The organism is Pirellulales bacterium (assembly GCA_035533075.1).
Classification (GTDB): domain Bacteria; phylum Planctomycetota; class Planctomycetia; order Pirellulales; family JAICIG01; genus DASSFG01.
On sequence record DATLUO010000281.1, the window covers coordinates 57672 to 108673 of the forward strand.

A 51002-nucleotide genomic window follows, 5' to 3' on the forward strand; every position below is an offset into this window, starting at 1 on the left:
AGGGGATTCCGCATGGTATGGAAAAAAGGGAGTGGAACGGACCCGCGAGAATTCTAGCGTGCAACGGCCTTACGATACATGGCCATTCAGCACCTTTTCGGCTTCTTCGACGATGGCCGCCAAGCGATCGACCAGGCTGGTGGCGTCGAAGCCGGGCCGCTTTGATCGCGACAACGCGGCGCGCAGCGACGCGAGCCGTTCGTCGTAAGAGCGGGCGGTGGGCCTTTGGGGGACCGGCTCCATCCGCATGCGCATCCATTGGCTGCCGGCGATCTGCAGGGCCGCCGCCAGCGGCGCTCCCAGCAGAATGCCCGGCAGGCCGGCGATTTCCGCCATGCCAAAAATGACCACCGCCGTAATCAACGCGTTATAGCGTCGCCGGTCGAAAAACCTAGGTTCCACGAACCATTGCAAGGCCAGCAACACGAGCAAGGTGTAGAGCAAGGCCAGCACCGTCACACCCCACGCCGTATGCGGACCGAGAACGATCGCCGGCAGCGACAACAGCAACACCGCCGTCGCCGCCAGCAGCACGCCGATCCACGGGATCAGCCACGCCGCGGCGCCCACCAGCGCCAGCAACAGCGGATAACGCTCGCCCAGCGCCCGGTAGCCGATCCACAACAACACACCGGCCGCCAGGCTTTGCACCGCTTCGCTGCGCAGATAGGCCCCCACATCGTCCTCGACCGATCGCCACAACTGGCGGGCGGACGTGCGCCGCTCGAGCGGCAAAAGCGACAGCCAGAGTCGCTCGAAGTGTACCTGATCGATCGACCAATAAACGCTGAGGAACAGTACGATTACGAAGTCGACCGAGACGGCAATCAAGTCGAAGGTGGCGCCGACGACGGTGTGCAGCAAGGCCGCCCCCGGTTCGCCGGCCAGGGCGGCGAAAAAGTCGTCGGGCGCCGGCAGCCGCGCGGCGATCGCCCGCTGCACCCGGCCGCCGTCGCGCCACTCGTCGAAGGCGGTTTGATAGGCGCTGACGAAATCGTCGCCCAGGCGCTGAATCTCGTTGAGAACCGGGCCATAGCCGAGCACCAGCAGAAGTGCCAGTGATCCGAACACCAACAGGTAGGCGCAGCCGATGGCCGGAGGACGCGCCAACCGGAGGCGCACCAGCCAGGCGGTCGTCGGACGCAGCGACGCCGCGATGGCCAGCGACGCGGCGAACAGCAACGCCGCTCCGCGCAACAGCCAGACGAGGTAAATGCCGGTCAGCACTGCCAGAACGACGACCGTATTAAGTGCCAGACGCGCCATGACGATGCTAGGGTTGCTTGAGCGACGGCCCTTCGAACGCGGTTTTGACCGAGGCGGCCAGCAAGGCGCGATCGAGATCGACGGCCAGCGACTCGACCGATTCTTCAACGCGGTCGCTGCGAGGAGTGGCCGCGCTTTCTTTCTGCCGGATCTGCTGTTGAACGTCGCGCAGCAGTTCGCGGATCTGATAGCGCAGCAGGCTGAGAACGTCGCGGCCCGCGGGCTCGGGTACGTCGCTGGCCTCGGTCCGAAAGACCCAGCGGTCGAGCAGAAGCTGAATGACGGCCGCCATGGGGATCGCCAGCACCGCGCCGGGCAAGCCGAGCAACGCGCTGAAGCCCGCGATCGCCAGCAGCGTCACGATGGCGTTGACCCCCACCGAGCGGTCCATAATCCGCGGCACCAAGACATTGCTTTCGATCTGCTGCAACACCACCACCGCGCCCAACACCCACAGCGCCGTCGAGGTGCTGACCGAGAGGGCCACCAGCAAGGCGGGAACCGCCCACAAGATCGGCCCGAACACCGGCACGGCTTCCAGCACGCCGGCCACCAAGGCCAGCGACAGGGCGTACGGCACCCCGAGCAGCCAATACGTCGCCAGCACCATCGAGGCCATGATCAGGCAAAGAAAGCCTTGGCCGCGGAGGTAGGCGCCGATCTTGGCTTCGATCTCGTCGATCAGTTGCCGCGCTCTTTCGCGGCGTGACGTCGGAACGAGCAACAGGAACGAGCGGATGGTGCGGTCGCCGTAGACCGACCAGTAAAACGCCAAGAGCGCAACGGCCACGACAAGGTAGACGCCCCTCACGACCAGCGCCGCATAGTCTAAAGCCTGCCCCACCGCGCTGATTGTCTCTTCGGCCGACGGCGGGGCTCCTTCATCGATGCGAAGCCTCAGCGGAAGCTGCTCGGCGAACCGCGCCACGAATTCGTTGGGAACATGCATCAAGTAGTCGCGGAGCTGTTGATAATCGTGCGGTAATTGGTCCAGCAGCGATCCAGCCTGTTGCCAAACGAAGGGCAGTCCGAGCAGGGCGACGGCCGCCAGCGAGCCACCCACGGCCAGGTAGACCGCCACCGACGCCACGCCCCGCGACATGCCCCTTCGTCGCAGCAACTCGACGAGCGGGTTGAGCGCCATGGCCAGCACGATGCCCACCAGCAGTAGGAACAGAACCGTGCTGAAATAATAGAGCAACAAGAAGATGCTTACGACGCCCGCCACCACCAAAGTGCCGGCGGCAACTTGTCGCGGAGGCCATAGACATGGATCAGCGTCGGGCATGGTGGTGGCGGGTGAGTCGTGGCTTGACGCGTAGGCCGGACTTTCCAGCCTGACCTACGAAAAGTACGGCATGCACTTTGCAGAAATTGCGCCGGATGCTTGAATTCTGGAGGTCGCAATCATGATCTGTGCCGCACGCCAGGCCGCTCTGTGGACCACGAGCGAAGCCATGTTGGAGTCGCGAGAAATCCACGCGGTCCTGTCGCTCTCTCCGGACGCCTTTGGGCTCGTGGGCATGTTTTACACCAGCGGCGAAAGCCGGCGGGCCGCGGTCCAGCAGGCCATCGCCGCGTCGCTCGAAAAACTGGGCATGGGCGTCTGCCGCGTCGAGTTGCTCGATGCGGAAGAAGCGGAGCAACCGGGAAAGCACCGCGACGTCGGCCTGCTGGCCGACCGCATGCACGCCACGCTCGATATTCTGGCCACCCGCTCCGACACCCGTCGCCTGCCGTTGGCGATCTTGGCCAGCGAGGCCGCGGTGCCGGCGGCCATCGCCGTGGCCAACAGCCGGCCGCGTCAGGTGAATACGGTGGTGGCCTGTTACGGCCGGCCCGACCAGGCACCCGTTGATCTCGCGACGGCCACCGTGCCCACGCTGTTGGTCGTGCCCAGCAAGGATGCCGCCTTGGTCGCGCGCAACGAGCGCGTCTTCGAGCAGCTCAATTGCGCCAGCCAACTGGCGGTGATCGTCGGCGCCAGCCGCCAGTTCAGTGAGCCGGGCACGCTCGTGGCCTGCGACTATGTGGTGCAGCAGTGGTGCGAGCGTCAACTGCGATCGGCCGCGCGGTCTCCCAAGTCGCGCTGTTGAGCGCGGCAACGTCTCTCGATGATTTTGTCAAGCCTGAAAAACCGGCCGCGTCGATGAGTGAGAAAAGTCTCTTTGTGCTCTCGGCCACCAAGCTTATAATGGGGCCTTCGTTTGCCGCCGCCGAGCGGCGCACCAGAACTGAGTTAACCCGGGGGAAACGGCGCCGTGCTTTCTGTTCGACCGAAGATCGCCGAGTTGGTGTTCCAGCTTTATGGCCGCTCACTGCATCCGGAGTTGTTCGAGATTCATGCTTCGCGCACCGTGCGGCGCGGTGATTATGAGGCGACCGTCAACATCACCAGCGCGGGCCATGTCGTCTGCTGGCGGTATCACGGCCTGATCCTCACCGAGGTTGCCACGGCGGCCAACCACCCGCTGCCGCAGAAACGGCGGTTGCTCAGTCATCGTTTGAAAGGCGAACGCAGCGACCGCGTGGAATGCCGCGGCGGCGCGACCTACCAGGTCAACTTCCAGTTGGAACCGGTCGAGCCGGAGGTGTTCTGGACGTTTCAGCAGGAGTTGTGCCACGATGGCGAGCGGCAGGGAATGTTGTTCCGCTTCAACTCCAGCGGCCGCATGGCCTTGGGCGCGCTGAGCTATGTCCACGTCGAAACGCGCAATCGCAGCCTGTCGGTGCAGGCGTTTCACACCTTCCCCGACGATTACGCCGTCGTCAAGAGCCAGTCGCTGTTCGAGATTCCCAAGTAGCGGGTCATTGCCGGGCCAGTGACTGCAACGTCGCGGCCTGGCCCCGATAACGTTCGGCACGGTGCAAATATCGTTTCTGCCGGGGCTTGCTGCCCGACTGCTTCGCCAGGCTTTCATACTTTTCGGCCAGCGCCAGCTTGACTTCTACGAGCGTCTTCTTCTTCACGGTCGTCATTGTTTCTCTCCTTGGTTGTCTCGGAATGGTTTTATAGTGGACGTTGCGGCGATTCGCCAGAGCTCAATTCGCAGGGCCCGAGAGGCACAGCGCCGCGAAACTGCTGGCGTTCAGGCAAAAATGAAGCGTCACCGACGGCATCAGGCGGTGCGTCTGCTGATAGAGATAGCCGAGTGCCAGCGCGAAAAAGAACAGCGGCACCGCGTCGGCGCCGTGTCCCAGATGCAGGAGGGCGAACACCAGCGAACTGACGATAATGGCACCGCGCCGCGGTTGCACTTGCGGAGCAGCCTCGCTATCGGCGGCGACGACGGGGTCGGGCGCTTGAAGCACGCGGACCGATTCGAGCCACCCTTGCAGCAACGCGCGAAACAAAAGCTCCTCCGCCAGCGGCGCGACGGCCACGGCCGACAGACCAGACAAAACGTACAGCAGCCAACTCGGATGCCGCTCGAGCACTTCGATAATCGGATGTCGTTGGGTAACGAAAGCCGACAGTAGCGCCTGCAAGCCATAAATCGGCGCCGCAATCGCCGCGAAGGCGAGCAACCCAGCGCGAAGGTCGTCACGCACCGTCTCTCGGCGCCAGCCCAGATCGGACCAGGAGGCATCCGTGTGCGAAAGAATCCAGAGCAGGACGAAACCGATCGTCGCAAGGTTGCCTGCGGTATTCGACGCCAGGTCCAAAGCAAATTTGTCGGGGTCCGTCGAGTCAGGCGGAAGCGCCGCCAGCCGCGTGGCGTCGTCGGTCCAGCCGGCCGCGGACGCGATGACCGAACAGACCGTCCACAGCGCGCTTCTAGCGAAAACATAAAATACGATTACCATCAATAGGTCGAGGCCCCGCCACGGCACCGCCCGGCGCGGCGTCAAAGGCAGCATCGCCCGGCCCTGCCGCAGGCGATGGGCGATCAAGGTCCACGCCGCGACGCTCATGGCGAGCATCGCCAAAAAAACGAGGGCGGTGGGCCAATTCATATCTACCTGGCGTCGGTCACCTGCGGCGACCGTCCCACGCAATAGAGAACGCGATCGCTGCGCAGAAAGATCTGCCCGGCGCAGGCCGCGGGCGAAGCACGAAACACCTCGTCGCCGGCCGCCGCGATTTTGTTCCGCGCAACCTCCTCGAACTGCCGGCCGGGCTTGATGACCACCACCGTGCCGTCCTCGCTCAGGAAATACGCCAGGCCGGCCGCCGCGATCGGCGACGCCGAACAGTTCCCCGCGACCCGCTCTTGCCAAACGACCGCGCCGGTCGGCGCGTCATAGCACACGGCAATGCCGTCCATGCCGACCACCATCAGATAGTCGTCGATCAGAATCGGCGAAGGTAGGTCGCGCCGCGACTTGCGAGGCGTGTGCCAGGCCATCCGGGTCTGCGTCACGTCGCCTTGGCCGCCCGGCTTCACCGCGTAAATATCGCCGGGCAGGCCGTTGACCAGGAACACCAGTCCCTTGCCGGGCGTGGCGGTCGGCTCGCCGCGACCGTTGAAACCCGCGCAAAACCAGAGTTCTTTCCCGCTGGCCGGAGCGTAGGCCGTCACGCCCGTGTGACCGTTCAAGATCAACTCTTGCCGTCCGTCCACGTCGAGCAGAATGGGCGTGCTCCAGCCGCGATGATCGGGCCGCGGCACGCGCCAAACCGTCTTGCCGGTGCGCTTGTCATAGGCGGCCAGAAAGGCGTTGCTGTCGGCGTCGCCGTTTTGCACCACCAAGTCGCCGACCAGCACCGGCGAGGCCCCCACGCCCCAGGGATTGTCGAACTGGCCCAGGTCATTCGACCAAAGGTGTTTGCCCGCGACCGAGTAAGCGTGCAGGCCGGCGCGGCCGAAAAACGCCACCACCACTTCGCCGTCGGTGACGCAGGTGGGCGAGGCAAAGGTGTTCATTTTGTGCAGCCCCTCCGGCTGCCCGTCAAACTGCACGCTCTGCTTCCAGAGCAGCTTGCCGCCGCGGCGGTCGAGGCAAAGCACGTTGCGGCGGCGGCCGCCATCTTCGGCGCTGGTCAGAAAGAGCTTGTCTTGCCAGATTACGGGCGACGATTCGCCCACGCCCGGCAGAGGCGCCTTCCAGTCGATATCTCCGTTGCCCCACTTGACGGGCAACTTCGTCTCAGTCGAGTGACCATCTCCCCGCGGTCCGCGCCACCGCGGCCAGGGGGTTTGGGCGTGCGACACGGCGGCGCTCAGCCAGCACGCCAAGGCCATGACGACAATACGGCAGGTGGTTCTCATATTTTCAGTCTCCAATATCATGTAGGGTGGGACCAGCGAGCTTGCGAGCGCCGGCCCACCGTGATCAGGGATCAGGGATCAGGGATCAGGGATCAGGGATCAGGGTTCAGGGTTCGCGTTCCGGAGAAATTGCAAATTGCCAATTGGAAGCAAGGCGTGGACCAGAAGACAAAACAGCCAAGACCCAAGAGCCAAGAGCCAAGAGCCAAGACCTCAATCCAAAATCCAAAATCCAAAATCCAAAATCCAAAATCCAAAATCGTCACGCGATCGGCACAGGCACCGGCTCGGCGTGCCAGATGTCGCGGCAGTATTCGGCGATTGCCCGGTCCGACGAAAACTTGCCCATGCGGGCCACGTTCACGAGCGACATCCGGTTCCAACGGGCCTTGTCGTGATAGACGCCGGCCACTTCATCCTGGCATTCAATGTACGAAGCAAAATCGGCCAGCACCAGATAGGGGTCGTGGTCGAGCAACGATTCCACCAGCGGGCGAAAGACCTCTCGATCGCCCTTGGAGAACTCGCCCGAAGCGATCAGGTCGATCGCCGCACGCAGCTCCGGGTCGCACTCATACAAGTCGCGCGGCCGATAGCCTTTCGACTTGCGGCCGGCCACCTCCTCGGCGGTCATCCCGAACAAGAAGAAATTCTCGGCGCCCACTTCCTCGCGGATTTCGACGTTGGCGCCGTCCAGCGTGCCGATGGTCAGCGCTCCGTTGAAGGCGAACTTCATGTTGCCGGTGCCCGACGCCTCGGTGCCCGCCGTGGAAATCTGCTCCGACAAATCCGCCCCCGGATAGACCGTGTGCGCCGTCTTGACGCTGAAGTTCGGGAAGAACACGATCTTCAAACGGTCGCGAACGTCGCGGTCGCGGTTCACGACCTCGGCCACGGAGTTGATCAAGCGGATCATCAACTTGGCCATGACGTAGCCCGGCGCGGCTTTGCCTCCGAAAACAATCGTGCGCGGCAGCACGTCCATGCGCGGATTGGTCTTCATGCGATGATAGAGCGTGACGGCGTGCAGCACGTTGAGGTGCTGCCGCTTGTACTCGTGAATGCGTTTGACCTGCACGTCGAAGAGCGTGGCCGGATCGGTCCGGATGCCGGTGGCCGCTTCCATGGCCCGCGCCAGCCGCGTCTTGTTGGCCTGCTTGATGGCCTGCCATTCGTGCAGAAAGGCGGAATCCGCCGCGAATTTTTCCAGCTCCAGCAGCCGGCTGCTCTCGCGCACCCAGCGGTCGCCGATGGTGTCGGTGATCAGCCGCGACAGGCCCGGATTGGCCAGCAACAAGAACCGCCGCAAAGTGACGCCGTTGGTCTTGTTCGAAAACTTTTCGGGCCACAGATCGTAGAAGTCTTTGAGCACGGTCTGCTCCAAAAGCCGCGTGTGCAGCGCCGCCACGCCGTTCACGGCCCGGCTGCCGACGCAGGCCAGGTTCGCCATCCGCACGTGCCGCTCGCGCCCCTCTTCGATGATCGAAAGCCGCTCCAGCTTGGCGCCGTCGCCCGGATACTGGGCCTGCACCTTGTCGAGAAACCGCCGGTTGATCTCGTAGATGATTTCCAGGTGCCGCGGCAACACGCGGGCAAACAGCGCCAGCGGCCATTTCTCCAACGCTTCGGGCAACAAAGTGTGATTGGTGTAGGCAAACACGCGGCTGGTGATCTGCCAGGCCCGTTCCCACTCCAGATGGTGCTCGTCGACCAGCAGCCGCATCAGCTCGGCCACGCCGATCGTGGGGTGCGTGTCGTTAAGCTGGATGACGTACTTCTGTTGGAAGTTGTCGAGCGTCTGTTCGCGCTGCAGGTAAATGCGGATCATGTCTCGCAGCGAGCACGAGACGAAGAAGTATTGTTGTTCCAGCCGCAATTGCTTGCCGGCGGCCGGCTCGTCGTTGGGGTAAAGCACCTTGGTGATGTTCTCCGACACGATCTTCTTGTCGACCGCGCGGTAATAATCGCCCACGTTGAAGGCCTGAAAATCAAACGACTCATGGGCCTCGGCCTTCCACAGCCGCAGCAGGTTGACCGTGCCCACGCCGTAGCCTTGCATCAGGGTGTCGCAGGGCGTGCCCATGACGACGCGGTCGGGCACCCAGCGCACGCAGTAACGGCCCGCTTGGTCGGCGTACGGTTCGGTGTGTCCGCCCAGCTTGACCTCGAAGGCGACCTCCGGGCGAGTGATCTCCCAGGGATAGCCCAGCCGCAGCCAGCGGTCGCTTTTTTCGACCTGCTGGCCGTCGTGAATCTCCTGCTTGAAGATGCCGAACTCATAGCGAATGCCGTAGCCGATGGAAGGTATCTGCAGCGTGGCCAGCGACTCCATGTAGCAGGCGGCCAATCGGCCCAGGCCGCCGTTGCCCAGGCCGGGCTCCTCTTCCTGGTCGAGCAGCTCGTCGAGGTTCTGGCCCAGGTCGGCGACGGCCTGCCGCGCCGCCTCGTAGATGCCGAGATTGATCAGGTTCTTGCCCAGTTGCGGCCCGATGAGAAACTCGGCCGAGAGATACGCGACCGTGCGGCTTTCCTTCTCGAAGTACGTCGACGCGGTCTTGACCCACCGCCGCAAGATGCAGTCGCGCACCGTGTAGGCCAGGGCGAGGTAATAGTCATGCTTGGAGGCGATTTCAGGAAACTTCCCCAGCATGCGGAACAAGTTTTCGTCGATATGCGAGCGCAGCTCGCGGGCAGTATCGTTCATTAGTTCAGGACCCTGTTGGGCATTAGGCGTTGGGCATTGGGCGTTAGGCGTTAGGCGTTAGGCGTTAGGACAGCGTCCTCACACCGCGCCTAAAGCCTAACGCCTATCGCCTAACGCCTCTGTGACCGCGATTGTACCGATTCGGCATGCACATTTCACTCGCTGATGATCTTGTTGCCGAGGTGGAGAGTCGCTACCGAAGCCATGTCGGGCCGGCTGCGGCTGCGGTGCGAAGGGAGCACCTTGAGCTACTTTGTCAGCGACGAGAGCGAGAGCGACTTCCGGGAGCTGCGGAGCGAGGGTTTCGTGAGCGACGACGTCAAGTGGATCCGGGCGGCGGCGATCACCGGCGGCTCAAAGAGCCCGCTCACGGACGTTTTGGAACTGATCAATCTATTGGGCCTTCCCATCGAGTTTGCTCAACAGCTCGATCCTTACGTGCGAGGCAAATATGCCGAGTTGTGGCAGCAAGCGAAGAAGCGGTATGTAACGCTTTGGCGAAACAAATGGCTGACCGCCGACGCTCATACGCTAGAAGACATGATCGGGGCGCTTCGCGCGGCGGCTGCCGTGCTCGAATCCATGCTCGACGACGGCGTCACTCTTGATGCCGAAGCGGGCGGTGTGGGCGACGATGATGCGCATCTGGTGACCACCGATCCTGAAGTGGCCAAGAAGTACGACATGCTCGAAGAGTCCGAGTTCTGGGGCAAGGAAGAAGACGACGACGACGAACAGACTGGGATCAACTGAACGGACAGGATGGCGAAATACATTCCCCGGAGCGGAAAGCAGGCCCGTCCGAAGACCGCCGTGAAAGGCAAACGCTACCGCTGCGCCAAGTGCCGCAAGCGCAGCCCGAAGCCCGTCAAAACGCCCGCTCCCTGGTATTGCCCGACTTGCCTCGCAGAAATTGCCGCTGCGGCTGCAAACGAATCATGAGGGGATCGAAATCGTCAGTCGGTGCCACCGGCTGCCGCGAAGAGGTTGATGATCGCCTCGGCCAGCGTCAGGTCGTTCCATTTGTCCGGATCTGAATTCGGATACGACTCTCGCATCATCTTTCTCATCAAATCGGCCCGCGCTCGTTCCTCTTCGGCCGTTGGTTTGCGGCCCCACGCCTCTTGTATCGCAAGACTGGCCTCGTGCTCCAACAGCTTCATCTGATGGTGTTGCCGAGCGAATCCCAGCGGCGTCAGTCCGTTGCGGTCTCGCAACGTCAGATCCGTCCCGGCATCAATCAGCAGGCGAATGGCCTCAATATCGTCGATGGCCTGGAACCAGAGTTGACGGTCGATGGCGTACACCAACGCCGTATGTCCGTCCTGGTCGACATCGTTGGGGCGGGCGCCGCCGGCCAGCAGCAAACGAACGATCGCAGGCGAACTTGCTCCCAGCATCAGCGGGGTCGAGCCTTCCGGTAGTCGCGCATGGATATCCGCCCCCGCCCGAATCCACTCCTCCACGCTGTCCGCCATTTCGCCGTCGCAGGCCAAGTGCAGCCCGGTGGCGCAACCTCGGGTTCGCCTCGCCTCGAGATTCGCGCCGGCTCGGGCCAGCAGGCGAAATCGCTCACGATCGAGCGGCGGAAACGCGGCCTTCATCAGCGCCGTCTGACCGTTCTCGTCCGCGACGTTCGGATTCCCACCGCGGCTCAAGATATCCGCGACCTCTTCCAGCGGCAGATTCTTGAGCAGTCGCTCGGAAATCTTTCCGGAACGCTCGGCGAGCTCCTTCTCTTCCGGTGATTCCAGGTTCCTCATGCTCAAACGGCGGAGCATTTCATTGACGCGTTTCTGCTGCTCCTCAAACGACAGTCGATCCCGGTCATCCGACTCTTCCGACTCCGGAGCCCCGCCGGATTCCGAATCGATCTGCCAACTGCCGGTGCCTTTGTGATAGTCGTCAATATCTGCCTGAAATACGCTGCACGCTCCTTCCAAGCGGTCTCGGTCCAGATACCCCACGGGCATGAGGGCAGCCATCGACCGGCTCAGTGCCGGCTGGAAAGTCTGGTAGTTCAGCAGACCGCCCGAGTCGCGGACCTGGATCGGAAGCAGGCAGACATGCTGGCCGGTCGTCAACACGTCGATGGTCCGGCCCTCGGAAAACTTCAGCCGGACAAGGACCTGCGGATGATCGTTGGTCCAGATCGATGCAAAATGGCTGCGGATTACCGGCTCCGGGGCGTCGAACAGCCTTGGATCGAGAGATTCGATGGCGGGTTGACAAAGCTGTTCAAAAAGCTGCGCGACACACTCGGCAGGTAGTGCGTCGCAGTTCCCGGCGATCTCCTCCTGGCGGACAAAGCGGTCTCCCTGGCGGGTGATTGTCAGTTTGGCGAGGCTATGAGGGTCGGCGAATCCCTGCCACCTGGAGAAGACGTCGATTTGTTCCAGATTGGCTACGCTTAGTTCGCCGACCATGCTTTCGATGCCTCGCCGATCGTTGATGCGCCCCTACTTTATCGTGTAAATCTTCCGCCGGAAACCGCTACTTCGACTTCACTCCGCTGAGCGGGTGATTGGTGACGATGGTCCGGCCAATTCCCTGCTACCGGCAGTTTGCCGATTGGCAAAGCGGCGCGGCGCGAATCATACTACCGACACGGGGCGCCGTCGCGGCGCCCGGAACCGCTTGTCTTCAGGAGAGACGCTTTGAAACGCACTTCCTTGATTTCCGTTGCCGCAGCCCGCCTGGCGATCGGCTTCTCGCTCTCGGCGGTCATCGGCTTGATCTCGCCCTCGGACCGGCAGTTCGCCACGGCGGCGCGGGCCGCCGAGGACGACAAAGCACCGGCTCCGCCACCAGCGGATGACGGCAAACTTCGGATTCTATGCTTCGGCGCTCACCCGGACGACTGCGAGCTCCGCGTGGCCGGCACCGCCGCGCTTTGGGCGGCGCAGGGACACCACGTGAAGTTCGTCTCCGTCACCAACGGCGACATCGGTCATTGGCGCGAGGCGGGCGGACCGTTGGCCCAGCGCCGCAAGAGCGAGGTCGCCCGTGCCGACGCGATGCTGCATGTCACCAGCCAGGTGCTCGACATCCACGACGGCGAGTTGCTGCCCACGATCGAGAACCGCCGCACGATTACCCGCCTGATTCGCCGGTGGAACGCCGACGTCGTGACGAGCCACCGGCCCAACGACTATCATCCCGACCATCGCTACACGGGCGTCCTCGTGCAGGACGCCGCGTACATGGTCACCGTGCCTTATTTCTGCCCCGATACGCCGCACCTGCGGAAGAACCCGGTGTTTCTGTTCTATCCCGACCGTTTCCAGAAGCCGAATCCATTTCAGGCCGACGTGGCTGTCTCGATTGATTCGGTGATGGAGACGAAACTGCAAGCGTTGGCCGTCATGGAGTCGCAGTTTTACGAAGGCGGCGCAAACGGCTCGGCCGAGTTGACGCCCGACGATCCGGCGCGGCAGGCCGAACGTCGCCGGCAAGTTCGCGAGGGGTTTGCCGCCCGAAGCCGGGAGGTGGCCGACCGTTTTCGCGCCGTGCTGAGCGACGGGTACGGCGCCGAGGCGGCGGCCAAGATCGAGTTTGCCGAAGCGTTCGAAATCTGCGAGTACGGCCGGCAGCCGAGCAAAGCCGAGCTGCGGCAATTGTTTCCGTTTTCAACCGCGCCATAACCATCAAGCCATCAAGCTTGGGGTCTTCCGGTCGAGTTGGCACGCCTGCTAAACTGACGAATGGAGGTGACTTCTATGCTGGCAAGCGGCAGAGGCCCGTACAGTTCTCGACGATTGGCTGGTGCGTCGGCAGCGTCTGGCTGCGTCGGAGAGCATTCCCGAGCCGCACCGGCGGATGCAGTTGCAGGTGCTGGAATATCTCATTCGGCGTTACGCCGACTCGCCGGAAGCCGCCCGTCCGGCCCGCTGCGCTTCGACGGCCGCGTTCTACAGCAACGACCGCCTGATCGTCATCCACCATCATTTGGGGCGAGGGAAAATTGCCGGGGTCCGAAACCAGGCTGAAGCCAACCGGCGGGTGGGCGATATTCTCGGCCATCTGCGCCGCGTTCATGAACAAGACGCCGAAGCCGTCGCGGCGCTGCTTTCCGACCTGCTTTCGCTGCCCCGATCCGCCGACGAGCACTCCTACGAGCGTCGCGCGCTGCTCGACGCCATGCGGACGATCGCGCATCGGGATTGAAAGCAGAGCGCTAGTGTCGGTCGTCTTGTCCGGCCTTCTTGACCGAACCGCGGCCGGCTGGCAGGACCGACTTCGAGATATTTTGGAAATGAACGCCGCGCGCTAGGTTGTTTCCCACATTGAATCAGGGTAGAATCTCTTTAATCCTGATAGACAGCTTCCACGTTCGACCATGGTTCGCTTCCTTCGCGACGGCATCTGCTGGCTGCTTTCGGCCGTGTTGTTATTGACCAACGGCTGGCCGGTGGCGATCCAACATGCGCACGACCTCGGCGAGAATCCGTACCATCACTCCCACCGCGGCGAGGTCGTCGCCGATGCGGTTGACCGCACGCCGTCGATTGGTGACCCCAGCGCGGCCGTGTCGGGCGTGACCGAGCACGTCCACATGCTCTGGCTCGGCTGGGAAGTTACCATTTTGCCGACAAAAGGTTGTCGACCAGATTCGTCTCCCTCGGCCGTGGCGGCGGGAATGCTCGCCGAAGTCGTCGAGAAGTGTTCGACCGAAACCGACGTCGTGGGCGTGTTCGCGGCAAACACGCCGTTCGTTTCCAGCGTCACTTTACCGCCGCCACTCGATGCGGCGTCGATTCACGCCGACGCGCTGCCGCGCGTGGCGGCCTTGCCGCTGTGCGACACTGCGCGCCATCTGCGCTCGGGCGTGCAGTTGATCTGAGTTCTCCGGAAACGTCTTCGTTCCGGCCAGCGCGCGTGCGTTTGAACCCGCGCCGGTGCTTCGTCGTCCGCTTGCCGGTAGAACTTGCCCACGGATCGTGCCTTCAGCCAAGAGATGCTCCGCCGTATCCCAAACGCCGTCACTCCCTTTCAGGGCTACGCCATGCTTGCCGTTCGCCACGCGAGGCGGTCGGCGTCGCCCACGCGCTTTCGCCAACGGCCTGTAGGGTGGGACCAGCGAGCTTGCGAGCGCCGGCCCACCACGGGTTCGCGCGGATGGTGGGCCGGCGCTCGCAAGCTCGCTGGTCCCACCCTACATTTCGGGGCCTTGTGCCTCGCGCTGTTGACGTTGTCGCTCGGTTGCGGTTGCAAGGAGTCGTCGTCGCCGGCTCAGACGCAGCCCGCATCGAACGTGGCATCGGACGCGGGCGACGAAGGCCCTCCGCTCACCGAGGCTGATGTGCCGATGCCGGTCAACTATGCCGTGGCGGTCGAGCGGATTTGCGGCTATCGCGACGCCATCCGCCTGGCAATTGCCTCCGGACAACTTCGCGACGCTCATCGTCCGCTCGATGAGACCAACATTGCCATCGACCGGCTTCCCAGCGTCGCTCGTGCCGGAGGCGTGCCGCGCCGGTACTGGGAACAAATCGTCACGTCGAGCGAAGACCTGCGCGAAGCGCTCGATGAAATCCATACCGAGATCGACGCTCACCGCAAGCCCGATTATGCGCTACATGCCAAGCCGATCGACGAGGCGCTGGCCCGCTTACAAGCGGTCGCGACTGAAATAGAAACGCCTGCCAACAAGACTGCCAACGAGACCGACCGATGAACGCAATCCTACCGTTCCAACTCTTCCGCCGGCTGTGCCTGCCCCTGGGCATCGCGGCCGCTCTTTTCAACCAGGCCGCCGCCCACGACGAACACGAAGCATTGCCCAGCAAAGGGTTCGCCGTCTACAAGAATATGTTGCTGCTCACGCCGCAGGCCGAAAAAGCCATCGGTCTGAAGAAGGCCAAGGTCGAGCTCGTCACCTGGCGCGAGGAGATCGTCGTCAATTGCACCGTCGATGTCCCCTGCACGCGGCACGCCTACGCCGCTTCGCTCGTGTCGGGCAGGGTTGAAGAGCTGCTCGTGCGGCCGGGCGACGAGGTGCGGCAAGGCCAGGTGCTGGCGCGGGTCAAGAGTCTGGAGCTGGAAACGCTCGAATCGCAACTCTTGCAGGCCTCCGCCGAACACGATCTGGCCGCGCGGGTGCTCGACCAGCGGGAAACGCTGGCCGCCGGCGGCGCCCTGCCCGAACGGGACCTCTTCATCGCCCGCGCCAACCGTCGCGAAAAGTCCGCCGAGTTGGCCCTGCTGATGGCCAAGCTTCGCGCCGTCGGCTTGTCGAAGGAGGCGCTGACCGAGGTCATTTTGACCAAAGAGCCGGTCCGCGTGCTGCCGATCGTCAGTCCGATTGACGGCGCGGTGTCGGTGGCCGACCCCCGCGTCGGGCAAACCGTGGAACCGCACGACCACGTTTTCCACCTGGTCGACCGGTCGGCCTTGGCCCTCATCGGCGAAGTGCTCGAAAGCGACATCTGGCGCGTGCGCGAAGGGCAGCCGGTGCGGGTCGTGCTGGCCAGTTTTCCCGATTCACCGCTGACCAACAAGGTGGAGCACGTCGGTCTGAAGCTCAACGCTCAGGAACGCACGATGCACGCGCGCGTCGAAATGGCCAACCCCGACGGCCGCATTCGTCCCGGCATGTTCGGCCGCATGCACATCGAGGTGGCGGAAAAGCCGGAGACGGTCGTCTGCCCCGCCGATGCAGTGATTCGCCACGGCAAGGCGAGCTATGTGTTGCGCGAGCAGGGCCGCAATCACGGGAAGTATCTGCTCACGCGCGTCACGGTCGGCAATCGCGACGACGGGCGAACGGAAATCGTGGACGGGCTTTTTCCGGGCCAGCGCGTGATCAGCGTCGGCACCGTCGAGCTTGCGGCCCTGCTTAACGACGCCTTCACGGTGGCCGATGCCCAGGCGGAGTCGGCGCCCAGTTCACCGCGGGCGACGACGACCACGGCAAGCATCACGCCAACAGGCGCCAAGGGAGAGATCATCGTCGTGCCCGGACGCATCGAGGCGGCCACGAGTCGCAAGCAGTACGCCGCCGCAACGGTCGAAGGCCGCCTGGCAAGCATTCTCGTCGAACGCGGCACGCGCGTGCGCCGCGGCGATGTACTTGCCGAGATCGATAGCTTGCAATTGCGCAATCGCCAGCTCGACATGCTGTCGGCCCTGGTGCGGCTGGAGGTCACTCGGCAGATGCTCGGTCGCTTGAAATCCTTGACCGGCGACCGGTTGGTCGACCGCACGCGCGTCTGGCAGCTCGAATCGGACCAGCGGTCGCTGGAAAACAAGGTGGCTACGCTCGCAAGTCAACTCGACCTGATGGGGCTCGAGCCGGGCGAGATCGAACGTCTGCGGAAAATCGACGTCGGCCAGGCCGATGTTTACGAGAAGATTACGACGTTGTTGCCCGTGCGTGCGCCGGCGGACGGTTGGGTGGTCGAGTTCGAGCTGGGGCTGGGCGAAGTGGTGCTGCCGCTGGAGCGGCTCTTCGAGTTGCAGGATCTCTCTCGAGTCTGGGTGCAAGCTTACGTGCCCGAGGGCGATGCCGGCCGCGTCGGCGTCGGCCAAGAGGTGACGGTCACGGTGGCAGGCGATCCGACGTTTCGCGCGCGTGGCACGGTGACGCGCACGAGTCCGGAGGTATCGGCCACGGACCGCGTGCTGGCCGTTTGGGCCGAGTTGGATAACTCGCAGTTGCGCTTGCGCGAAGGAATGTTGGCGACCGTGGCCATCGAAGTCGACGACAAGAGCCAGTGGCCGGTGGCGAAGGAGTAGTGGTTAGTGGTTAGTGGTTAGATGAGAGATGAGAGCTGAGGGCGGCAACTCGTAAGGTGGGACCAGCGAGCTTGCGAGCGCCGGCCCACCGTGGACGACGTCCCTATTTAATCAACCACCCGCTTCAATGCCAAACTGAGGTGCCGTAGCGTTCTCGGATATGTCGAAAACAGGCTTCCTCGTTGGGCGACCAATGGAGAGTTTGGCATTGAAGCGGGTGATTGTATTTAATCCTCGCCCCTTAACGTAGGCGACGTCGCTTACGGTGGGCCGGCGCTCGCAAGTTCGCTGGTCCCACCCTACGGCCACGTGCTGGTCGCCGCCACCCAATCCAAAATCGAAAATCCAAAATCCAAAATTAGGCCATGTTCAACGCCCTCATTTCCTTCTCGCTCAAAAACCGCTCCGGCGTCGTCGTGGTGGCGGTCGTGCTGTTGTTGTTCGGCGGCTATCAGGCGGCCCAACTGCCGGTCGACGTGTTTCCCGATCTCAACCGGCCCACGGTCACCATCATGACCGAGGCGCACGGGCTGGCGCCGGAAGAAGTCGAGACGCTCGTCACGTTTCCGATCGAATCGGTGATGAACGGCGCCACCAACGTGCAGCGCGTCCGCTCGGCGTCGGCGGTCGGATTGTCGATTGTGTGGGTGGAGTTCGACTGGGGCACCGACATTTTTACCGACCGGCAGATCGTGCTGGAAAAGCTGCAGCTTGCCCGCGGCCGCTTGCCCGATTCGGTCACGCCGCTGATGACGCCGATCGCGTCGATCATGGGCGAGATCATGATCGTCGGCGTGCAGTCCACCGGCAAGACCACGCCCATCGAGCTGCGCACGCTGGCCGATTGGACGATCCGCCCGCGGATTCTGGCCGTTCACGGCGTGGCCCAGGTGGCGGTGATGGGCGGCGAACTGAAGCAATACCAGGTGCTCACCTTGCCCACGCGGCTGGCCGAATATGGCGTCACGCTCGACGAGCTGACACGGGCGGTTCAACAGTCGAATGCCGTGTCGGGCGGCGGTTTCTTGCTCTCGCACGAGCGTGAGACGTTGATCCGCATCGTCGGCCGGGCCACCAGCTTGGACGACCTGGAAGACACGGTGGTCGTCGACCGCGACCCGGTGCCCGTCACCGTCCGGCAGGTGGCCGATGTGCGATTGGGCGGCCCGGTGGCGCGCGGCGACGGCAGCGTCGAGGCCCATCCGTCGGTCGTGCTTACGATCCAGAAGCAGCCCAAGGCCGACACGCTCGTGCTCGACCGGCAAATCGAAGAAACCGTCGAAGAGATGCGCAAGACGCTGCCGGCCGATGTGGTGATCGACACGCGCGTCTTCCGCCAGGCCAGCTTCATCGAGGCCGCCATTCGCAACGTGGTGGAAGCCATCCGCGACGGGGCCATCTGGGTCGTCGTCGTTCTGTTTCTCTTTCTGTGGAACCTCCGCACGAGCGTCATCACGCTGGTCGCGATTCCTCTGTCGATCGTCATCACCGCGCTGATCTTTCGGGCCTTCGGCGTGACGATCAACACCATGACGCTGGGCGGCCTGGCGGTCGCCATCGGCGAGTTGGTCGACGATTCGATCGTCGATATCGAGAACATCTATCGCCGCCTGAAGGAGAACCGCCAATTGCCGCAGCCCGATCATCCGCTGCGCGTGATCTTTCACGCCTCGGCCGAGGTCCGCAACAGCATCGTCTTCGCCACGCTGATCGTGGTGCTGGTGGTGCTGCCGCTGTTCTGGTTGTCGGGCCTGGAGGGGCGGCTGTTCGCGCCGCTGGGTCTGTCGTATCTGGTCACGCTGCTGGCGTCGCTGGTCGTCTCTTTGACGGTCACGCCCGCCCTGGCGGCCTACCTGCTGCCCAATGCGTCGTTTCTGGACCACGCCCACGATCCGTTGGTGGTCCGATGGCTGAAATGGATCGACAGGCGGCTGTTGCACCTGACGCTGCGGCACGCTTACGTGGTGCTGTCGGCGGTCGCGGTGCTCGTGGCAGTCAGCGTGGCGGCGATCTATTGGATGGGGGGCGAGTTCATGCCCGACTTCAATGAAGGCACGTTGACCATCGAATCGAGCGCTCCGCCGTCGGTCAGCCTGGAGGAATCGAACCGCGTCGGCACGCTGATCGAGAAGATGCTGATGGACGTGCCGGAGGTGACCAACGTCTCGCGGCGCACCGGCCGGGCGGAGCTCGACGAACACGCCGAACCGGTCGGCCATTCGGAGTTCGACGTAGGGCTGCTGGCGCCCGAAATACCCAAGCCCGGCTTTGGGTACGCCGTGGTGCGGGCCGTGCCCGGTCTGCACCGCTTCGGGGTCGATCGCCAGGGCCGCTCGCGCGAAGAGATTCTGGCCGACATCCGCGACCGGATCACGGAAATGCCCGGCGTCGCGGTGAACATTGGCCAACCCATCTCGCACCGGCTGGAGCACATGACCTCCGGCATTCGCGCGGCGATTGCGGTCAAAGTGTTCGGCGCCGATCTCGATATCCTCCGCGAAAAAGCACGGGCGGCCGAGCAGTTGATGGCCGCCGTGCCCGGCGTCACCGACCTCTACATCGAGCAGCAGGTCGAGATTCCGCAAGTGCGTGTCACCGTGAAACGCGACGAAGCGCGGCGCTATGGCCTGACGCCGGCGCAAGTGGCCCGTGCCCTGGAGACCGCCTTTCAAGGACGGACGGTTTCGCAGATTCTCGAAGGGCAGCGGCTGTTCGACCTGGTGGTCTGGTTCGATCCGGCCGCCCGGCACGACATCGAGTTGATCCGCTCTACTCCGCTGAGCATCCCTTCCGGCGGGCGCGTGGCGTTGGGCACGGTGGCCGAGGTAGCCGAAACGACCGGCCCCAACACGATTCATCGCGAGAACATCGTGCGGCGGATCGTGGTGCAGTGCAACGTGGCCGGCCGCGACCTGACGGGCGTAGTCAACGACATCCGTCGCGCGGTGAGCGAGAATGTAGCGCCGACGCTGCCGACCGGTTACTTCATCGAATACGGCGGCGAGTTCGAGAACCAGCGCGACGCACAGACCCGCCTCATGGTGCTGAGCTTGTTTTCCGCGTTTGGCATTTATTGCCTGTTGGTCAAGTGCCTCGGTTCGTGGCGTGGCGCGGTACAAGTGATGGCCAACATTCCGCTGGCGGCGATCGGCTCGGTGGCCGCGCTGCTGTTGACCAACTGGCCTTCGGCAGACGCCTTGGCCGCCGTGCCTTGGTGGGACTGGCCGCGCGTCTGGATCTCGGCGACGACCTTGTCGCTGGCGCACTGGGTCGGCTTCATTACGCTGGTGGGCATTGTTTGCCGCAACGGCATCATGATGATCTCGCACTACATTCACTTGATGCGCTACGAAGGCGAGCAATTCAGCGAGCAGATGATCATCCGCGGCAGCTTGGAGCGGCTGGCCCCCGTGCTGATGACCGCGGCCACGGCCATCATCGGCCTGGTGCCGCTGGCCTTGGGCGCCGGGCAAACCGGCAAGGAGATTCTGCACCCCTTGGCCGTGGTGGTGATCGGCGGGCTGATCAGCTCCACGCTGCTCGACCAGATCGTCACGCCGGCGCTGTTCTACAAATTCGGCCGGAAGGTCTACGAGCACAGGGTCGAGGAGGAGGTGGTGTTCTAGGCTGCGCGAGGCGCTGTTGTTGCAAATTGACACGCGCTTCTAGTGGTCATCTTTGGCCCGCCCGTCGCCGGGCATGGTGCTAGGCCGCGGGGGAGTCGAAATTGACCGAGGGGCTTGTCGAGCCGAGTTGCAACAGCGTACATTTTTTCATGGAGGCGCCGTTTCCTGACGTGTTACAGCGCCGAAGCGTGACGTAGGGCGCGTCTTTTCGCTTGTGTCCCTCAATTCTTCCCCAACCGCCGGTACTTCTCCTGGTATTTTTCCCAGAGACGCTGCTGGCGGTTGTTGAGGTCGATGCGGCGGCCGGCGATGAAAGCCAGGCTGACCTGCGAAGGCGTTTCCAAGGGATCGCCGTCGCTCACGAACAACGTGGCGTCTTTGCCCGCCTCCAACGAACCAAGGCGGTCGGCGACTCCGAGAATCTGGGCGGGATAGAGCGTGACGGCCTTCAAGGCTTCGTGGGGCGGAAGGCCATAAGCCGCGGCCGTGCCGGCGTGATAGGGAAGATTGCGGACCATCGAGGCCCGATCGGCGCTGGCGAGGCAGAACTTCACGCCCAACTCGTGCAGCCGGGCAGGCACGGTGTAAGGGGCATCGAACCCGTCGTCGTGGCGGCGAGGCAGGCGGTGCGTGCCGGCAACGATCACCGGCACATCGAGCTGTTTGAGCAGGTCGGCGCAGTGCGGCGCATCATAACCGCCCAAGAGGATCACCTTCACGCGCTCCCGCGCGGCGAAGGCCAGGGCCGACTGGATCTGCTGGATCTCGTCGGCGTCGATGATCAACGGCACCTTGCCCTCCAGCACCGGAACGAGCGCTTCCCACCGCGCATTGAAGTCGGGCGCGGCCCCTTTGCCGTTGGCGCAGGCGCGGCACGCAGTGGCATAGTTTCGCGCTTCGTCAAACGCCTGACGGATCTCTTCCAATGCCTTGTCGCGGGCCACGAGCTGCTCTTGGGCCTTCATCTCTTGCCACCAGGTGTGGATCGGCGCCATCTGCGGCCAGCGCATGTGGACGCCCACCACCGGCTTGATGGTCATCTCTTCCCAGGTCCAGCCGTCGAGGCCGATCAGGGCCGACGCGCCTGAAATCAAGCCTCCGCCGGGCACCGACAACACGCTCAGCACGCCGGACGTGCGTGCCACCGGAATCAGCTCGCTGTCGGCATTGACCGCAACCTGCGCCTTGGCGTTGGAATTGATGCGGCCAGTCTCGGTATGGTCGTTCGTTGCCCGGACCATGGGAATCTCCATCAGCCCCAGGTGCGTATAACCATCGATCATGCCGGGGTAGACGTGTTTGCCTTGCACGTCGATCTTCTCGGTGTTGCCGGGCAAGACCACCTCGCGGCCGACCGCCACGATCTTGCCGGCGTCGAAGAGCAGCACGCCGCCTTCGATGGCCGGGCCGGATACCGGATGGACGGTGCCGCCGACCAAGGCGATGGGGTGATCTTGCGGCAGACCGGGAACTTCGGGCGAGGCAAAAGCTATTTGTGCGGCCAAGGCAAGGCACAGGCCGGCTATGCATTGGGCGTAAGGTGGGACCAGCGAGTCTTGGCTCGTGCTGGCCCACCGTAATCGACTCAATCGCTGCATGAATTCCTCGCTGCTATCGGTGGGCCGGCGCTCGCAAGCTCGCTGGTCCCACCTTACAAAGAAAAACTACTCCTCACTCTCATCGTGATCGCGGCCGTGCTCGCAGAACACGTCCTCGCGCGGGTACAGCTCGCGGCGGTCGTCGTCGAGGCCCTCCGGCTCTTCGTTCGATGCCAACACGCGTTGAATCAGCGCGGCACGCATGCGGTCGCCCTCGGCGCGGCGGGCCGCGTCGTCGGCGCGGTCGAAATAGCGGCGGCCGTCGATCCAGGTCTGCTCGCAACGGGCGTAGCTCGAAAGCGGCGCACCGCTCCACACCGCCAGGTCGGCGTCTTTGCCGATCTCCAGCGAACCGACCCACTTGTCGATGCCAAGCTGCCGGGCCGGGTTCAGCGTGACGAACTTGAGCGCTTCCGGCGGCGGCACGTTGCCATAACGCACGGCTTTCGCGGCTTCGAGGTTCAATCGCCGGGCAAGCTCTGGATCGTCGGAGTTGAACGACACGACCACGCCTGCCTGGTGCATCAACGCGCCGTTGTAAGCGATGGCGTCGTAAACCTCGAACTTGAAGGCCCACCAATCGGAAAAGCTCGATGCCCCCGCGCCGTGGCGCGCGATGACGTCGGCCAGCTTGTAGCCCTCCAGAATGTGCTGCAGCGTTCCGACCTTGACGCCGAACTCTTCGCAGGCCCGCAGGAAGGCCAGAACCTCGTCCTGCCGATAGCTGTGGCAGTGGACCAACCGCTTTCCTTCGAGCACCTCGGCCAGGGCTTCCAGCTCCAGATCGACGCGGGGCGGCAGGCCGGCGGGTTGTTCTTTCCACTGCTGCTGGCGGCGGCGATAGTCGCGGGCCGCGCGGAAGGCGTCGCGCACAAGCTGCTCCACTCCCATACGGGTCTGCGGATAGCGGGTCTTGAACTGATCGCCCCAGTTGCTCTGCTTGACGTTTTCGCCCAAGGCGAACTTGATGCCCGGCGGCGCGTCGGCGAACTTCATGTCATCTGCCAGCGCACCCCAGCGGAGCTTGATGACCTGGTTCTGCCCTCCGATCGTGTTGGCCGAGCCGTGCAGGATGTTGGAGGTGGTCACGCCGCCGGCCAACTGGCGATAGATCTGAATATCGTTCTGGTCGATGAAATCGCCGATGCGGGCCTCGGCGGTGATGGTCTGGGCCTGCTCGTTGATGCCGCCGTCGGTGGCCACGTGCGAGTGGCAATCGATGATGCCCGGCGTGAGGTGCTTGCCGGCCAGGTCAATAATCACAGCGCCGTCGGGCACGGTCACGTCGAGACCGACCGCGGCGATTCGTCCCTCGGCGACGACGAGCGTGGCGTCGTTGAGAACGCCGGCCGGTCCGCTGGTCCAGATCGTGGCGTGTTGAAAGGCGACGGCCTTGGGCTGTTCGGGCTGCCCGGCTACGCCAAAGGCGCCCAGCGGATAGTTCACAGCGAAGAGTGCGGATTTGGCCGCCTCGGCACCCTCCGGCTTCGATGCACCATCGTCCGTGGGCGCCGCTTTTTCATCGGCAGGCGGGCGATAGACGGCGGTGCGCTTGGCGCGAATCGTCGATGTCGAGCCGTCCGGCCAGACGACAAAGCCCAGCCATGATGGCTCAGCCGCTGACGAATCGCTCGACGAGACGGTGGCGCTAAGCTGTACGATACCTTGCCAGCCGAGCGGCCCGGCCTGGAAGTGGCCGCTGAAGTGCGACGCCTCCAGCACGGCCCGTGTGAGCGAAGCCTCGCGGTCGCCGCGCTTGATCTTGCCGGTCAGCTTGGCGGGCTCGCCGTCGAGTTCGACCGTGAGTGTTTCGGTGCCGCCGTCGGGCTTCGACAATTGCAATTGCCACGTTCCTCGCATTTCTAGGAGCGGTGTGGCGTCGATCTCGTAACGGCGACCGTCGATCCACGTCTCGCAAATTTTGCTTTCGACGTCGAAGATGTCGCCGTTGCAGATCAGAAAACTGGCCTGCTTACCGGCTTCGAGTGTGCCCAGCCGCTTGTCTACGCCGAACAGCTCGGCGGGCGTTACCGTCAGCGCTTGCAAGGCCGAGTCGCGCGCCAGCCCGTGTTCGACTGCTTTGCGGACGCCCGACAAGAACGAGCCGGGATCGCTTAGCCCGTGCGACGTGAAAGCGATTTTCACGCCCGCCGAGTCGAGCCGGCCGGGGTTCTCCGGGGCAATGTCCCAGTGCATCAACCGATCCAGCGGCACCGACATGGCGGCTTCGGGCGTCGTCACGCGGGGCGGCTTAGGAAAGTTGACGGGCAGCACCACCGGCAGACCGGTCTGTTTGATGGCATCGAGCCGGCGATATTCGCGGCCCGACCCCCGCACAATCGCCTGCAAGCCGAACTCATCGGCGACCTGCATTGCCCGCAGAAAGTACAGCTCGTCGGCGGCCTGAAACATGACGGGGGCTTTGCCGACCACGAACGGCTGCAAGGCGGAGAGCGCATCGTTGCGCTCGGGCCGGGCCATGCCGCTCTGGCTATCGAAGCACTTCCAGGCATCGGCGTACCAGCGTGCGTCATAGAATGCCTGGCGGACCAATGCCATGGCGCCCATCGGCGACATGGGATAGTTGTCGAGCGCCCGTTGGGCCGGCGTGAGCATCAGGTGCAGGGCCACCTGGCTTTTCAGGATCGTGCGGCCGCCGGGTTCATCGCCCAGCGACACCAGGGCACTGGTGCCCTTGACGACTCCAACCGAAGGCGCCACCAGCCGGGCAGTGATTCCCTGTCCGCGCAGCTTCTTGTTCGCCTCGGCATCGAGCGTATAGCGGGCGTCGGCGCTCGTCTGCGGTACGACGTGCTTGTTCCAATAGGCCGCGCCGTGCTGCTCCGATGGGCCCAGCCGCGAGGCTTCGGCCGACAGCTCGGAGTAGGCGTCGATGAAGCCGGGATAGATCGTCTTGCCATCGAGCTTCCAGACCCTGGCATCGGCGGGCGGCTCAAGATCGGCGCCGACGGCGATCACGACGCCATCGCGGACGACGAGCGTTCCGCGATCGAGCACTTTGCCCGGCGCGGTCACGATGCGTGCGCCGGTGAAGGCATGGGCGGCGGTCGCACCCTCGCGCAGCCCGGCCGGCGGCGCCGTGGAGGGCACGGCCGCGAACATGCTCGTTACCGTTGCCGGGATCAGCAAAGCGACAACACCAAATGCCAGCAAGGCTTGTTTCTTCATAAAAGTCGAACCAACCGGTGTGAATGGATCTAACCTCGAAAATACTTGATGGCCGGGTAGAGTTCCAGTCACACGGTCGGGCAAACCTGCGAAATGCGTTTTGACCGCAGAACGCGGCCGCCGTTAAGCATAGGCAGCCATCGTGCCGATGGCAGAACGAGGAAGCGCTCTCCAAGGGGGCCATCCGATGCCTGCCGGCACAATGAACGATGTTCTATCGTTGCTCGACGCCCATTATGAGGCGTTCTTCAGCGCCAAACCACATGCGGACAAGACGGGTCACCCCGTTCCTTGCGACACTCGTGCGTGGTCGCAGATTTTGATCAGCCTGCTGACCGGCATCAACGGGCGTCGACGGGAGAAAGGCGCCGATTTTGTCGACGGATCGGACGTCAAGGCTGCTTGTTGTTGGGGTGCAATCGACACGCCGCGCTTTAACGGCGCGATCCCTGCCGGGCGGCTGAGCACCACGTCGCGGAAAGCCGAAAACCTGACCGCGTTCGACAGCATGCCGTTCCTCTTCTTCGTTCTTTGGGACGACGATACCGACGCTCATCCGCGCTGTCGTATCTGGTGCGTGCGCCCCCGCCAGGACCGAGTTTTCCGGAAGATGTGCGCCAAATGGTACAGGCAACGAGCAACGGGCGAGATCAAAAGCACCAACTTTCAGTTGCATCCACCGCGATTCCGCGACGATGACATCTTTCGCAACAAATGCGGAAATCTCGCGTACCCGCTTCTGTTCACCGCGATCCGCAAAGAAAACGGGTTCGAGTGCCTGCGTTATGACCCGGCCGCGCTTGAGCAGGGCAAATGCACGTTGGCTCCAGACTGAAATCGGCATCTCTGCCTACCATTCAAATCCGGGATCCCCCTGCTGAATCTTTTCATAGGCACGGGCTTCGCGCAGTCGTCTGGCATAATGTAACTCCCGCCACGAAATGTAGTCGGCGAGTTGTTCCGTCATCTCGACCTTGTTGACGTTTACCGACAACACGCGGTCTTTGGGAACTCGTTGCCGGCTGGACGATGTGCCCTTCGCCATAGCCTGCACGGTTTGCGATACGCTGGGGTGATGCAAGGCCAAAGAGATTCGCCAGGCATCATCGGGCTTTTTCGGCCTCAGCACCACGAATTCCGCGCTGCATGACCACGATCCAGGCAACTGCGGCACGACGGCCACGCGCCAGATTCTCGGGTTCATGCACGATACCAGAATATCGCCTGGCCGGCATGCCAGTCCTCGTGAAAGTGGCTGATTCTTGCTGGCTGCGACGATGTCGATGAGCCCCGTCCCGTCGACGTCTAACACCGACACGTGAAACCGCTCTGGGGTTCGATTGCCATCGTCAGTCTGGAAGACGCGGACCATATCGACAACATCGCCGAGAACGGGTCCCGTGCTTGACGAGCCATTCGTAGCCGCGTGCATAAGCCTTGCGGCCACGAACGACTCGTGTTCCTGCCAGCAGGCAACCGTACGGCCAAGCACTGGCCGCGGCGAGCCGAACTCGTCAGCAATTCGCGTAAGATCGTTGCCTTGTGGGTCGTCCGCCCGCTTCTTGCCGCGCTTCAAGAAGCCGACGTGATGAGCGACCGCGACATAGAGCCGTTTCTTCTTCGATTCTTCCAACTTTTGCGCCACGAGAAACGAGGTCTTCGCCACAGTGCCGCCCAGCGAGAAAGTCGCCGTCGGCAGCGAGACGATGGCCGCCAAGTGAATCCACGTGTTGCGGAATCGCTCGTAAACCATCAGCGCTTTCTTGAAGTCGTCGGACTGCACGACTCCATCGGGAAGCACAATGGCCAGAGAACCGCCGGGAGCGAGGAGATCAAGATTGCGAAAGAAGAACAACTCAGAGGGATCGGCACTATCGCTGGAGCCTCGCATGCCGATCGCCGTGAGGATCTCGCAGGGGATCGACTCGGAAAGCTCCTTGTTCCAGCGATACTTGCCTGCGCCAAAAGGTGGATTGGTTGCCAACAGCAGAAACTGGCTCCGCAATGAGCCAACCTGCGGGGCGATCAACGAATCGCCGACGCGCTCGAACGACGGCTGCATGCCGTCGAACAGAAAGTTCAGCTTGCCCAGATCGACCGCCATGAGCGACTGGTCGAAAAGCCGCGCCGCGTTCTCCAGTCGGTTCCGGGAAACTCCGGCAGCCTCCAACCGGCGAGCAATCGCATACACGAACCGGCCTGTGCCGCCGCAGATGTCGCCGAAAAGCAACCGCTCCTCGCCGCCTAGCCGGTCGAGTGCCTTATCGCCGGCGACCTTGAGGAGCATATCGACCATCGGAAATACGACTTCCTCCGGCGTGAGGAACGTTCCCAGCCCCTCGCCGCCCTCGAACTTGCCTCGCAACAGCGTGTTGAACACAAGGCCCAAGCTGTCGGACTTGTTTGTCAGCCGGCATACGTCGTGTACAGCCTCCAGCACCCGTGGAACATGTTCCTCACATTCTGCGACGACTGCGGAAAAGTCGAAGTCGTCGGTGGGAAACAGCCCGTTCATCGAAGACCGAAGGTCGCCGTATCTGTGACAAAGATCGGCCGGCGATGAAGTCCGGCCAACCAGTTTGGCGACGCAAAGGCACCTGGAAATGAAAAACAGCGTCTTGGAGACGGGTTTCAGCGACGTGCGCGCGTAAACGTAGTCGGCCACGTCCAAAAGGATGCGTTCGGCTTCGACGAGCAGTCGCTGCTCGTCCGTGCCGTTATCATTATCGAACAACGTGGGTTCGAAAGTGCGAAGCCGCGCTTTGTTTCGCGTAGCGGTGGTTGTCATCGTGTCGCTCCTTCCCTGGGTCATTCGCCCATCATAAGGCGACGAACGTTCAGGAGCAATCGGGGCGCAACGTGGGCGGGGCCGGCCGCAGGATTTGAGCGGCCGCTAAAGTTGACGATTTCGGCTCAATCGGCCCAGGCGTTATGGCCGACAAAGCAGAAGAGGTGCTTTCGGCCTTTGAGCCAGATTCCTTAAAGTTCTCAGCCTCATGCTACGACTCGCAAGCATTCTGACCGTGGCTATGCTGCTCGCTTGCGGCCCGCTCGCCGCTGGCCGCAAGGCCCAAGCTCAACAATTGATTGGGCTCAGCGATGAAATCATCCTCCTTTCCAAGGGCCAGACCAAGAAGCGGCAGGCGAAGCAACAGTCGGCCGCGGGCGCGGCGCCGGGCGCCGGCGAAAATCCGTTTCTGCATGAGCCGGGCGGACGCGGCCGGGGACTGGAACAGCATGCCGATCCCTCGCGATCGACGGTCCATTTTCGCGGCGGATCGGGCAGTGCCTTGTCGTCCATCTCCGCGCCCCCTCCGCAGATCATTCGGTCGTCGGCCCCGCTGGGCGCCACGCGTCCGCAGATGAAGGCCGAGGCGTTGCCGCCCTTGTATGGCCCGCTCGAATTGCCGCCCGGCGACGTCGAAGGCCCGCCTGACGGTCTGACGCTCGATCAGGCCATCGAGCGGCTGGTGCGTTTCAACCCCGACCTGCGGGCCAAGTCGTACGAGATTCCGCAAGCCAGGGCCGATGTGATCACCGCGGGCCTGCGCGGGAATCCGTTCTACTTCTTGTCGGGGGGCGGCTATCCCTACGCGCCCTATTCCCAAACGAGGCCGGGAGGAACGAACTACGGAGTCACTGTGGTCCAACCGGTCGATCTGAACCATAAGCGACGCGCACGCGCCGACGCCGCACGGGCCGCCGTCAACGTGCTCGAAGCCCAGTATCAGAACGCCGTGCGGTTGGCGATCGACGACCTCTATAACACGTTCCTCGATGTGGTCGTGGCGCGCGAAACCATTCGCTACGCCGAGGCCAGCCTGGCCGGCTCAGCGAAGCTGCTCGAGACCGCCGAGGTCCAGTTGCAGGCCGGCGCCATCACCGAGCCGGACTATCTGAACATCGCCATCCAGCACGACGCCGCGGCCATCGGGCTGGACCGGGCACAAACGCAATATCAGCAGGCCAGGCATGCGTTGGGCATGATGTTGGCGTTCCCGCCCGAAATGGCGGACCAACTTGAGGTGCGCGGGCTCATTCGCGACACAGCCCCTCCGCCGCCGAATCGCGACGAACTCGTGCGGACCGCCCTCAACCTTCGGCCCGACGTGGCGGCCTTCCGCTTGGGGATCGCCCGAGCGCAAGCCGACCTGCGCGTGAACCGCAAAGAGGTGATCGAGGACGTGTTTGTCATCTACTCGCCCTACCAAACGCAGAGCAACCAGGCGATCGGCGGCCAGACCGCAAACAGCTTCTCCTTCGGCCTGCTGGGAACGATTCCGCTCTTTAACCGAAACCAAGGGGACATCCGCCGGGCACAATACAACGTGACTCAAACACGCGTCGGGCTGGCCGCGGCCGAGCGGCAGGCGATTGCCGAAGTCGATCGGGCACTGCTGGAGTATCAGGCCAGCCGCAAGTCGGCCGAGCGGCTGGAGAAGGTGATCTTGCCGCACTCGGAGCGGGCACGCCAAGGCGTGATCGAGCTTTTCAGACATAAAGAAAAGAGCGGCATCGACGTGCTCGAAGCTCAGCGGCAACATAACGAGTTTGTCCGCCAATATCGCGACGCCGTCATCGCTCATCGCCGCGCCATGCTGCGGCTCAACACCGTGGTCGGCCAGCGGGTTTTGCCGTAGCGTCGGCTGCAAAACGGACGTCGTGAGAAGGAATCAGGCGTCAGGCATCAGGCACGGTCCTCCTTCTTTCGCGCCTGATGCCTGACACCTGACGCCTGACGCCTGGTATCGGTGGGCCGGCGCTCGCAAGCTTGCTGGTCCCACCCTACGCGCGCTGCATTGCCCGTTTTGACTGTCATAACCGAAAAAGGAGAGTCCATGAGCTATCGTCCGCAGAGCGAGCCGGAACCGGGCCGCGAAGAAGTCGACCGATTCAGCGGACCGGTGTTGTTGGAGTTTGGGGCCGCGTGGTGCCCTCACTGCCAGGCCGTGCAGCGCGAATTGGCCGCCGCGCTGGAATCGCTGCCGGCCGTCAGACACATCAAAATCGAGGACGGCAAAGGCAAGCCGCTGGGCCGTTCATTCCGCGTCAAGCTCTGGCCGACGTTGGTCTTCATGCGTGACGGGCAGGTGCTGAGACAAGTCTCGCGGCCAAGTTCCGACGAACTCCGCGAAGGGATGTCGCTATTCAAGGAATAGCGATCTGTAGGGAACGCCCTCAGTGGTGTTCCGTGGTTCGGTCGTTGTCGAATCCGTCGGTTGACTGCGGAACACCACGGAGGGCGTTCCCTACAGATGCCAGGCTTCCATAAGCCGCCGTTGTGGCGGTCGTCCAAGGGGTTTATACTCACGCCCCCACTCCGCCGGCGGCACGCGCATGGAAACCTCGTTGCACCGAGAGCTGAAGCGGCTTTATGCCGACCCGGCCAATCTGCGCATGGAGGTGCGGCACGGCCATTATCGCATCGATGCGGTGCGCGACGGCGAGCTGGTGGAGATTCAACACGGCTCGCTGTCGGCCATTCGCAACAAAGTGGCCGCGCTTTTGAGCGACCATCGCGTGCGGGTGGTCAAGCCGATCGTGGCCGCCAAGCTGTTGGTCAAGCGGTGCCGCAAGAACGGCCGCGTCACCGAGCGCCGGTTGAGTCCCAAACGCCAGACGTTGCTGGCGTTGTTCGACGAGTTGGTCTACTTCACCAAAGTGTTTCCGCATCCGCGGCTCACGCTGGAGGCCGTGCTGGTCGAGACCGAAGAATGGCGCTATCCGGGTCACGGACGGCGGCGACGCTGGCGGGCCGGCGATTTCGTGGTCGAAGACCAAAAGCTCGCAGCCGTGCTCGACTCCTGCCGCTTGCAGACGCCCGCCGACCTGCGTAGGTTGCTCGACTGCGAGTTGCCCGAAACATGGCAGACCGTCGATCTGGCGGCGGCACTCGATGTGCCACGGCACGTTGCTCAGCGGATCGCCTATTGTCTGCGCGAGACGGGCGCGGCGCAGGCGATCGGCAAGTCGCGAAATGCCGTCGTGTATCGCTGGCCGGATTTCACCAGCGCTGGCAAGGCAGCCTGAGTAGCCCGCTTGCTCCGCAAGCGGAAGGGCGTGGCACTGGCGTTGGATCGCCCATACGGTGGAGGATCCAAGCGATTGGAGGGTTCCGCTCACGGAGTGAGCGGGCTACGTTCTTCAATCACGCCCAAAGGTTGCCCGACGACGATCGGTTCGTCGTCGCGCACCAACTTTTGCGTCAGCACGCCGCTGGCGGGCGCCGAGAGATCGACCGTCACTTCGCCGGCCAGCACTTCCAGCAGGCGGTCGCCTTCCGTCACCTCGCTGCCGCGCCGCACCAGCCATACGCTGGCCACGAGCTGCCGATCGGGAAGGCCCAGGTCGGGCAACGCCAGCACGTGCCGCGCCGCAGACATCTCAGCTCGCCTCCGCCATGTCACGCGCATGGTAGCTCGATCGCACGAAGGGTCCGCTGGCCACCTGCCAAAAACCGAGCTGCCGGGCCATCCGCCCCAGCTCGTCGAACTCGTCGGGCGGCAGATACCGCTCGACCGGCAGGTGCTTGCGCGACGGCTGCAAGTATTGGCCGAGCGTCAGCAGATCGCAGCCGGCGTCGCGCAAGTCGGCCAGCGCGTCGAGAATCTCCTCCCGGCTTTCGCCCAGGCCCAGCATCAGGCCGCTCTTGGTCTTGATCCGCGGGGCAAGCCGCTTCACCCGCCGCAGCAGTTCGAGCGTCCAGCGATAGTCGCTCTTGGGTCCGCGCACCCGACGATAGAGCCGCGGCACGGTTTCCGTATTATGGTTAAACACTTCGGGCAGGCTCGCCACCACGCGCTCGACCGCGCCCGGCTTACCGAGAAAATCAGGCGTCAGCACTTCAACCGCCGCGCCGGTCCGCTGGCGAACCGCCAGCACACAGCGATAAAAGTGTTCCGCGCCGCCGTCGGCCAGATCGTCGCGCGTGACCGAGGTGATGACCACGTGCTTCAGCCCCAGGCGGAAAGCCGCTTCGGCCAGCCGCTCCGGCTCGTCGATTTCCAGCGGTTGCGTCGGGCCGCGCTCGACGGCACAAAAACCGCAGGGCCGCGTACAGACGTTGCCCAGCACCATGAAGGTGGCCGTCTTCTGCGAATAGCACTCCATGCGGTTGGGGCAACGGGCATTGTCGCAAACGGTTTCCAGCCGCAGCTCGTCGAGCAACCGGGCCGTGAAATGGTCGGCGTTGCCCAACGGCACATTTCGCTTCAGCCAACGCGGCAGCCGCATGGCCGGCGCGTCGGCGGGCTCATCCAACACGGGCAGGGTAAACATGGCTTGCTCCGTGACGCGGCCGAAACAGCGGATGTCCCGAATAGACGTGATAGCGGTCGCAGCCAAACGCTTCCGAAAGCCGCCGCACCACGGCCTCGCGCATGCCCGCCATGCGGACGGGCCGGCGGCGGTCGGCGGCCAGCGAAGTCATCGGGCTGAGGTCGATCGGATCGCTCTGGACCCAACGGAAGGGATAGAGTGCGGGCGAGACGTTGATGTAGGCGCCGTAGTAGCTGACCCAATTCTTGACCGCCGCGGCCACGGCTACCACTTGCCCGGTGTGCGCCCACAAACCAAACCGGCCCGGCCTGACATCGGCCTGGCAGCTCACGTCGGCCAGGGCGGCCGCCAGTCCTTGTTGCAGCCGCTGGAGGAAGCCGCCCACGCTCAGCGACCATTTCTCCAGCGGCACGATGGGATAGACGGCGAGCTGGCCGGGGGCGTGGACCAGGCAGCCGCCGCCGCGGTTCGTCCATCGCACGTCGATCTGCCGGCTGACCAGCTCGTGATGGCTCAAATGAATGTGCGACCGCGAACCTTGGCGGCCGACGGTGACGACGAGCGGATGCTCGCAAACCAAGAGGGCGATGTTGCCGCAGTTGCTGCCCGACGCCTCATACACCAGCCGCTGCTGAAGCGACAGGCAGGCGTCGAACTCGACCCGCCCGAGTAGATGCGCTTCGACGGTGGGTCGCAGCACGGTTTGTCGGGCGTCGGGTGACATAGAAACGTCTGTGTGCAAAAGGCTGAAATCGGCACTCTTCGGACCGCGTCGTTGCCGAACGGATTAGGCAGGTCCGGCCGAGCGTAAAAGACTGCATGGTCGTGGTCTCACCGCCATCGTGGTCGATTCTTGAGTTTAGCAGGCCCGCGCGAACGGGCCAAGATCGGCAGGCGGCTCTCGGTAACGCTGGGCCTGTGCTTGCAAACGCGTGTTCCGGCCCAGTGCTTTGTCAGTCGTCGATTGATGGTGGCTGGGGCAGAGCTTGGCCTGCTACCACCGCGACCATCAGAATACGCCCTGCGGCCAAGCGATGCCCCGGTGTGACGCGCCGGGGCATCGCTTGGCCGCCGAGCGTGTCCTCAAACCGGATCGGATCTGGCCAAGCTCTGCCCCAGCCACCGACCAGTCGTTTGCGATCCATCGATCAGTCGATCGGTGACAAAGCACTAGGTATCGCGCCGGAACAGCCGCGGATCGATTGCCGGGGGAGCTGGGTCTTGCTCGTGGCGCGGAGTTGGCTCGACCTCGTGATCGTCGCTCGCTTCCACGGCCCAATCGTAAGTGTTGGCCAGGGCCAAGCGGACCGTGCTGGTGATCGTCCTCCGGCTGACCGGCTTCGTGAGGAACGAAAACGCGTCGGCCTCGAACGCCTGCCGCACCAGGCCCTCGTCGGGATGGGCCGAAAGAAGAATGCATGGCAGCCGCGACTTCATCTGCTTGACGATCCGCAACGTTTCCAGCCCGGTCAACCGCGGCATGTGCATGTCGAGCAAAAGCAGGTGAATGTCGCTATGGCGCACGATGTCGAGCGCTTCGGCTCCATTCTCGGCCAGTAGCGTGTGGAATCCTTCCGGCTCGAAAACGCCGCGCAACGTCTCGCGGAAACCGCGGTCGTCGTCGGTAATCAAGATGGAAGCACGCATGGACTGCCTCGCGCCAAACGGGAACGTCATCTCAAGGCTTTCGTCAGGAAGGAGTGGCAGGCGGTAAGAAGATGGAGCAAGTGCGATACCAAATCCTAAGTCGACACGGCAGGCGAGCGTGCTACCATGCGTAACTCTCATGTCCTGCGGTTCTTATATCATGGCTCGAAATGCCGGCAAAGACAACTTGGGGCGAATGGGGCGAGTCCGGCGGGGGCGGAAATAGGAAGCCGCTGCCAATCCGGCAGGCTTGTAACCGCGGCCGACAACCTTATACTGGCCGAAAAGAACCTCACGCGCGAACGCCATCGGCCTTTTCGGGGCCAGTCAAAGGACGACCGAGTTGGAAACCTCACATCAAACCATCCCGCCGGCACCCCAGGCCACGGGCTTTTACGGCCGCCACGAATTCCTGCTCCGCCGGCTGCACTCGCTCAGCGGCATTGTGCCCGTCGGGGCCTATATGTGCATCCACCTGCTCACCAATGCCACGGTGCTGGGCGGGCCGCAGACGTTTCAGGAGAAGGTCGACACGATTCATAGCCTGGGACCGGCCCTGCCCTTCGTCGAGTGGACCTTCATTTTCATTCCGATCATCTTCCATGCCGCCTTGGGCATCGTGCGGGCGGTGAATTGCGAGCCGAACAGCGGCACCTACCGCTACGGCAGCAACGTCCGCTATACGCTGCAGCGCGTGACCGCCTGGATCGCCCTGCTGTTCATCGGCTGGCACGTGTTTCACATGCACGGCTGGTTCCACAACAGCTTCTGGACCGAAAAAGTGGCCCACAATCTGGGCGGCGGCCAGTTCGACCCCGAACACGCCACCTCCACCGCCGCGGCCGCCTTGCAGTCGCTGCTGGTCAAGATTCTCTACACCGTCGGCGTGCTCTCGACCGTCTACCACCTGGCCAACGGCCTGTGGACGTCGGGCATCACCTGGGGACTGTGGACCACGCCCGCGGCCCAGCGGCGGGCCGACTATGTGTGCGGCGCCTTTGGCCTGCTGGTGGCCTTCATCGGCATGAGCGCCCTGTTCGGCATGAGCCGGGCCGACATCGGCGAGGCCCAGGCGATCGAACAGGCCCGCATCGAGCAGCGCGAAGAAATGGCCAAGCGCGTCGAGCAAATCAAGGCGCAGGAAGCGAGCGAGAAGACCGGCGGCGAAACGGCGCAGTTGCCCGCCGACGCGGCGAAGGAATAGGGAGGATGGCCTTCCCAGGCCGTCCCGTAAGAATCCCGTAACAAAGAAGACAAGCACACTGGACGGCCTGGGAAGGCCATCCTCCGGAGAGACGAGAACGGCGATGTCGAAACAGCGAGTATTGATTGTGGGCGGCGGTCTGGCCGGCCTGGCGGCGACGATGAAGCTGGCCGAGTTGGGCGTCGAGGTCGATTTGATGAGCCTCGCGCCCGTCAAGCGCTCGCACAGCGTTTGCGCTCAGGGCGGCATCAACACGGTCAACAACACCACGCGCCAGCAGGGCGACAGCGAATGGCTGCACTTCGACGACACGGTTTACGGCGGCGATTTTTTGCAGCACCAGCCGCCGGTGAAAGAGATGACCGAATGGGGGCCGCGGATCATCGACTTGATGGACCGGCTGGGCGTGCCATTCAACCGCACGGCAGAGGGTTTTCGCGACCATCGCCGCTTCGGCGGCACGCTCTTCAAGCGGACGGCCTTCGCCGGCGCCACCACCGGCCAACAGTTGCTCTACGCGCTCGACGAGCAGGTGCGGCGATGGGAAGGGGAAGGCCGCGTCGTCAAGTATGAGTTCTGGGATTTCCTGGCACCGGTGCTCGACGGCAACGGCATCTGCCGCGGCGCCGTGGCTCAGGACCTGGTGACGATGGAGATTCGCTCCTTTCCGGCCGATGCCGTGCTGGTGGCTTCCGGCGGCTGCGGCCTGATCTACGGCCGCTCGACGATGTCGATGGCCTGCACGGGCAGCGCCGCCGCCCGTTGCTTTCGCGCGGGCGCCAAGTACGGCAACGCCGAGTTCATTCAGGTACACCCGACGGCGGTTCCGGGCGCCGATAAGCTCCGCTTGATGAGCGAGAGCGCTCGTGGCGAGGGGGGCCGTGTCTGGGTGCCGCGGCGGCCGCAAGACCCGCGCGATCCGCGGCATGTGCCCGAAGCCGAGCGATACTACTTTCTCGAAGAGCGTTATCCGAAATACGGCAATCTCGTACCGCGCGACATCGCCACCCGCGAAATCTTCAACGTCTGCACGCAGGAAGGGTTGAGCGTCGAACCGGACCGGATGTGCGTCTATCTCGATCTCACCCACCTGCCGCGGGCCGTGCTCGACCAGAAGCTGGCAGGCATCCTGGAAATCTACGAAAAGTTCCAGGGCGTCGATCCGCGCGACGTGCCGATGAAGATTTTCCCCGCCGTGCATTACTCGATGGGCGGACTGTGGGTCGATTACGAGCGGACTGCGTCGGGCGGGCTGAAAGCCGGCTCGCCGCGGAACCAGGTGACGAACATCCCCGGCCTATATGCCCTGGGCGAATGCGACTATCAGTATCACGGGGCCAACCGGCTGGGGGCCAATTCGCTGTTGAGCTGCATCTTCAGCGGACTGATGATCGCTCCCGGCGTGCAGAACCTGCTCAAGTCGCTGTCGGGCAAGTCGGCTGCCGAGCAGCCTGCGGGCCTCTTCGAGACTGCCCGCAACGATCACCAGCGAGACCACGACCGGCTGCTCAAGCACACGGGTGGCGGCGAAAACCCGTATCTGCTGCACCAGGAACTCGGCCAGGTCATGACCAAGGCCGCCACCGTGGTGCGGCACAACGATGCCTTGCGAGAGGCTTATGGGCAAGTAAGCGAGTTGGCCGAACGGGTCGAGCGCTGCTCGCTCTCGGACACCGGCAACTGGACCAACCAGAACGTCGTGTTCGCCAAGGCCCTGCGCGACATGTTCCCGCTGGCGAAGACGATCTTGAAAGGCGCTTTGCAGCGCGACGAATGCCGCGGCGCCCATTTCAAGCCGGACTTCGCCTTGCCCGGCCTGAGCGCCGCGTCGCCCGCGGAACTCCGTCGCGAGGCGGAGCAGTGGTGCGACCGGTTCGAGGCCAACACCAAGAGGTGGCTCAAATCGACGATCGCCGTGTTGAAAGACGGCGAACCGGAGTTGAGTTACGAAGACGTCGATACGTCGCTGATTCCACCGCGGCCGCGGCTGTATGGTCTGGTGGGCGCCGAGATCATCGAAGAGGTCTGGAAGCAGCGGCAAGCCAGCCGTCCGCCGCAGCCCTCCACCGACGGTAACGGCGCGACAGTCAAGCCCGCCGTTGCCGTAGCAACGTAGCGTGGGACCAGCGAGCTTGCGAGCGCCGGCCCACCGAGGGGCGGGTGGTCGAGCGATAGACGATTCCCCTGCGGATCCGGAGCTATGAAGACACGAATCATGTACATGGAGAATAAGTCCGCACAGGGCCTCAATGCCGTAGGCCGCATAGGACGGGTTCGTTTCTCCAAGACCTACAAAACGATTTACTACAGGGACCATGTTTTTCATCGGCTGGGCGGGCAGGGCTTCAAAGCCAACTACTACGATGAAGTAACCGGCGATGAGTGGTGGATTTCCGGCCCGCACACAGACGGTGACGATCGCCTGTATGGCGGTCAACGTGGCGTCGAAATCGACGAGGACGTTGCCGAAGAATACTGGCGGGAAATTCGCGGCATGGAACCATCAAAGAATTTGTGACGATGTCTAAGCTAAGCGACTAACTCGCATACGGTTTGCCGAGAGACCGCCGGCTCCCGATCCCCCCTACAATCCAAAATCGAAAATCCAAAATCCAAAATCAAACCTGATGGACCAGTCCACCACCACGCACAGCGCCCCCTCAAGTCACGCGGCTCACGAGCACAACGGCCACGCCGCCGCCCGCCCCACCACGTTCACCGTCCGCGTGCTGCGGCAAGACGCACCGGGCGAGCCGAGCTACTGGGAACGGCACACGGTGCTGCGCGAGAACGACATGAACGTCATCAGCGTGCTGCAGCGCGTCGCCGCGCAGGCCCGCACGTCCGACGGCAAGCCGGTGCCGCCCGTGGCCTGGGACTGCAACTGCCTCGAGGAAGTCTGCGGGGCGTGTACGATGCTGGTGAACGGTCGCGTGCGGCAAGCTTGCACCGCGCTGGTCGACCGGCTGTTGGAAGAAGAGCCCGGCGAGATTGAATTGCGGCCGGTGACCAAGTTCCCGGTCGTCCGCGACCTGGTGGTCGACCGTTCGCGGCTGTTTCGCGCGCTCGAAAAGGTCAAGGCGTGGATCCCGGTGGATGGCTATCACGAAATGGGGCCGGGTCCGCGGCAGTCGCCGGACATGCAGCAGCAGGCCTATCCGCTCAGTCAGTGCATGAGCTGCGGCTGCTGTTTGGAAGCCTGCCCGCAGTATCTCAAGGTGGAGGTGGAGCAGGCCGCCGGCCACGCCGGTGAACCCGCCGAGACCGACGAACAGTTTGCCGAGCGGCAGCGGGTGGAATACGACCGTCACTTCATCGGCGCGCACGCCATCAGCCAGGTGGTGCTGTTCAACACGCATCCGACCGGGGCGCTGAACGCGGGCGAGCGGCTGGACGCCTTGATGGCCGAAGGGGGCCTGCAAGTTTGCGGCAACGCCCAGAATTGCGTGGCGGTTTGTCCCAAGGAGATTCCGCTCACCACTTCCATCGCCCGCGCCGGCCGCGCCACCACGCTGCACTCCCTCAAACGCTGGTTCGATCGTTGAGTTCAGCCGAAATTGGAAAATACCGTAATGTTGCGCGCGCCATGCATGACACGAGCGATTCGCACGCCATGAACATCCGGAAGATAAAAAATGACGTAGCTTCCGACCGAGAAGCTGCGCAGGTCGGGACGAAGATCGTCACGCTTTTCGCCAAGCTCGGGGAAATCCGCCGACAGGCGAAACCGCTCGTAGAACGCACTGACCAGCCGCCGCGCTGCAGCGCGCTTGTCGCGCGCGACATATTCACGGATTTCGGCGAGATCCGTCCGCGCCAGATGGGACAGGGCGAACCGCCTCATGCGCCGTTCTTCTTCGCTCGCAGCCGTCGCGCCTCCGTTTCAATGTCGTCCAAAAACCGCTCCAACGATTCGTCGTCATGCTCGGTAAACTCACCGGTGGAGAACTGTGCTATGCCCGCGTCAAGCTTTGCCAGCAGCCGCTCGCGCTGCTCCAATAGACCGAATGCCGTCCGCACGACTTCACCGGCACTTGGGTAAACTCCACTTTCGACCCGCTGTTGAACAAACGATTCGAACTCTTCGGACAACTGCAAACCCATAAGCACATCTCCCAACAAATCCTCGCTAACCCGTTTGCCGTCTATTTTAACCGCGTAAACGTGACGATGGAAAGTCTCCGACACCCTCTTTTTGTCATGCCACGACCATTCTTCGCCATATCGCTCCGGGCATCCGCCGCGTTCATGCTTCTCTTCGCAGCCTCCGGACGGGCGGCTGACGACGCGGGTTACTCGCTCCAAGACCCCGAGTTGAAGCTGGTGTCGATCGACTCGTCGGCCGATGAATCGTTCTTTTCGGTGCGGGGCGATTCGATGGGCCGGCTGTTTGTCGGCGGCCGGCGCTCGTTGTTCGTGTACGAACCCGACGAGCGAGGAGGCTATCGGCCGCGGCGGCGGTTGTATCAGTTTCCCGATCATACCTGGATCAACGACATCGCCATCCGCGGCGACGACCTCTACCTGCTCACGGTCAGCGCGCTCTACATCTTGCCCGGCGGCGTCACCCAGCGCGACGGGCTGAACGTGCGGCGGCTCGTGTGGGGCGTTCCCCTGGGCCACGTACACCAGTGTTTTCACGCGCTGGCTTGGGGACCGGAGGGCGACCTGTACCTGTCGATGGGCGATCCGGTGGTCGGCTACGGCGACTTCAGCCGGCCCGACCATTGGTGCCATTGGACGTTCTTCAGCCAGCCCGACGACACGCCCACGCCGTACACGGGCGTCGGCGGCGTGTTTCGCTGCCGGCCGGATGGCAGCGGCTTTCAAGTGGTCGCCCGTGGCATGCGGAACGCGTGCGGTCTGGCCTTCGACCGGCACTGGAACCTGTTTTCCAACGACAACGACCACGAGAGCATTCCCGATTTATACGTGCCCGGCCGGCTGCTGTACGCGACGCCGCACGCCGAGTTTTTCTGGCCGCGGGGCTGGATGGTGGAAAAGACGCCCGAGCGCCGCGACCTGCTCGATACGCTGTTCGCCGGCATGGGCCGGGCAGTTCCGGTCGGCCAGGCGTATTATCACGACGACTTCCTGCCGGCCCGTTACCGCGACAACCTGCTCGTGGCCCGCTGGTGTACGCGCAGCGTGACGCGCTATCCGCTCCAGCGGCGGGGCGCCGGCTTCAAGGCCGACGAGCACGTGCTCTTGGCGTGCCAGAACGACGCCCGGCCGGTGGGCGTGTGCGTGGGCCGCGGCGGCCGCATCTTCGCCACGGTGGCCCATATGGCCCACAACGAAGGTTCGCCGGCCTACAAGAGCGACCTCGTGATGATCACCCGCCGCGACGATCCCGCATCGCATCCGTTTGCCGCGATCGATCTTGCGCGGGCCAAGCAGCGGCAACTTTGGGCGGAACTGTCGAACGCATCGTGGTCGAGGCGCAGCGCGGCCCACGTCGAACTGCTGCGGCGCGGCGAGGCGCTGCTCGGCGAGGCGGCCGAACGGCTGCGCCGCGTTTCTCCCGATGATCCCAGCCGGTCCCATTTGATCTGGCTTACTGCGGCCGGCGCTGGCGGCAAGCCCGATGAGTTGATCGCATTTACGCGGGACAAAGGCACCGACATCCGCCTGCAAGCCATTCGGGCGCTGGCCGAGTTTGCCCCTCAAACCACGCCGCGAGAGGTTTTCATCGCCGCCCTGCACGATTCCGACCTGCAAGTGCAACACGCAGCTTTGCTGGCTTTCTTTCGAACGGTTGGCCCTTTGCCCGATGAGGTGCTTGCCGACCCGGCGCGCAGCGGCGATAGCTACTTGCGGCAGACCGCGGCGCTGCTTCTGGCGGAACGAGCGACCTGCGACGACCTGGCGCGTCTCTGCGCCGCCCGCCGCGACGCGGCCAGCCGGTTGGCGGGCGTGTTGGCCGCCGGTTTTCGGCTGACCGTGCCGCCGGCCACGCAGCCGATTGCCGGCGATTTGCCGCTGGCAAAACTCCCTTCTCCGGAGCAACACCTCATCCAGTTCGCCGACGCCAAGATCGATCTCCGCGAGCGCGGACGCATCGGCAACTTCACCATGGCCGAGCACTGGCGGGCAGGCCAACACTCGACCGAGCAAGAGCAACTCTTTTCGCTGTTGGTCGAGCGGCTGGCCGATGCCGACGAGCCGGTCCGCTTGCAGGCCGCCCACTTCTTGCGGTTGCTGAACGACGCCCGGAGCGAACCGGCCGTCGCCCGGGTCGTCGAAGAAAGCGAAGAGCGCCGCCTGGCAGTCGCGCCGTTGAAGGGCGTCGGCCGTGTCTGGCTGGCCGGGCCTTTTGCCGATCACGGGCGGGGTTTTCAAACGGGGCATCCACCCGAAGCGGCGGCCATCGACCTGTCGGCCCTTTATCCGCAAGGCGACGCCAAGATCGCCTGGAAAGAGGTCGAGAACTCCACGCACATCGATCTGGCGCGCAAGTTCGGACCCTGCGACGATGCGTCGTTCTATGCCTATTTCCGCCTGGAGACCGTGCGGCGCGAGCGCGTGCGGCTGATGGTCGGTTCCGACGACGGCGTCAAGGTCTGGCACAACGGCCGCGAGGTCTGGTCGCAGGATGTGGTGCGCGCGGCGCTGCCGTTGCAAGATGTCGTGCCGCTCGTACTTGAGCCGGGCGGCAACGATGTGCTGGTCCGCGTACAAAATGTATCGGGCGACTGCGGCATGTATCTGCACTATCGGGCGTTGGGAAGCGTGGCGCTGCGGTTGCCCGAAAAGCTGGGAGCCGATTCTCTGGCCGAGCGGCTGAAGAGCGCGGCCGGCCAGAGCGGCAACGAGCTAAGCGGCGAGTTTCTCAAGGTCGATTGGACGAAGACCGTGGCCGAGGCCGACGCGGGCCAGGGCCGGCGGCTGTTCGAGAAGCTGGGCTGCGTCAAGTGTCACGCCGTCAGCGCCGATGCCTCCGGCACGGGCGGCCCCAGCCTGGCCGACGCGGCCAAGCGATTCACGCTGGCCTATCTGGTTGAATCCGTGTTGTTGCCCAGCAAGCAAATGTCGCCGCTTTTCCGTCGGACTTCGATCGAAACCGACGCCGGGCAGGTTGTCACCGGCCTGGTGGTGAGTGAGACGGCCGACGGCCTGGAGTTGCTCCAGCAAGACGGCACGCGCCGGACTCTCGTGAAGAGCGAGGTCGCCCGGCGCGATCTCCAGGAGCTTTCGCCGATGCCCGTCGGCATCGTGAAAACGCCCGCGGAGCTAAGCGAGCTGCTGGCCTACCTGCTCCGCGGAGAGCAATGAGCTGATACAATATCGCGGCGTGATGTTGATGGCCAACGTCAGCGAAGCATCGCGCGAGAGTGGCGGAATTGGCAGACGCGCTGGACTTAGGATCCAGTGGGGAAACCCATCCGGGTTCGAGTCCCGGCTCTCGCACTGCAACGAGTTATACTTCACGCGGCCGAGAATGAGACGTGGGTGGCGGCTGGGGCAGAGTCTGGCCGCGTGGAGGCTGGCACCTCGTTGATCTTGGCGGCCGGGCGATGCCCCGGTTGGACGCACCGGGGCATCGCTTGGCCGCCACGCCATTGAAAGTCGGCAGCCGCTATCGGGCCAAGCTCTGCCCCAGCCACCGCTTTTCCTGGCGGGCATTGAACGTTTCCAGCAGCGTGTGGCGGGGCAATCCGTGTGCCAATCGCCGGTCTGTAACGGTTGTGCCGCAAATTACTGATGTAGCGTTGGTGCCGAAGACGATAGGCCCTAAGACGCCGCCGAAAAAAAGGCCGCGCGTGCGCTTGTTCTGCTGTCTGGGCTGGGAAAGGACTTACCCTCATGACGCCGGAATCGCTGTTCCGTCGGTTTTGCCAACGTCTGCGCAAAAAAACGCGCCAACGGCCCCGCTTCACCAAAGCGGGCGTCCTGGGCCGCACCATCGAAAACCTGGAAGACCGCAGTCTTCTCTCGGCCACCTATCTACCCATCAACCCCACGGGCGCCGCCGACCCCTCGAACATGGCCGCGCTCGGCGGACAGGTGCTCTTCGCCGCCAACGACGGTTCCACCGGCGTCGAACTCTGGAAGAGCGACGGTACGGTGTCGGGCACCACGCTCGTCAAAGACATCAATCCGGGCAGCACCGTCATCAACAGCGTGACAACTCCCAACAGCTCCGATCCCACCGATCTGGTGACGGTCGGCGGCTACGTCTACTTCGCCGCCAACGACGGCAGCGACGGCACCCAGCTTTGGAGAAGCGACGGCACCGCCTCGGGCACCACCATGGTGACCGGTCTCAACGCGTCGGGCGGAGGCATCGCTCCGGCCGACCTCACCAACCTCAACGGCAAGCTGTTCTTCGCGGCCAACGACGGCAGCGACGGCACGCAGGTCTGGACCACCGACGGCACCGCGGCCGGCACGGTCATGATCAGCAACCTGCGGCCCTCCAGCGGCGCGGCCGACCCCTCGCAGCTTACGGCCGTCGGCAGCTCGCTCTTTTTTACGGCGAACGCCGGCGCGTCGGGCACTCAGCTTTATGTGACCAGCGGCTCGTTGGCAGGCACGCACCTCGTCTACGGCGTCACCAACGGCACGATCGGCGCTTCACCCTCCGATCTCACCGACGTCAACGGCACACTCTACTACGCGGGCTACGACAGCGTGTACGGCAACCAGTTGTGGAAGAGCGACGGCACGGCCGGCGGCACCGAAATGGTGACCGAAATCGGGTCCGGAAGCTCGTTTCCGACCAGCTTGACCGACGTCGCCGGCACGCTGTATTTCGCGGCCAACGACGGCACGCACGGCGTGCAGCTTTGGAAAAGTGACGGCACCGCCGCCGGCACCACGATGGTCGCCGACATCAATACCAGCGCAGCCGGAGCGAGCTCCTATCCGGCCGAGTTGACCGACGTCGATGGCGTGCTCTACTTCCGGGCCAACGACGGCGTCAACGGCACGCAGCTTTGGAAAAGCGACGGAACCGCGGCCGGAACGACGATGGTGGCAGCCGTCAACGCCGGCAGCGTCGGCTCGACGCCCGACAATCTGACGGCCGCCAACGGTTACCTCTTTTTCACCGCCAATGACGGCGTACACGGCTTCGAACTTTGGCAAAGCGACGGCACGGCGGCCGGCACCACGCTGTTGGCCGACATCAATCCGGGCGCGCCCAGCTCGAACCCCAGCAATCTGACGTCGGCCGGCAACACCCTGTTTGCCGCGGCCAACGACGGCACGCACGGCGTTTCACTGTATGCCGCGGCCATTCCCACCCCGCGGCCCGTGCTGGCCGAGGCAACATACTATTACAGTCCCGGCGGGATGATCACCGCCGCGGCGCCCGGCGTGTTGAGCGGGGCCACACCGACCTCCGGCACGCTCACCGCCGTGCTGGTCAGCCCGCCCTCGCACGGATCGCTGACCCTCCACAGCGACGGCTCGTTCACCTACACGCCCGACGCGGGATTCCGGGGAAAAGACACGTTCACCGTGAGCGCGACGAACGGTTCGAGCAGTTCGGCACAGAACGCCGTCGTGACCGTCGAAAGCTCCGATTACCGCTGGGTGGCTAATCTTTACACCGTGGTGCTCGGCAGGGCGGCGGGCGCCGCCACCGACGCCGAGATCACGTACTGGGTCGACCAGCTCGCCGCCGGAACCACTCGCGCCGAGATCAGCGAAGTCTTCACGCACTCGAACGAGTATGACACGCACCTCGTCAACGGATACTTCGAGCAACTGCTGGGACGCGCCGCCGATCCATCGGCCCTGAGCTATTTCGTGGCCGAACTGGAGGCGGGCGTCTCGTCCGACACCGTGGTGGCACAAATCGTCAGCTCCAGCGAGTTCACGACGATGGCCGGTTCGACCAACGGCTTCGTCAGCAATCTGTATAATGCACTGTTGGGACGCCTGCCCACAGGGGCGGAGTTCAGGTATTGGGTCGGGCAGTTGAATGCTGGCGTCACGCCGCAGGAAGTGGCCAGCATCTTTGTGGCCTCGACGGAATACCGGGAGATTGCGATCAACAATCTGTATGAGCAATATCTGCAGCGGGCCGCCGACGCCGACGGCATGGCCTTCTGGCTGGCGGAGTTCCAGAATGGACAGACGTCGCAGGCATTGGCAGCGACGCTGGCCGCCAGCGAGGAGTTTTACGCCACGTAGCCCGCTTGCTCCGCAAGCGGAACGGCGTTTTCACGTGGCTGGGTTTTCCATAAGTTCGGTCCAAAGGTAGTGGAGAACCGTTCCGCTTGCGGAGCAAGCGGGCTACCTGGGCGGAGCCGAGGAAGACGCGGTGAATGACGCACTGACACCCCTGGGCAAGATGACGGCCTTCTACATCCCGGCGCACAAGCTCGATGCGCCGGCCAGGGAGCACGGCGCCACGCCACGCGACACGATCCACCGGTTCCTGATTGAGCACTTCCGTGCATATACGCACGCTCCTTCGCTGGTGAAAGGCTTCTGGCTCGACGATCAGGGGCGCATGCAGCACGACGTGCTGGAACGTTTCGAGGTTTCATTTGGCGCCGAGCACGAATTCGAACGGCTGGTGGGCTTTCTGCGTCAAATCTGCGCGAGTCTGGGCGAGGAAGCGATTTACCTGACGCGGGGAGAAGAGAGCTTTCTGGTACACCGCAGGTGACGGATTCGCTGGCACGCGATATGCTATGGAGAGCATTCGTCGGCTTAGTGAGCGTCGATGAGAGAAAAAGGGGCCGAGGGAAGAACCATGAGCAACCGTATTGAATTTGTGGGTGGACCGTATGACGGCCACCGTCAAAGTGTGCCGTCGCCGGAGGCCCTGGCCGAAACGGTGGCCTTGCCCGTGAATCGCAACATCTTTCGCATGCTGTCGGGCCTGCCCGCCATGGCCGGTGCCCGCACAACCAGCATTGCCATCTACGAGCTGGAGAAGGCGGACGACTGCGTGCGTTATTTTTTTCTCGGGGCCACTTCGGCCGCGGAGCCGTTTGCCCAGACCTGAGTTGCGACCGGATCGCATCGCGTGGACCGCAGGCGTAGGGTGGGACCAGCGAACTTGCGAGCGCCGGCCCACCGTCGGCGCGACGTCGTTCACGGTGGGCCGGCGCTCGCAAGCTCGCTGGTCGCACCCTACAATGATCTCATGAGCCATCAATGTCATCGGCTTCGCCTCCCGCGGTTGCCTGTCAGTCCGATTCGTTTTGCGTTGGCCGCTCTCGTCGGCGTTTTGATGGCCGTTGGTCCGCATACGATCACGGCGGCCGACGGTCCGACTGAGCCGGAGCCAGCTCTGGCGGAGCGGTCCGACGAACCCGACGTGGGCGAACCGGGCCGCATGAAGTTGAAGCGTCCGGGCGAGCGCGAGTTCATCGTCGATCTGGCCGATCTTATTTCATCGCCCGACGAGCAACACATCCGCGAGATTGCGACCAAGCTGCTCGACGACAAGGCGACGCCGGTCATCGTCGTCACGATCGAGTCGATGGCCAAGTACGGCGGCGACGGCATGCGCATCGAGACCTTCGCCCATCTGTTGTTCGATCAGTGGACGATCGGGCATGCCAAGCTCGACGGTCAGCTCTGGAACACCGGCATCTTGCTGCTGGTGTCGGCTGACGACCGCAAGGCCCGCATTGAGTTGGGCGCGGGCTGGAAGCACGAGCAAGACGCCTTGGCCCAGCAGATCATGGAAGAGCAAATCATTCCGCGTTTTCGCCAGGGCGACTTTTCCGGTGGCATCCTGGCCGGCATCGAAGCGCTCGACAAAATGGCGCGCGGCCTGGAGTTGCCGAAGCCACCCACGCCTTGGTGGCAGCCCGTGTTGGTCGTAGCGGCCATCGCGTTGATGATCTTCACGGTGGTCTCCCTCATTCGCCGCGGCGCCGGCGGTTGGGCCTGGCTCTTGTGGGGAGCGATCTTCTCGATCGTGGGCTACCTGCTTTACTCGTTCCTGAGAAGCTCCATGAACTCGGGCGGAGGCGATTTCTCAGGCGGTTCGTTCGGTGGAGGTTATTCGGGCGGCGGTGGCGCCACGGGGTCGTGGTAACGAGGAGAAACAATAACAATGCAGAGCGTTGCCAAGAAGCTCGCGGCCCACGACTACCAGCGGATCAACGAAGCGGTCGCGGCTGCCGAGGCGAAAACCTCGGCCGAGATTGTGCCGGTCGTGGCGGCCGTATCGGGTCGCTACGATCGGCCGGAAGACATCGTCGGCCTGTGGGCGGCTGCCGGTTCGTTGGCAGCCACGTGGGCGCTGTTGCCCGAACACGCCGGCGCGGGCGACTGGGGATCGTTGCCGCCTTGGGCGTATTTGTTGGTGCTGGTCTTCAGCATGGTGGTGGGCTTTGTCGTGGGCGCGGTCGTCGGTGCTCACGTCGATTGGTTGCGGCACTTGTTCACGCCCGCGCAGCAGATGCGCGACGAGGTGTTCGCCCGCTCGCGACAAGTGTTCTTCGACGGCCGTGTACACCACACGGCCGGCCGGACCGGACTGTTGATTTACGTTTCGCTTTTCGAGCGGATGGCCGCCATCGTCGCCGATGAAGCGGTGGTTGCCAAGCTCGGTCAGCCGGCCTTGGATGAGCTGCGCGACCATCTCACCGCATCGCTGCGCGGGCAGCCATTGGCCGACGCGATTTGCAACACCGTCGCGGCCGCCGGCCGGCGGTTGGCGGCCGTGCTGCCACGCGCCGAAGGCGACGTCAACGAACTGCCCGACGCGCTGGTGGTGCTCGATCGGCGGCTGTAGGGTTTCATGGATTGCCGAGTCCCACGAGCTCGCACGTCAAGATCCGCCGTGTTCCGGCGAATCTACTTTCAAAGGCACAACTGCAAAGGATAACCGTCATGCCGGACTGGGAGTGGATCGTTCATCGCACCACGGAGCTGACGCACGACCATTGGTTGAAAGTGGTGGCATCGGGTGCGGCGCTGGCGTTCAGCAGCTTGTGGGCCTTTTTCTGGACCTGGCGGAGCTGGCGCAGTCGCCAAGACATGGACGTGATTCATGTTTCGCAGAACACGATCGTCGTGCGCCGAACCGGCGCCGACGACACCGAGGAGTTCTGGTTGATCCTCGACGTCCACTTCGAAGATCCTCTGGAGCAAGTCATCTCGCATCCGATGCCGCGACGACTGATCCGGAGAGCCGCCAAGAAGACGACCGAGAACCAACCGTTCCTGGTCTTTCCGAGCGAAGACCGCTGGTACGTCCTGAATCTGGTGCGGCTGGCGATTGCCGAGCCGTTCAAGGTTGGCACGGCCGCCAAGATGGTGCCCGACGCCAGGGTTGCGGAGGTGGAGTGCGTTTTCGCACTCACCTTTGAGCGATACAAAGGGATACGGCAGCGGAAGATCCGCGTGATGCTCGTTCCCCGTGCGGTGCTCGACAACCCGACTGTCTTCGAACGGCCGATGCGGCTGGAAGCGGAATCGCACCGCGATCGGATTACCACCTTGAAAGCGATGCAGCGCGACTGGCTGCGAGGCGAAGAATCGCAGTTCTGCATGAACGTGCGGCTCAACGTGCCGCTGTAGCCGCCCAGGCGAGCGGGAGGCGCGAGTCTCCCGGTAAGGGGAGGTCTTTCTTCCCAGAGGTCGCTATGTAGTGACCGTTGCTCTTCGAGCATGTGGATTCAGAACCAACCGAACGACAATCATCGTCGAGGCAACCGGCGACTTTGATCTTTCGGTAAGAGAGACGCTAACCGCCATGCCGCAATCTAGCCTCATTCCCCGCCAACGATAGACGTTTTTGGCACCGCACCCACAACCGCCCCGCCGACGCTAAAATGTAGGCATGGCCATTAAATCGAGGTGGTATCGCTGGCCCCGCAACGCGCTCTGTTGCATTATGCTTGTCGAAAGCGTGTGGCTGGCCGTGCAGTGGTGGCTGACGAGACGCGAGGAATTGATCTATATGTTCTTCGTCATCGCCGTGCTCGCGGTCGAGCTTTCCATAGAGTGGCACCGCGACAAACAGGCCAAGTAGCTCACCCCGCCCCGGCGGCTGCCGTGGTATGATGGCGGCATGGAAGAGAAACCGTCTGTCAAAGTCGAGCGGCCACGCAAACGCTGGGAGCCGCTGATAAGCTTGAAAGACCTGGCGATGATCGGCGGAGCGATGCTGCTCCTCGGAGCCATTGCCATCGCATGCGTGTTCCTTGCAGTTAACAATTTCAGGGAATAGCCCCTGCCTAATTCCCGCGCACGCCGCTAGGCCCCCGAAACCCGGTTTTCATTTGACAGACTGGCAAATGGAATCACTACCTGCCGCCGTTGCCCGGTTGCCGCGCGCTGGCCGCGGCAGTATAATTCGCGGTTTCGTCGCACGCGATTCTGCCCGCCGGTCCGATGGCGGGAGCGAACATAAACTAAGGAGATTCTCGTGGCAATTCGTGTCGCAATCAATGGTTTCGGCCGCATCGGCCGGCTGGTGTTCCGTAACTTGATGGCCCGGCCCGGCGAGTTCGAAGTCATGGCCATCAACGATCTTACCGATACGGCCGCCCTGGCGAACCTGCTGAAGTACGACAGCATCCATCGCCGCTATCCCGGCACCGTCTCGCACGAAGAAGGGACGCTGATCGTGAGCGGCAAAAAGATCAAGGCGCTCGCCGAACGCGATCCGACCAAGCTCCCCTGGGGCGAGCTGAAGATCGATGTCGCCGTGGAAAGCACCGGCATTTTCACCGGCCGTGCGGGCGGCGGCAAGCCCGGCTACGACACCCACCTGCAGGCCGGTGCCAAACGGGTCGTGCTGAGCGCCCCGGCCAAAGACGGCGCCGACATCACCTGCGTGCTCGGCGTCAACGACGACAAGCTCTCGCCCGCTCACAAATGCATCTCCAACGCAAGCTGCACGACCAACTGCTTGGCGCCGGTGGCCAAGGTGCTGAACGACACCTTCGGCATCGACAAGGGCCTGATGACCACCACGCACGCCTACACCAACGACCAGAACGTACAGGATCTGCCGCACAAAGATCCTTATCGTGCCCGTGCCGCCGCGCTCAACATCATTCCCACCTCGACCGGCGCCGCCAAGGCCGTCGGTCTGGTCATTCCTGAGTTGCAAGGCAAGCTGACGGGCATCTCCATGCGCGTGCCCGTGCCGACCGGCAGCGTGGTCGACCTGACCGCCCTGATGAAACGCGACGTCACGGCCGAAGAGGTCAACCAGGCCATCAAGAGAGCTGCCGAAGGGAAGATGAAAGGAATTCTGTGCTACACGGAAGACCCGATCGTCTCCAGCGACATCATCGGCGACTCGCACAGCTCGATCTTTGCGGCCGACTGGACGCAGGTCATCGGCGGCAACCTGCTGAAGGTCATAAGCTGGTACGACAACGAGTGGGGCTATAGTTGCCGAACCGTCGATCTGATCGAGCGCGTCGGCAAGTTGGGCCAGTAGAGTTTCGGCAAAGCGGTAGGGTGGGGCCAGCGAGCTTGCGAGCGCCGGCCCACCACGTTGCTAATGGTGGGCCGGCGCTCGCACGCACGCTGGCCCCACCCTACCGCGTTGCCGAAACTCTACTGGCCCAACTTGCCGACGCGCTCGATCAGATCGACGGTTCG

At 63.6% G+C, this 51002-nt stretch carries 44 protein-coding genes and 1 tRNA gene (1 of these 45 only partly in view); 28 read left to right on the forward strand and 17 right to left on the reverse strand.

What is annotated here, in order from left to right; genetic code table 11:
• The 3 genes in view from mgtE to VNH11_35115 are tightly spaced (at most 55 nt apart) and all read right to left on the reverse strand, a layout consistent with a single transcriptional unit that may run on beyond the window.
• Positions 1-14: the 5' portion of a magnesium transporter gene (gene mgtE / locus VNH11_35105; GenBank protein ID HVA51623.1), read on the reverse strand. The gene continues 1357 nt to the left of window position 1, outside the view; 14 of the gene's 1371 nt are visible here — the first part of the coding sequence; its start codon is at positions 12-14; its stop codon lies beyond the left edge, outside the window.
• 55 nt (positions 15-69) lie between these two features.
• Positions 70-1266: an AI-2E family transporter gene (locus tag VNH11_35110; protein HVA51624.1), complete on the reverse strand. Its 1197-nt coding sequence runs from the start codon at positions 1264-1266 to the stop codon at positions 70-72.
• Between the two features lie 7 nt (positions 1267-1273).
• Positions 1274-2554, reverse strand: a complete 1281-nt coding sequence (locus VNH11_35115) for an AI-2E family transporter (protein ID HVA51625.1) — start codon at positions 2552-2554, stop codon at positions 1274-1276.
• Positions 2555-2675: 121 nt separating this feature from the next.
• Between VNH11_35115 and VNH11_35120 the strand changes: the two genes are divergently transcribed.
• Entirely contained in the window at positions 2676-3362 is a 687-nt protein-coding gene (locus VNH11_35120; protein HVA51626.1) for a hypothetical protein, read from the forward strand.
• A 165-nt stretch (positions 3363-3527) separates the two neighbouring features.
• Entirely contained in the window at positions 3528-4070 is a 543-nt protein-coding gene (locus VNH11_35125; protein ID HVA51627.1) for a DUF2617 family protein, read from the forward strand.
• 4 nt (positions 4071-4074) lie between these two features.
• Here the strand turns inward: VNH11_35125 and VNH11_35130 are convergent, their stop codons facing one another.
• The 4 genes from VNH11_35130 to VNH11_35145 form a co-directional block, all read right to left on the reverse strand.
• Positions 4075-4245, reverse strand: coding sequence for a hypothetical protein (locus VNH11_35130; protein ID HVA51628.1), 171 nt, complete (start codon positions 4243-4245; stop codon positions 4075-4077).
• 63 nt (positions 4246-4308) lie between these two features.
• Entirely contained in the window at positions 4309-5223 is a 915-nt protein-coding gene (locus tag VNH11_35135; protein ID HVA51629.1) for a CPBP family intramembrane glutamic endopeptidase, read from the reverse strand.
• Between the two features lie 2 nt (positions 5224-5225).
• Entirely contained in the window at positions 5226-6479 is a 1254-nt protein-coding gene (locus VNH11_35140) for a PQQ-binding-like beta-propeller repeat protein (GenBank protein ID HVA51630.1), read from the reverse strand.
• Between the two features lie 262 nt (positions 6480-6741).
• Positions 6742-9183 (reverse strand): glycogen/starch/alpha-glucan phosphorylase, encoded by a 2442-nt coding sequence (locus VNH11_35145; protein HVA51631.1) that lies wholly within the window; start codon positions 9181-9183, stop codon positions 6742-6744.
• A 204-nt stretch (positions 9184-9387) separates the two neighbouring features.
• Here VNH11_35145 and VNH11_35150 point away from each other — a divergent pair, with 204 nt between their 5' ends.
• Positions 9388-9936, forward strand: coding sequence for a hypothetical protein (locus VNH11_35150; GenBank protein ID HVA51632.1), 549 nt, complete (start codon positions 9388-9390; stop codon positions 9934-9936).
• 203 nt (positions 9937-10139) lie between these two features.
• Here VNH11_35150 and VNH11_35155 read toward each other — a convergent pair whose 3' ends face one another.
• Complete coding sequence (locus tag VNH11_35155; protein HVA51633.1) at positions 10140-11609, reverse strand: ankyrin repeat domain-containing protein; 1470 nt, start codon at positions 11607-11609, stop codon at positions 10140-10142.
• Positions 11610-11840: 231 nt separating this feature from the next.
• Between VNH11_35155 and VNH11_35160 the strand changes: the two genes are divergently transcribed.
• The 6 genes from VNH11_35160 (at position 11841) to VNH11_35185 (ending at position 20546) form a co-directional block, all read left to right on the forward strand.
• The gene (locus VNH11_35160) at positions 11841-12827 is read left to right on the forward strand and encodes a PIG-L family deacetylase (protein ID HVA51634.1); all 987 of its coding nucleotides are present in this window, start codon (positions 11841-11843) and stop codon (positions 12825-12827) included.
• A 175-nt stretch (positions 12828-13002) separates the two neighbouring features.
• Entirely contained in the window at positions 13003-13350 is a 348-nt protein-coding gene (locus tag VNH11_35165) for a hypothetical protein (protein ID HVA51635.1), read from the forward strand.
• A 172-nt stretch (positions 13351-13522) separates the two neighbouring features.
• Positions 13523-14026, forward strand: a complete 504-nt coding sequence (locus VNH11_35170) for a hypothetical protein (protein HVA51636.1) — start codon at positions 13523-13525, stop codon at positions 14024-14026.
• A 114-nt stretch (positions 14027-14140) separates the two neighbouring features.
• Complete coding sequence (locus tag VNH11_35175; protein ID HVA51637.1) at positions 14141-14860, forward strand: hypothetical protein; 720 nt, start codon at positions 14141-14143, stop codon at positions 14858-14860.
• On the forward strand, positions 14857-16920 hold the full coding sequence (locus VNH11_35180; GenBank protein ID HVA51638.1) for an efflux RND transporter periplasmic adaptor subunit: 2064 nt from the start codon (positions 14857-14859) through the stop codon (positions 16918-16920). The genes VNH11_35175 and VNH11_35180 overlap by 4 nt, the downstream gene beginning before the upstream one ends.
• A 365-nt stretch (positions 16921-17285) precedes the next feature.
• Positions 17286-20546, forward strand: coding sequence for an efflux RND transporter permease subunit (locus VNH11_35185; GenBank protein ID HVA51639.1), 3261 nt, complete (start codon positions 17286-17288; stop codon positions 20544-20546).
• A gap of 221 nt (positions 20547-20767) precedes the next feature.
• Here the strand turns inward: VNH11_35185 and VNH11_35190 are convergent, their stop codons facing one another.
• Both VNH11_35190 and VNH11_35195 read right to left on the reverse strand, forming a co-directional pair.
• Complete coding sequence (locus VNH11_35190) at positions 20768-22051, reverse strand: amidohydrolase family protein (protein HVA51640.1); 1284 nt, start codon at positions 22049-22051, stop codon at positions 20768-20770.
• Between the two features lie 159 nt (positions 22052-22210).
• Positions 22211-25333, reverse strand: a complete 3123-nt coding sequence (locus VNH11_35195) for an amidohydrolase family protein (protein ID HVA51641.1) — start codon at positions 25331-25333, stop codon at positions 22211-22213.
• Between the two features lie 187 nt (positions 25334-25520).
• Between VNH11_35195 and VNH11_35200 the strand changes: the two genes are divergently transcribed.
• Positions 25521-26168, forward strand: coding sequence for a MamI family restriction endonuclease (locus VNH11_35200; GenBank protein ID HVA51642.1), 648 nt, complete (start codon positions 25521-25523; stop codon positions 26166-26168).
• A gap of 15 nt (positions 26169-26183) precedes the next feature.
• Here the strand turns inward: VNH11_35200 and VNH11_35205 are convergent, their stop codons facing one another.
• On the reverse strand, positions 26184-28121 hold the full coding sequence (locus tag VNH11_35205; protein HVA51643.1) for an N-6 DNA methylase: 1938 nt from the start codon (positions 28119-28121) through the stop codon (positions 26184-26186).
• 208 nt (positions 28122-28329) lie between these two features.
• Between VNH11_35205 and VNH11_35210 the strand changes: the two genes are divergently transcribed.
• From VNH11_35210 to VNH11_35220, 3 genes are all read left to right on the forward strand, one after another.
• Positions 28330-29973 (forward strand): TolC family protein, encoded by a 1644-nt coding sequence (locus VNH11_35210; protein HVA51644.1) that lies wholly within the window; start codon positions 28330-28332, stop codon positions 29971-29973.
• A gap of 198 nt (positions 29974-30171) precedes the next feature.
• Positions 30172-30492: a thioredoxin family protein gene (locus VNH11_35215; GenBank protein HVA51645.1), complete on the forward strand. Its 321-nt coding sequence runs from the start codon at positions 30172-30174 to the stop codon at positions 30490-30492.
• Positions 30493-30670: 178 nt separating this feature from the next.
• The gene (locus VNH11_35220) at positions 30671-31363 is read left to right on the forward strand and encodes a hypothetical protein (GenBank protein HVA51646.1); all 693 of its coding nucleotides are present in this window, start codon (positions 30671-30673) and stop codon (positions 31361-31363) included.
• 89 nt (positions 31364-31452) lie between these two features.
• Here VNH11_35220 and VNH11_35225 read toward each other — a convergent pair whose 3' ends face one another.
• From VNH11_35225 to VNH11_35240, 4 genes are all read right to left on the reverse strand, one after another.
• Positions 31453-31716, reverse strand: coding sequence for a lipoyl domain-containing protein (locus VNH11_35225; GenBank protein HVA51647.1), 264 nt, complete (start codon positions 31714-31716; stop codon positions 31453-31455).
• Between the two features lies 1 nt (position 31717).
• A complete protein-coding gene (gene lipA, locus VNH11_35230; GenBank protein HVA51648.1) occupies positions 31718-32611 on the reverse strand; it encodes a lipoyl synthase in 894 nt (297 codons plus the stop codon).
• A complete protein-coding gene (locus VNH11_35235) occupies positions 32586-33335 on the reverse strand; it encodes a hypothetical protein (protein ID HVA51649.1) in 750 nt (249 codons plus the stop codon). Before VNH11_35235 ends, lipA begins: the two co-directional genes overlap by 26 nt.
• A gap of 446 nt (positions 33336-33781) precedes the next feature.
• A complete protein-coding gene (locus VNH11_35240) occupies positions 33782-34258 on the reverse strand; it encodes a response regulator (GenBank protein ID HVA51650.1) in 477 nt (158 codons plus the stop codon).
• Between the two features lie 343 nt (positions 34259-34601).
• Between VNH11_35240 and VNH11_35245 the strand changes: the two genes are divergently transcribed.
• The 4 genes from VNH11_35245 to sdhB all read left to right on the forward strand — a co-directional run bounded on the left by VNH11_35245 (position 34602) and on the right by sdhB (position 39007).
• The gene (locus VNH11_35245; protein ID HVA51651.1) at positions 34602-35462 is read left to right on the forward strand and encodes a succinate dehydrogenase cytochrome b558 subunit; all 861 of its coding nucleotides are present in this window, start codon (positions 34602-34604) and stop codon (positions 35460-35462) included.
• Between the two features lie 103 nt (positions 35463-35565).
• On the forward strand, positions 35566-37578 hold the full coding sequence (gene sdhA / locus VNH11_35250) for a succinate dehydrogenase flavoprotein subunit (GenBank protein ID HVA51652.1): 2013 nt from the start codon (positions 35566-35568) through the stop codon (positions 37576-37578).
• Positions 37579-37662: 84 nt separating this feature from the next.
• A complete protein-coding gene (locus tag VNH11_35255; GenBank protein ID HVA51653.1) occupies positions 37663-37980 on the forward strand; it encodes a hypothetical protein in 318 nt (105 codons plus the stop codon).
• A 109-nt stretch (positions 37981-38089) separates the two neighbouring features.
• Positions 38090-39007 (forward strand): succinate dehydrogenase iron-sulfur subunit, encoded by a 918-nt coding sequence (gene sdhB / locus VNH11_35260; GenBank protein ID HVA51654.1) that lies wholly within the window; start codon positions 38090-38092, stop codon positions 39005-39007.
• A gap of 2 nt (positions 39008-39009) precedes the next feature.
• Here sdhB and VNH11_35265 read toward each other — a convergent pair whose 3' ends face one another.
• Together VNH11_35265 and VNH11_35270 are read right to left on the reverse strand one after the other, a co-directional pair.
• Positions 39010-39306 carry a type II toxin-antitoxin system RelE/ParE family toxin gene (locus tag VNH11_35265; GenBank protein HVA51655.1) on the reverse strand — a complete coding sequence of 99 codons (297 nt, stop codon included), beginning with the start codon at positions 39304-39306 and terminating at the stop codon, positions 39010-39012.
• A complete protein-coding gene (locus VNH11_35270) occupies positions 39303-39566 on the reverse strand; it encodes a type II toxin-antitoxin system ParD family antitoxin (protein HVA51656.1) in 264 nt (87 codons plus the stop codon). Before VNH11_35270 ends, VNH11_35265 begins: the two co-directional genes overlap by 4 nt.
• A gap of 144 nt (positions 39567-39710) precedes the next feature.
• Here VNH11_35270 and VNH11_35275 point away from each other — a divergent pair, with 144 nt between their 5' ends.
• The 11 genes from VNH11_35275 to gap all read left to right on the forward strand — a co-directional run bounded on the left by VNH11_35275 (position 39711) and on the right by gap (position 50838).
• Positions 39711-42737 carry a c-type cytochrome gene (locus VNH11_35275; protein ID HVA51657.1) on the forward strand — a complete coding sequence of 1009 codons (3027 nt, stop codon included), beginning with the start codon at positions 39711-39713 and terminating at the stop codon, positions 42735-42737.
• 53 nt (positions 42738-42790) lie between these two features.
• Positions 42791-42872 (forward strand) — tRNA-Leu (locus tag VNH11_35280).
• 396 nt (positions 42873-43268) lie between these two features.
• Positions 43269-45605 carry an ELWxxDGT repeat protein gene (locus VNH11_35285; GenBank protein ID HVA51658.1) on the forward strand — a complete coding sequence of 779 codons (2337 nt, stop codon included), beginning with the start codon at positions 43269-43271 and terminating at the stop codon, positions 45603-45605.
• A gap of 130 nt (positions 45606-45735) precedes the next feature.
• Entirely contained in the window at positions 45736-46086 is a 351-nt protein-coding gene (locus tag VNH11_35290; GenBank protein ID HVA51659.1) for a hypothetical protein, read from the forward strand.
• An 87-nt stretch (positions 46087-46173) separates the two neighbouring features.
• Positions 46174-46428: a hypothetical protein gene (locus VNH11_35295; protein ID HVA51660.1), complete on the forward strand. Its 255-nt coding sequence runs from the start codon at positions 46174-46176 to the stop codon at positions 46426-46428.
• A 141-nt stretch (positions 46429-46569) separates the two neighbouring features.
• Positions 46570-47472 carry a TPM domain-containing protein gene (locus tag VNH11_35300; GenBank protein HVA51661.1) on the forward strand — a complete coding sequence of 301 codons (903 nt, stop codon included), beginning with the start codon at positions 46570-46572 and terminating at the stop codon, positions 47470-47472.
• 18 nt (positions 47473-47490) lie between these two features.
• On the forward strand, positions 47491-48174 hold the full coding sequence (locus tag VNH11_35305) for a hypothetical protein (GenBank protein ID HVA51662.1): 684 nt from the start codon (positions 47491-47493) through the stop codon (positions 48172-48174).
• Between the two features lie 98 nt (positions 48175-48272).
• Positions 48273-48962 carry a hypothetical protein gene (locus VNH11_35310; GenBank protein ID HVA51663.1) on the forward strand — a complete coding sequence of 230 codons (690 nt, stop codon included), beginning with the start codon at positions 48273-48275 and terminating at the stop codon, positions 48960-48962.
• 316 nt (positions 48963-49278) lie between these two features.
• Complete coding sequence (locus VNH11_35315) at positions 49279-49416, forward strand: hypothetical protein (protein ID HVA51664.1); 138 nt, start codon at positions 49279-49281, stop codon at positions 49414-49416.
• 39 nt (positions 49417-49455) lie between these two features.
• Entirely contained in the window at positions 49456-49614 is a 159-nt protein-coding gene (locus tag VNH11_35320) for a hypothetical protein (protein ID HVA51665.1), read from the forward strand.
• Positions 49615-49812: 198 nt separating this feature from the next.
• Complete coding sequence (gene gap, locus VNH11_35325; GenBank protein ID HVA51666.1) at positions 49813-50838, forward strand: type I glyceraldehyde-3-phosphate dehydrogenase; 1026 nt, start codon at positions 49813-49815, stop codon at positions 50836-50838.
• The last annotated feature ends 164 nt before the right edge of the window (positions 50839-51002 follow it).

Coding starts and splice junctions, on each gene's coding strand:
- VNH11_35110 (HVA51624.1), bottom strand. CDS start 1,266: ATGGCGCGTCTGGCACTTAATACGGTCGTCGTTCTGGCAGTGCTGACC.
- VNH11_35115 (HVA51625.1), bottom strand. CDS start 2,554: ATGCCCGACGCTGATCCATGTCTATGGCCTCCGCGACAAGTTGCCGCC.
- VNH11_35120 (HVA51626.1), top strand. CDS start 2,676: ATGATCTGTGCCGCACGCCAGGCCGCTCTGTGGACCACGAGCGAAGCC.
- VNH11_35130 (HVA51628.1), bottom strand. CDS start 4,245: ATGACGACCGTGAAGAAGAAGACGCTCGTAGAAGTCAAGCTGGCGCTG.
- VNH11_35135 (HVA51629.1), bottom strand. CDS start 5,223: ATGAATTGGCCCACCGCCCTCGTTTTTTTGGCGATGCTCGCCATGAGC.
- VNH11_35140 (HVA51630.1), bottom strand. CDS start 6,479: ATGAGAACCACCTGCCGTATTGTCGTCATGGCCTTGGCGTGCTGGCTG.
- VNH11_35145 (HVA51631.1), bottom strand. CDS start 9,183: ATGAACGATACTGCCCGCGAGCTGCGCTCGCATATCGACGAAAACTTG.
- VNH11_35150 (HVA51632.1), top strand. CDS start 9,388: ATGTCGGGCCGGCTGCGGCTGCGGTGCGAAGGGAGCACCTTGAGCTAC.
- VNH11_35155 (HVA51633.1), bottom strand. CDS start 11,609: ATGGTCGGCGAACTAAGCGTAGCCAATCTGGAACAAATCGACGTCTTC.
- VNH11_35165 (HVA51635.1), top strand. CDS start 13,003: ATGCAGTTGCAGGTGCTGGAATATCTCATTCGGCGTTACGCCGACTCG.
- VNH11_35170 (HVA51636.1), top strand. CDS start 13,523: ATGGTTCGCTTCCTTCGCGACGGCATCTGCTGGCTGCTTTCGGCCGTG.
- VNH11_35175 (HVA51637.1), top strand. CDS start 14,141: ATGCTCCGCCGTATCCCAAACGCCGTCACTCCCTTTCAGGGCTACGCC.
- VNH11_35180 (HVA51638.1), top strand. CDS start 14,857: ATGAACGCAATCCTACCGTTCCAACTCTTCCGCCGGCTGTGCCTGCCC.
- VNH11_35185 (HVA51639.1), top strand. CDS start 17,286: ATGTTCAACGCCCTCATTTCCTTCTCGCTCAAAAACCGCTCCGGCGTC.
- VNH11_35195 (HVA51641.1), bottom strand. CDS start 25,333: ATGAAGAAACAAGCCTTGCTGGCATTTGGTGTTGTCGCTTTGCTGATC.
- VNH11_35200 (HVA51642.1), top strand. CDS start 25,521: ATGCCTGCCGGCACAATGAACGATGTTCTATCGTTGCTCGACGCCCAT.
- VNH11_35205 (HVA51643.1), bottom strand. CDS start 28,121: ATGACAACCACCGCTACGCGAAACAAAGCGCGGCTTCGCACTTTCGAA.
- VNH11_35210 (HVA51644.1), top strand. CDS start 28,330: ATGCTACGACTCGCAAGCATTCTGACCGTGGCTATGCTGCTCGCTTGC.
- VNH11_35215 (HVA51645.1), top strand. CDS start 30,172: ATGAGCTATCGTCCGCAGAGCGAGCCGGAACCGGGCCGCGAAGAAGTC.
- VNH11_35220 (HVA51646.1), top strand. CDS start 30,671: ATGGAAACCTCGTTGCACCGAGAGCTGAAGCGGCTTTATGCCGACCCG.
- VNH11_35225 (HVA51647.1), bottom strand. CDS start 31,716: ATGTCTGCGGCGCGGCACGTGCTGGCGTTGCCCGACCTGGGCCTTCCC.
- lipA (HVA51648.1), bottom strand. CDS start 32,611: ATGTTTACCCTGCCCGTGTTGGATGAGCCCGCCGACGCGCCGGCCATG.
- VNH11_35235 (HVA51649.1), bottom strand. CDS start 33,335: ATGTCACCCGACGCCCGACAAACCGTGCTGCGACCCACCGTCGAAGCG.
- VNH11_35240 (HVA51650.1), bottom strand. CDS start 34,258: ATGCGTGCTTCCATCTTGATTACCGACGACGACCGCGGTTTCCGCGAG.
- sdhA (HVA51652.1), top strand. CDS start 35,566: ATGTCGAAACAGCGAGTATTGATTGTGGGCGGCGGTCTGGCCGGCCTG.
- VNH11_35255 (HVA51653.1), top strand. CDS start 37,663: ATGAAGACACGAATCATGTACATGGAGAATAAGTCCGCACAGGGCCTC.
- sdhB (HVA51654.1), top strand. CDS start 38,090: ATGGACCAGTCCACCACCACGCACAGCGCCCCCTCAAGTCACGCGGCT.
- VNH11_35265 (HVA51655.1), bottom strand. CDS start 39,306: ATGAGGCGGTTCGCCCTGTCCCATCTGGCGCGGACGGATCTCGCCGAA.
- VNH11_35270 (HVA51656.1), bottom strand. CDS start 39,566: ATGGGTTTGCAGTTGTCCGAAGAGTTCGAATCGTTTGTTCAACAGCGG.
- VNH11_35275 (HVA51657.1), top strand. CDS start 39,711: ATGCTTCTCTTCGCAGCCTCCGGACGGGCGGCTGACGACGCGGGTTAC.
- VNH11_35285 (HVA51658.1), top strand. CDS start 43,269: ATGACGCCGGAATCGCTGTTCCGTCGGTTTTGCCAACGTCTGCGCAAA.
- VNH11_35295 (HVA51660.1), top strand. CDS start 46,174: ATGAGCAACCGTATTGAATTTGTGGGTGGACCGTATGACGGCCACCGT.
- VNH11_35300 (HVA51661.1), top strand. CDS start 46,570: ATGAGCCATCAATGTCATCGGCTTCGCCTCCCGCGGTTGCCTGTCAGT.
- VNH11_35305 (HVA51662.1), top strand. CDS start 47,491: ATGCAGAGCGTTGCCAAGAAGCTCGCGGCCCACGACTACCAGCGGATC.
- VNH11_35310 (HVA51663.1), top strand. CDS start 48,273: ATGCCGGACTGGGAGTGGATCGTTCATCGCACCACGGAGCTGACGCAC.
- VNH11_35315 (HVA51664.1), top strand. CDS start 49,279: ATGCTTGTCGAAAGCGTGTGGCTGGCCGTGCAGTGGTGGCTGACGAGA.
- VNH11_35320 (HVA51665.1), top strand. CDS start 49,456: ATGGAAGAGAAACCGTCTGTCAAAGTCGAGCGGCCACGCAAACGCTGG.